Source organism: Micromonospora sp. NPDC047134, assembly GCF_040643455.1.
In the GTDB taxonomy this organism is placed as follows: domain Bacteria; phylum Actinomycetota; class Actinomycetes; order Mycobacteriales; family Micromonosporaceae; genus Micromonospora.
On sequence record NZ_JBEYUI010000002.1, the window covers coordinates 57,672 to 115,342 of the forward strand.

Consider the following 57,671-nt stretch of genomic DNA (forward strand, 5'->3'; position numbering starts at 1 on the left):
TCGCCACGACGGCCTTCTACCCCCGCCTGCCCTGGGAGGGGATGCGGTCGGAGTGGCCGGACTACGCCGGTAAGGACGCCCTGGTGCACTGCTCCGAGGCGGACGGCACCTCGGCCGACCCGGGGGTGCAGACCGTACGCCGGGCCATCGAGAACGCCGGTGGCACCTGCCACCTGCACGACTACCCGGGCACCGCGCACGCCTTCTTCAACGAGGACCGGCCGGAGCACTTCGACCAGCGGGCCGCCACCAGCGCCTGGGCCCGCAGCCTGAAACTCTTCCGGGCGAAGCTTGGCTGACTCGCGTACCCCCGCCGAGGTGGTCGCCCGCGCCGCGCGGGCGACCGACCTGGCCGACCTCGACGCGGCGGTCAGCGACTGTTACGCCTGCCCCCGGCTGGTCTCCTGGCGGGAGGAGGTGGCGCGCACCAAGCGGGCCGCCTTCCGGGACCAGGAGTACTGGGGCAGGCCGGTGCCCGGGTTCGGTGACCCGATGGCCCGGATCGGCATCCTCGGGCTGGCCCCGGCGGCGCACGGCGGCAACCGCACCGGGCGGATCTTCACCGGTGACCGCTCCGGTGACGTCCTCTTCGCGGCCCTGCACCGCGCCGGCCTGGCCAACCAGCCCACCAGTGTGGCCGCCGACGACGGGCTGGCCCTGCGGCACACCCGGATCTTCGCGGCCGTACGCTGCGCCCCACCGGACAACAAGCCCACCCTCGCCGAGCGGGACACCTGCGCCCCCTGGCTGCATCGGGAGGTGGCGATGATCCGACCGACCCTGCGGGTGGTGGTCGCCCTGGGTGCCTTCGCCTGGGCCGCGTGGTGGCCGGTGTCGCGGGAGGTCTACGGTGTCGCCGCGCCCAGCCCGCGACCCTCGTTCGGCCATGGGGCACACTGGTCCGGCACGGCCGTACCGGAACTGCTCGGCTGTTACCACGTCAGCCAGCAGAACACCTTCACGGGACGGTTGACACCAGGGATGCTGGACGATGTGTTCACCGAGGCGAAACGACTGGCCGAGGTGGACTGAGGCTGCGGGGTGGTGGCGATGACGGACAGGACCCCTGACCTGCCCGGCGTACGCCCCGGTGGCCCGGAGGTGGACCGAATGGACCTCGTACGCAGGTGGTGGCCGGTCGCGGTGGTGGCCGCGTTGCTGGCTGCCGTGGCGCTGGCCGCCACCCATTCCTCCATCGGGGCCAGCCGGATCCCGCCCGCCGTGCAGGACGCTCCCTTCGTGCTGGAGTACCCGACCGGCGACCCCCGACCCTCCATTCCGGCCGAGCCGCGGCAAGCCGCCGAGCAGGCCAGTACGGCCCTGCCCACCTGGCTCGGCACGGTGGCCGTGGTGCTGCTGGGGATCGCGCTGCTGGCCGCCCTCAGCTATCTGGGGTGGAGTGTGATGCGGTCGGTGGCCCGGCGGGTCACCCGACGGCTGCCGGTCGGGGTCGCCCGACGCGACGCCGAAGGCACCGCCCGGGAGGTCGTCGCCGCGGTCGACGCCGGTCTGGTCGAACTGGACGATCGCTCCGCCGACCCCCGGACCGCGGTGATCGCCTGCTGGGTACGCCTGGAAGAGGCAGCCGCCGCGGCCGGGGTGCCCCGGCTGGCCGGCGACACCCCGACCGACCTGGTCACCCGACTGCTGCGCGGCGACCCCTCCGCCGGTGTGCCGGCCATCGTCAGCGCCGATGTGCTGGCCGAGTTCGCGAACGTCTACCGGGAGGCCCGGTACGCCACCCGGCCGGTCGACGAACACACCCGCGACCAGGCGCGGGCCGCCCTGCGCCGGTTGCGCGGTGAACTCGCCGCCACGGTCGAACAGGTGACGACATGAGCAGCACCAGCATCGACGACCTGCTCAGCTTCGACGAGGACCGGTCGGTCCAGCCCGAGCAGCGCCCGGCCGGGTGGCTACGGACGGTCGCCACCTTCCTCGGCGTCGCCGCCGCCGGCACGGTGGTGCTCGTCGCCGGGCTCCGCGCGGTCGGCCTGCGGGTGTCGTTGCTGGTGCTGGTGGCTGCGGTGGTCACCCTGCTGCTGGTGCGTCGCATCGTCGTCCTGCTGGCCCCGCCGCCGAGATCCGCGCGGTCCACCTCAGGCTCCGGTGGGGAGGAGGACGGCATGTACAACTGGGACGCCCGGGACGCGTTGCGCAGCGCGATCAACCGGTGGGAAGTGCCGCTGGAGTGGACGAAGTCCAGCCCGGAGCGGTTCACCGGGCTGGTCCTGCCCCGGCTGGCCGAGCTGGCCGACGAGCGGCTCCGCCTCAAACACGGCGTGACCCGTGAGTCGGACCCGACCCGGGCGCGTGCTCTGCTGGGTGATCGCCTGTGGATGTTCCTGGAAACCCCGCCTCGCCGTACCCCCTCACCGCGCGACCTCGCGGTGATCGTCGCCGAACTGGAGAAGATCTGATGAACGACGCCGCCCGGACCATGCCCCCCACCGAGGTCGGTCACCTCGCCCGGGCGGTACTGGACGCGGTGGGCCAGGTCGTGGTCGGCAAGCGGGACGCCCTGGAACTGGTGCTCGCCGGCATCCTCGCCGGTGGCCACGTGCTGCTGGAGGACCTGCCCGGCCTGGGCAAGACCCTCACCGCCCGGTGCTTCGCCCAGGCGCTCGGGTTGGACTTCCGGCGCCTGCAGTTCACCCCGGATCTGTTGCCGGCCGATGTCACCGGCTCCTTCCTGTACGACCAGCGCAGCGGGGACTTCGCCTTTCGGGCCGGGCCGGTCTTCACCAACCTGCTGCTCGCCGACGAGATCAACCGGACTCCGCCGAAGACCCAGTCCGCCCTGCTGGAGGCGATGCAGGAGAAGCAGGTCTCGGTGGAGGGGGTGACCTACCGGCTCGACGAGCCCTTCCACGTGCTGGCCACCGCCAACCCCATCGAGTACGAGGGCACCTATCCGCTGCCGGAGGCGCAGCTGGACCGGTTCCTGTTGCGGGTGTCCTTCGGATATCCGCCCCAGGAGGAGGAGTGGGAGGTGCTGCGCCGTCGGATGGCCCGCCGCCGTGAGGAGGCCGAGATCAAGCCGGTGGTCGACGCGGCGACCCTGCGGGCCATGCAGGGGGCGTTGGAGGACGTCACCGTGGAGGATTCGGTGGGCCGCTACATGGTGGCTCTGACCGCGGCCACCCGCGAACATCCCTCGGTGCTGGTCGGCGCCTCGCCGCGCGGCTCGTTGGCGTTGCTGCTGCTGGCCCGGGTACGGGCGGTGCTCTCCGGCCGGGACTTCGTGGTGCCGGAGGACGTCAAGGAGGTGGCGGTGCCGGCCCTGGCCCACCGGATCACCCTGCGGCCGGAGATGTGGCTGCGTCGGGTCGACCCGTCCTTCGTGGTCGGTGAGGTCCTCGACCAGACCCCGGCACCGGCCAGCGGGGCACTGCCCAGCTACGCCGCCGGGCGGCCGGGGGTCTGACCCGACGTGAGGCTCGCGGATCGATCGGCACCGGCCAACTGGGCGCCCACCTCGGCGCTCGGTCGGGCGGTGCTGCTCACCGGCCTGCTGCTGGTCGCGGCGGTGCTGCTGGGCCGGGTGGACCTGATCGTGCTGGCCGCCCCCTTCGCCCTGGGCACGGCGTACGCGCTGCGCCATCGCCCCACCGAGCTGCCCCGGGTGTGGGTCAGTGTCGACGAGGGACACCTGGTGGAGGGGGGCGAGCTGGTCGGGCGGGTCAGCGTCGGCAACCCGGACGCGACACCGTACGACGTGGCCGTGCTGCGTACCCGGGTCTCGCCCTGGCTGCGCATCGACCAGGCCGCCCTGGCCGGTGGGGCGGTCAGCGGGCGCAGCGGCGACCGCCGTTCGGTGACCGACCGGCCGTTCGTCACCTCGGTGGACCCGGACACCGCGGTGGACCTGGAACTGACCGGCACCGCCCTGCGCTGGGGGCGGCACAAGTTCGGCCCGGCCGGGGCCCGGGTAGCCGCCGCGCAGGGCCTGCTGGTCTCCCGCGCGGTGATCGCCGAACCGGTCGTCAACCGGGTGTACCCGAAAACCGAGCCCTTCGAGGCGGTCAATGCGATGCCCCGGGCGGCCGGCCTGGTCGGCGCGCACCACTCCCGGCGGGCCGGGGAAGGCGGCGAGTTGGCCGGGGTACGGGTTTTCGCCCCCGGCGACCGGCTCCGCCGCATCGACTGGCGGGTGTCCCTGCGGGCCCGGCAACTGCACGTGGCGGCCACCCTCTCCGACCGGGACGCCGAGGTGATCGTCCTGCTGGACGTGCTGGCCGAGGCGGGCCGCTCCGGCGGCGTCGCGGGCGCGGCCACGGTGCTGGACACCACCGTCCGGGCCGCCGCCGCCATCGCCGAGCACTACCTGCATCGGGGCGACCGGGTGGCCCTGCTGGAGTACGGCCCGAGCGCCCGGCGACTGCGTCCGGCCACCGGGCGGCGGCAGTACCTGACCGTCCTGGAATGGCTGTTGGACGTCAAGGCCCAGCATTCCCCGCACGAGCCGTACGACCAGGTCTTCGGCTCGCAACTGCTCTCCGCGGACGCCCTGGTGGTGGTGCTCACCCCGCTGCTGGAGGAGCGGTCCGCGCAGATGCTGGCCCGGCTGGCCCGTTCGGGGCGGTTCGTGGTCGCCGTGGACACCCTGCCGGCCGACCTGTCGCCCCCCAAGGACCGGGGCTGGGCCGAGGTGGCGTACCGGCTGTGGCGGCTGGACCGGGACACGATGATCGCGCAACTACGCGAGCACGGGGTGCCGGTCGTACCGTGGGCCGGCGCGGGCAGCCTCGACCAGGTGCTGCGTGATGTGGCCCGCCTGGCCGCCGCCCCCCGGGTAGGTGGCCGGTGAGCGCGAGGAATGCAGCGCAGCGGAGTCCCGCAGTCGCGAACGAAAGGTGGGCTCGGTGAGCGCGAGGAACGCAGCGCAGCGGAGTCCCGCAGTCGCGAACGAAAGGTGGGCTCGGTGAGCGCGAGGAATGCAGCGCAGCGGAGTCCCGCAGTCGCGAACGGAGAGCCAGCTCAGTGATCGGAAGCCTCACTGGTCGGATCCGCACGTTGCAGACGGTGGCGAGCCGGATCGCGCTGGCCCCGGTGCTGATCCGCCTCGGGATCTTCGTCAGCTCGCTGGCGGGGCTGCTGCTGGCGTACCCGGCCGAGGTCGTCGCGGGGCAGGCCCTGCTGCCGTTGCTCGCGGTCGCGGCCCTGCCCGCGCTGGCGCCGCGCCGGTTCTGGCCCACCTTCGCCGCGCTGGTCACCGTCGGAGGCTGGTTGATGGCCACCGACGGGTACGACCGACCGGTCGCCCTGTGGCGGCTGATGGCGGTGGCGGTGCTCCTCTATCTCACCCACACCCTGTGCGCCCTGGTGGCGGTCCTGCCGTACGACGCGGTGGTGGACCCGGACCTGATCGTGCGTTGGCTCACGCGTACCGGCTGGGTGTTGCTCGCCACTGCCGTGCTCGGGGTGCTGCTGCTGGAGGTGGGCCGGATCGGGGCGGGCACGGCCGGCTGGCAGTCCGTCACGATCGCCGGTCTCGTGGTGGCTCTCGGGGTGACCGCGTGGCTGGCCTGGCTGCTGAAACGCCGGTGACCTGAGGGGCTTGAGGGTCCTGTGGGACCGTCCGGCACCCGTGCCCGAAGTGCGGTCGATTGACTGAGTAGCCCAGATCACAGGGAGGTTGTGCTCGGTCACAGAAGGCGGCTGTGAGCGGGATTAGCGCCGTCGCTGGGGGAAAGATGGTAGGCGTGAATCCGAAGCGGATCCTTGTGGTGGGTGCCGGGCATGTCGGTCTCTACGCGGCGCTGCGCCTGTCGAAGAAGCTGAGTTCCCGTGAGGCTGAGGTCGTCGTCGTCGACCCCCAGCCGCACATGACGTACCAACCCTTCCTGCCGGAGGCCTCCGGCGGCAACATCTCTCCGCGACACGCCGTGGTGCCGCTGCGTCGGGAGTTGCGCAAGTGCACGGTAGTGGCCGGTGCGGTCACCCGCATCGAGCACGACCGCAAGATCGCCACCGTCCAGCCGATCGTGGGCCCGCCCCGGGAGATCGCGTACGACCATGTGGTCGTCGCCCCCGGCTCGGTCTCCCGCACCCTGCCGATTCCCGGGCTGCACGAGCACGGCATCGGCTTCAAGACCATCGGTGAGGCCATCTACCTGCGCAACCACGTGCTGGAGCAGTTGGATGTGGCCGCCGCCACCACCGACCCCGAGGTGCGCCGCCGGGCGCTGACCTTCGTCTTCGTCGGTGGCGGGTACGCCGGCATCGAGGCCCTGGCCGAGATGGAGGACATGGCCCGCGACGCGCTGCGGTACTACCCGGAGCTGAAGACCTCGGACATGCGGTGGGTGCTGGTCGAAGCCACCCAGCGGGTGCTGCCCGAGGTCGACCGGGACATGGGCGCCTACACGGTGCAGCAGCTGCTGAAGCGGGACATGGACATCCGGCTGGACACCCGCCTGGAGTCCTGCGTCGACGGGGTGGTCAAGCTCTCCGACGGGGACAGCTTCGCCTCCGACACCATCGTCTGGACCGCCGGGGTGAAGCCCGCACCGATGCTGGACGCCACCGACTTTCCCCGCGACGAGCGGCGTCGGGTCACCTGCCTGCCGACCCTTCAGGTGGTCGACGGCGACCGGATCGTCGAGGGCGCGTGGAGTGCCGGGGACTGCGCCGCCGTACCGGACCTGACCAAGGCACCGGGCAACTACTGCTCGCCGAGCGCCCAGCACGCCGTACGGCAGGCCCAGCGGATGGCCGACAACATCGTGGCCGTGATCCGGGGGCGGGAGCCGGTCGCCTACAAGCACAAGCACGCCGGCAGTGTGGCCAGCCTCGGCCTGCACAAGGGGGTGGCCCAGGTCTACGGCATCAAGATGACCGGTTGGCCGGCCTGGTTCATGCACCGCACGTACCACATGAGCCGGATTCCGTCGTTCAACCGCAAGATCCGAGTCGTGGTCGACTGGACCCTGGCCTTCGTCCTCAAGCGCGAGGTGGTCGCCCTGGGTCAGCTGCACGACCCCCGCGAGGATTTCGCCGAAGCCTCCCGCAAGTAAGGAAGGGCCCCTTCTTAACGTCTCACGTAGAGGAGGGGTCCCCTCTTAACGCCTGCCCCCCTGTGCTGCCTCGTTGCGGCCGGGGGCAGCGCGTTGACGTGCGTCGTTCCGAGTTCGGGCCGGAGCGGCCGGCACACGGGACGTCGTACCGGCCGGGAAACCGCTACCGTGGCACTGCACCGCGCGTACCGGCGCGTCGGGGTCACCCGCCCGGGTGGTGGAACGGCAGACACGGCCGCCTTAAAAGCGGCTGCCGAAAGGCGTGCGGGTTCGACCCCCGCCCCGGGCACTCTCAGCGTTCCCTCAGCCTTCCGACGTCCACCCGGCTGTTTCGGCCGTTTACTCTTATAGGGCGCGTTGACGTGCCACGACCCCCTTAGGGAGGCCAGACAGTGAAGACTTCGAACCCGGTACTCGCTCGGCTCGGCCAGGCGGCCGAGCGGGAGCGTGCCGCCGGGTACGCCCCGACCGGGCCGTACGGGCAGCCCGGATACCCCCAGCAGTACCCGCCGCAGGCTGGCTACCCCCAGCAGCCCGGCTACCCGCCCCAGCCCGGTTACCCCCCGCAGGCCGGTTACCCCGGGGCACCCGGCTTCCCGGCGGCGCCGCAGGCGGTCACCCCCATGTCGATCGACGACGTGGTGGTCAAGACGGTCATGCTCCTGGCCATCGTCGGCGTCTCCGCCGCAGCGGCCTGGGCCCTGGTGCCGGACGCGCTGCTCGGTGTCGCCTGGATCGGCGCGGCCATCGTCGGTCTGGTGCTCGGCCTGATCATCTCGTTCTCCAAGATGGCGAACCCGGCGCTGATCGTCGCGTACGCCGTCGTCGAGGGTGTCCTCGTCGGCGCGATCAGCAAGTTCTTCGAGGCGCGTTACCCCGGCATCGTCATCCAGGCGGTCGTCGCGACCTTCGGTGTCTTCTTCGTGATGACCATGCTCTACAAGGCACGGGTCATCCGGGCCACGCCGAAGTTCACCAAGGGTCTGATCGCGGTGATGGCCGGCCTGTTCGCGGTCATGCTGATCAACCTGGTGCTGTCCCTGTTCGGCGTCAACACCGGCCTTCGTGACGGTGGCGCGCTGGCCATCGGGTTCAGCCTTGTCTGCATCGTGGTCGCCTCGCTGAGCTTCGTGCTCAGTTTCAAGGAGGTCGAGGACGGCGTCCGGATGGGCCTGCCGCAGCGCTACTCCTGGGTGGCCGCCTTCGGCATCCTGGTCAGCCTGATCTGGCTCTACATCGAGATGCTGCGCCTGCTGAGCTACTTCCAGGGCGACGACTGACCTCACCGCCTAACGACCGACCGGCGCCCGCTCCCCACCCAGGGACCGGGCGCCGTCGTCATCCCACCCCCACCCCCTCCCACCCCCTCCCACCCCCTCCCGCTTGGCCCCACGCTTGGCCCCGTTGATCATGAGGTTGGCGGCACTCGTTGATCTCCACGGTGCCGTCAACCTCATGATCAACGGGGTCTGGGCGGGGGTGGGAGGGGAGGGGAGGAGGGAGGGGGTGGGTAGGGTTTTGGGGGTGGGGGATGTGGAGTTGGGGCGGGGTGTGGAGTTGTTGGTGCGGCAGGTGGGGCACTGGCAGCAGGGACGGTGGTCGGTTACCGCCTCGACCGGCAATGTGTCCCGGGCTGAGCTGGTGCATCGACTGATTCAGGGCCTCGCCGACCTGGGTGCCGAGACGGAGGGGCAGCCACGGCGGGTGGTGCCCCGGCTCGACAATGACCTGGCGCTGGCCGACCAGTTACGGGTGGTGGCGGCCGACCTGCTCGCCGCCGGTCCGGCCGAGGAAGTGCTGGCCCGGGCCACGGCCGAGGTGGCCGCGACCCGAGCCGCACTTTGAGGGACCTGCCGCCGGGCAGGCCAGCCGCCTGCCAAGCAGGCGCGTCGGCCTGGCGGGCGACCTGCAGTCAGGCGCGCTGGCAGGTGAGCGAGCCTCCGAGCTCCTGTCGAGCAAGCCGACCAGGTGGTCGCGCTCTTAGCTGAGGCGTTCCAGGACCATGGCCATGCCTTGTCCGCCGCCTACGCACATGGTCTCCAGGCCGATGGTCTTGTCGTGCCACTGGAGGGCGTTGAGCAGGGTGCCGGTGATCCGGGCACCGGTCATCCCGAAGGGGTGGCCGACGGCGATCGCCCCGCCCATCACGTTCAGCTTCTCCTCGGGGATCCCGAGCTGCCGGTACGAGGGGATGACCTGGGCGGCGAAGGCCTCGTTGATCTCGACCAGGTCCACGTCGTCGATGGTCATGCCGGCCCGCTTGAGTGCCTGCCGGCTCGCCTCGACCGGGCCGAGCCCCATGATCTCCGGGGACAGGGCGGTGACGCCGGTGGAGATGATCCGGGCCAGCGGGGTGACGCCCAACTCCTGCGCCCGCTGCGCGCTCATGATCACCACGGCGGCGGCGCCGTCGTTGAGGGGGCAGCAGTTGCCGGCGGTGATCCGACCGTCCGGCCGGAAGACCGGCTTGAGGCCGGAGACGGCCTCCAGGGTCACCCCGGCACGCGGCCCGTCGTCCATGCTGACCACCGTGCCGTCCGGGGTGGTCACCGGGGTGATCTCGCGGGCCCAGAAACCGTCCGCGATGGCCTTCTCGGCCAGGTTCTGGCTGCGTACACCGAAGGCGTCCATGTCCGCGCGGGAGATGTCGTACACCTGGGCCAGGTTCTCCGCGGTCTGCCCCATGGCGAGGTAGACGTCCGGGAGGGCGCCCTCTTCGCGGGGGTCGGTCCAGACCGGGGCCTCGGCCTCGGAGCGGTCCTTGGAACGCTGCTGGGCCTCGGCGAAGCGGGGGTTCTCCCAACGGCCCAGCAGGGCCTGCGCCTCCGAGGGCAGGCCGTCGGAGCTACCCCGGGCGTACCGGGAGACGGCCTCGACACCGGCGGAGATGAACACGTCCCCCTCGCCGGCCCGGATCGCGTGCATCGCCATCCGGGTGGTCTGCAGGGAGGAGGCGCAGTACCGGGTCAGGGTCGCACCCGGCAGGCGGTCGAGGCCCATCAGGACGGCGACCACCCGGGCCATGTTGAAGCCCTGCTCGCCGCCGGGCAGGCCACAACCCAGGTAGAGGTCGTCGATCTCCTGCCGGTCGAGCTGGGGGATCTTGTCCAGGGCCGCCTGCACGATGGTGGCGGCGAGGTCGTCCGGACGAACATCACGGAGGGACCCCTTGTGGGCCCGACCGATGGGCGAGCGGGTGGTGGCGACGATCACGGCATCGCGTGGCGACTCAATCGGCATGACCCAACGTTAACCCGCGAGTAACTTGTCGTGGAAGTCGCCGGCGAGGGTCAGCGGCGTTGGGTGACGGCCGCTGCGGCAGCCACCGCCGGCAGCAGGGCGTGGGCCCAGACCCGGTACCCGTCGGCGGAGGGGTGATAGCCGTCGTGACAGAAGGTGCCGGCATCGGCGCGGAACACCTGCCCGGTCTCGGCGGCCAGGTCGACCACCGCACCCCCGGCGTCGAGGACCGCCTTGGTCTGCGCCCGGCCGACCTGGCGGCCCACCCAGCCGACCACCTGCCGCAGGGGCGGGGCGATGGCCGGCACCGCGCCCAGGTCCGGGCAGGTGCCGACGACGACCTCCACCCCGGCCTGGCGGAGCCGGTGCACGGCCGCACCCAGGTAGGCGGCGGCCTCCGAGGGCCTGCGCAGGGTGGTGGCGTCGTTCGCCCCGATCAGGATGACCGCCACGTCCGGCTGCGCGCCGAGCAACGCCCGGGCGACCTGGGTCGCCAGGTCGGTGGAGCGCGACCCGGAGACACCGACACTGGACAGCCGCACCTGGCGCCCGGCCGGACCCTCCGCCAGCAACTCGGCCAACTGCCCGCCGATGGTGTCGCCGAGACGGTCGACACCGACCCCCAGGGCGGAGGAGTCACCGAGCAGCACCAGCCGCAGCGGCGGGGCGTCGACGCGGCCGACCGTGGCCCGCAGTGCGAGACCCAGTTCGGGTTGGGCGTAGCGGCGGCTGCGGGCCACCACGGCCTGACCGGCGAGCACCGCCGCGCCGCCCAGGGTGCCGGCGAGCAGCGAGGCGGCGGCCGTACGGGCCAGCCAGCCGGCCACCCGGCCCCCGGGCACGTTGCTGGTCATCGCGCTGCCCCAGCCCGGGCAGCCCTGGTGTATGCGAGCCTCGTCCGGTCGATCATCTGAGTTCCTCCACTGCGGGTGAGTCGGCACCGGCTGGCGATGACATCGCGCCGATGCCGAACAGCCCCCGGCGACGCAGTTGCGCCCAGCGGCCACCGGGACCGCTCTCACTGCCACGAACCTGCGTGCCGCTGACCTCCGTACCCGGATGCCTCGCCGCTTCGTGAGCGGCCCTCGGCAATGACCGTACGCCTTCGACGCGGGTTGGCGAAGGCCTGCGATCCGCTCCGTGACCGAGTGCGGCGAGCACGGTGGGCAGGATGGCGGCGGCGGCCACGGCGTACCCCTCCGCAGAGGGATGGAACCGGTCCCAGGCGAACATTCGCCCCGGTTCGGCGGTGAAGCGGGGCCCCAGCAGGTTGCCCAAAGAGACCGTCCAGCCACCGGCCGAGACCACGGCCACGGTCTGGGCGGCGGCGAGCTGGCGGCTCCACCGGCGGGCCAGCCAGCGCAGGGGTGGCTTGATGGGACGGATCGTGCCCAGGTCGGGGCAGGTGCCGACGACCACCTCGGCACCGGCCGCGCGCAGTGCCCGAACCCCCTCGACGAGGTGACGCACGGCCAGTCCGAGGGGGGCACGGTTCGTCACGTCGTTACCGCCGATCAGGATGACGGCGACATCCGGGTCGCACTCCAGAGCCGCCTCGACCTGAAACTTGAGGCTGGCGGAGATGGCACCCACCACCGCGAAGCGGTGCAGGCGTACGGGACGCTGGAGTCGCCGGGACAGGCCGGTGGCCAGCAGGGCGCCGGGGGTCTCCCGGCGGCGGTGCACGCCGTAGCCGGCGGCGGAGGAGTCGCCGAGCACGACCATGGTGAGCGGCGGGCCGGGAAACTTGGCCCCGTAGACTCCGTCACAGCGGGGTGGCGGTGCCTCGGCCATCGGAATGATGCGGCGGGCCTGGCGGGCCTGCCCGAGCAGTACGCCGGTCGCCGCCGCCGCAGCCGCCGCGGTGGCGCCGGTGCCGAGCGCGGCCACCCGGGCCACCCGCCAGGCGCGCGGCCAACGCGGACGTTCGGGTACGACAGAACCAACGGCCCCCATACAGCGACATTAGCGCGGCGGTACGACCTTCTCGGTGCTCGCGAGCGCACCCCGGTGCCTGGAATCCGACCCGTCTGGGTATTTGATGGCAGGGTGTTGCGTCCAGGCGTCACGCTGCACGTGGAGAGGAGCACGACGATGGCAAGGACGTTGAAGCGGGGTGCCGCCTTCGTGGCCCTGGGCCGGGCCCTGACCGCTGGTGCCCGGGGTGGACCGTCGCTCGGCGCGCGGATCGGCGCGCTGCCCAGGATGATCGCCGCCACCGCCCGCGGCCGGTACGACGGGGGCCTGAGGTTGGCGATGATGACGGCGGCGACGGCGTACATCGTCTCCCCGGTCGACGCGGTCCCGGAGTTGTTCCTGACGGTGTTCGGGTTGATCGACGACGCGGTGATGGTGACCTGGCTGGCCGGGGCCGTGCTGGCCGAGACCGAACGCTTCCTGGAATGGGAGGCGCGCACCAGCACCGTGGTCCCCGGTCACGTGGTGCCCTGACCGACGTACCCTTGGCGCGGGAATTTCACGGCAGACACCCCCGCCAGGCCTGCGGCGCCGGCGTCGAAGGAGAAGGGCACAACGAGGTGCAGTACTACGACAACGTCGTCGAGCTGATCGGCAACACCCCGCTGGTACGGCTGCGCAATGTGGCCGAGGGCATCCAGGCCACCGTGTTGGCGAAGGTGGAGTACCTCAACCCCGGCGGGTCGGTGAAGGACCGGATCGCCCTGCGCATGGTGGAGGACGCCGAGGCGGCGGGCATCCTCAAGCCCGGCGGCACCATCGTCGAGCCGACCAGTGGCAACACCGGGGTCGGGCTGGCCCTGGTGGCCCAGCTCAAGGGCTACAAGTGTGTCTTCGTCTGCCCCGACAAGGTCAGCCAGGACAAGCAGGACGTGCTGCGGGCGTACGGCGCCGAGGTGGTGGTCTGCCCGACCGCGGTCGCGCCGGAGGACCCCCGCTCGTACTACAACGTCTCCGACCGGCTGGCCCGGGAGATCCCGGGGGCCTGGAAGCCCAACCAGTACGCCAACCCGGCCAACCCCCGTTCGCACTACGAGGTGACCGGCCCGGAGCTGTGGAAGCAGACCGAGGGTCGGATCACCCACTTCGTGGCCGGCGTCGGTACCGGCGGCACCATCTCCGGCATCGGCCGGTACCTCAAGGAGGCCTCCGGCGGGACGGTGAAGGTCATCGGCGCGGACCCGGAGGGCTCGGTCTACTCCGGGGGCACCGGCCGTCCGTACCTGGTCGAGGGGGTCGGTGAGGACTTCTGGCCGGAGACCTACGACCGCAGCGTGGCCGACCAGATCATCGAGGTCTCGGACAAGCAGTCCTTCGAGATGACCCGGCGGCTGGCCCGCGAGGAGGGGCTGCTGGTCGGCGGCTCCTGCGGAATGGCGGCGGTGGCCGCGCTGGAGGTGGCTCGTTCTGCCGGCCCGGACGACGTGATCGTGGTGCTGCTGCCGGACGGCGGCCGGGGCTACCTCTCCAAGATCTTCAACGACACCTGGATGGCCCGGTACGGCTTCCTCGACAACTCCGGCTCGGAGCCGACCGTGGCCGAGGCGCTGGCCGGTAAGCCGGGCGGCCTGCCCGAGCTGGTGCACGTCCACCCGACCGAGACGGTCCGGGACGCGGTCGACTACATGCGGGAGTACGGCGTCTCGCAGTTGCCGGTGCTCAAGGCCGAACCCCCGGTGGTGACCGGCGAGGTGGCCGGTTCGATCGCCGAGCGGGACCTGCTCGACGCTCTGTTCACCGGTCAGGCCCAGCTGCACGACACGATCGAGCGGCACATGGCCCCGCCGCTGCCGATGGTCGGCGGTGGTCAGCCGGTCAGCGAGGCCGTCAACCTGCTGGAGAAGTCCGACGCCGCCCTGGTGTTGATCGACGGCAAGCCCAAGGGCGTCCTCACCCGTCAGGACCTGCTCGCCCACCTCGGCGCCCGCTGAGGTGGAAGGAAGGGCCCCCTTTTAACGCCTCATGCATAGCAGGGGCCCCTTGTTAACACCCGGCCGGTACGTCGCCAGATCGAGTGTTAATAGGGGGCCCTTCCTCTACCGTAGGCGTTAATAAGGGGCCCTTCCTTACCCCAAAGCGCGGGTGTAGCGCAGTTGCCGGACGCTCACGTTGCCGATCATGTCGTCGCGTTCCAGCCCGGTCCGCTGCCAGCCGCCGCGCTCGTAGAAGCGGCGGGCGGGGGCGTTGTCGCGCAGCACCCAGAGCACCGCGCGACGCCAGCCGTGCCGCCCCATGGCCGCCAGCGCGTCGATCATCAAAGCCCGACCGATGCCCCGACCACGCTCCGCCGGCTCCAGATGGAGGGCGTTGAGCAGGCCGGTGTCCGGGTCGCCCTCGTCGTCCGGCCCGAGGTAACTGAAGCCGACCAGGGTGCCCTTCCGCTCGGCCACGGTCATCCGGTGATCGGTCCGCTCATAGCTCCACCGGAGCGTCCAGTAGTCCGCCATCGCCTCCGGTGTCGGGTCGGTCAGTGCCTCCGGCGGCAGGATCGACGAGTACGCGGCGACCCGCGAACGCTGGTGGAGCCGTCCCACCGCCGCTATGTCGTCAGCGGTTGCGGCACGCAGCGTGACAGTCACCCGGCCGAGGGTACTCGCCGGGGCGGGACCTGCACGGTGCTCAGATCCTCGGCGATCACCAGGTCGCCGTCGAAGTGGGCGCGGGCCTCCTCGGCGAAGCGGCGCAGGTCGGGGTACCGCTGGGAGAAGTGGGTGAGCACGAGACGGCGTACCCCGGACTCGGTGGCCACCCGGGCGGCCTGAGCGGCCGTCAGGTGGCCGACCTCGGCGGCGAGCGCCGCCTCCGACTCCAGGAAGGTCGCCTCGATCACCAGCAGGTCGGCGTGCTCGGCCAGCGCGTACACCCCGTCGCAGAGGCCGGTGTCCATCACGAAGGCGAACCGCTGGCCGGGTCGCGGCACGCTCACCTCCTCGCGGGTGACGCGCCGCCCGTCGAGGTCCAGGTGACCGACGCGCTGCAACTCGCCGACGGCCGGCCCCTCGATGCCGTACCCGGCCAGCCGCTCCGGCAGCATCCGGCAGCCGTCCGGTTCCACCAACCGATAGCCGTACGTGTCGATCGGGTGCCGCAGTCGGCGGGCCTCCAGGGTGCCGCAGCGCAACGCGATGCGCTGCCCGTCCGCCTCGATCGGGGTCACCGCCAGCTCGGCGGTCTCGTAAAAGGAGCTGGCGTGCCGCAGCCGGGCGAAGTATTCCGCACCCTCGGCCGGGAAGTGCACCGCGACCGGCCGGGAGACCCGGTCCAGGGAGAGCCGCTGGATGGTGCCGGGCAGGCCGAGGCAGTGGTCGCCGTGGAAGTGGGTGATGCAGATCCGGGTCAGGTCGGTGGCGGTGACCGTGGTGTGCAGCAGTTGCCGCTGGCTGCCTTCACCCGGGTCGAAGAGGATCACCTCGTCGTCCCAGCGCAGCACGTACCCGTTGTGGTTGCGGGCCCGGGTCGGGGCCTGGCTGGCCGTACCGAGCACCACCAGCTCACGCATGGACACCCTGGCCTCCGCTGACATGAAGCGACCCCCGGGGCTTCCGCGCGGACGCGGGCCGACTGGACTGGGTCGGCACCCCGGGGGCCGGGTGGCTTGTCGTGGTTTCGCCGCACCGCTGCCACACGGTCTCGACGACTTCTTACTGCCCGCCTGGGATCAGACGGTCACTGTCGAGGACAGCGGCTAGCGGACAGCCACCTCACGAGTCCGATTGCTATACAAGTCTGGACCACCTCCTTTCCCGTGTACCGCCACGCTATCCAGGGTCGGGGTCGGCGGCAACGGATTTCGATCACAGGCCGGCCGGGAATGCCGGGCCACCTCACGAGCCGGGGGCGATGCCGATCGGGCCCTCGCGGGGGCCGTCCTCGTTGGCCGGCTGCACCGACAGGGAGGGGAAGTTCGCCAGGTCGCCCTCCGGCTCGGCGTCCCACTCGGGGAAGACCAGGTCGCTCTGGAGGTAGAGACAGAGCAGTTGGGCCAGTTGCCGCAGCCCCTCCAGGTGGGTGCGTTCGTGACCGTGGGTGGCGTCGACACCGAAACCGAGCAGGGCCACCCGGGCGTGGGCCCCGGCCTCCACCGCCGCCGCCACGTCCGAGCGGTAGTAGTCGAAGACGTCGCGGACCAGGTCCACCTCGTGCTCCCGGGCGATGGCGGCCAGGTTGCGGGTCAGGTGATAGTCGAAGGGGCCCACCCCGTCGCCCATGGCCAGGGTGGCGGCGTCCTCCCGGGACTGCTGCCCGGGGGCGACCACTGCGGCGTCCACCGAGACGATCTCGGCGACGTCCGGGTCCAGGCCGTGCGAGGCACCGTGGCCGATCTCCTCGGTCACCGTGATCAGCAGGTGCGCGGTGACTGCCGGCTGCACCCCCGCGTCGACCATCGCCTTGATCGCGGTGAGCACCGCGGCCACCCCGGCCTTGTCGTCCAGGTGGCGGGACTTGACGTACCCGCTGGGGGTGACGGTCGGGTTGGGCAGGAAGGCCACGAAGTCGCCCGCGTCGATGCCGAGTGCCCGCAGGCCGTCGATGTCCTCCACCGGCTCGTCGACGCGTACCTCGACCTGATCCCAGCCGATGCCCTGCTCGTCGACGGCCTCGTTGTAGCGATGGCCGCTGGCCTTCAGGGGGAGCACCTGACCGGTGATCACCCGTTCCAGGTCGTCGGTGAAGATCCGGACGTGGGCTCCCTCGGCGAACCGGGCGCTGTGCGTACCGATCGGCTTGAGTTCCAGCCGGCCGTTCTCCTTGAGCCGCTTGACCATCCCGCCGATGGTGTCGGTGTGCACCACGATCGCCCGGTCCGCCCCGTGCTCCCGAGGGCCGGGCAGGCAGGCACTGAGCGCCCCTCGGCGGGTCAGCGTCGACGGGATGCCGAGCGCGTGCAGACGCTCACCGACGTACTGCTGCACGTGATCGGTACGCCCGGAAGGGCTGGGGATGTCCAGCAGTTCGAGCAGCACCTGGCGCAGGTAGTCCAGGTCTAGGGGGAGCGGGATGGTCTTGCGTACGGTCATGCCCCCGATGGTGCCGCACCCGCCGGAGTCCACAGCCGTTGCGGTGCCCGCGTCCCGGGAAAGAGGAGATCCACGAAGCGCTCCGCGGTGGGCTGCGGTTCGTGGTTGGCCAACCCGGGCCGCTCGTTGGCCTCGATGAAGACGTGCTCGGGTCGATCGGGGGCCGGGGTCAGCAGATCCAGGCCGGTGACCGGGATGTCCAGAGCCCGGCTGGCGGCCACGCACGCCTCGGCGATCACCGGATGCAGCTCGCCGGTGACGTCGTGGATGGTGCCCCCGGTGTGCAGGTTGGCGGTGCGGCGTACGGCCAGCACCTGCCCCTCGGGCAGGATGTCGTGCAGCTCGTACCCGGCCTCGGCGACCACGTCCCGGGTGATGTCGTCCAGCGGGATGCGGGACTCCCCACCGGTGGCGGCGGCCCGGCGGCGACTCTGCCGCGCGATCAGCTCGGCGATGTCGTGCACCCCGTCACCGGTGACGGAGGCCGGCCGGCGTACGGCGGCGGCGACCACCTCGTGATCGATCATGACCACCCGGAGGTCCTCACCGGCGCACAACTCCTCCAGCAGCACCTCCGTGCAGTACCGGGCGGCCAACTCGATCGCGGCGGCCAGGGCCTCCGGGGTCTTGACCCCCACGGTGATGCCGTTGCCCTGCTCGCCCCGGGCCGGCTTGACGACCAGCTCGCCCACCTCGGCCAGGAACTCGACGTCGGCGGCGTCCCCGCTGGCGGTGCGTCCGCGCGGCACGGACAGCCCGGCCTCGGCCAGGATCCGTCGGGTGACCCGCTTGTCGTCGCAGCGGCTCATCGCCACCGCCGAGGTCAACTCCGACAGTGACTCCCGGGTGAGGATCGTCCGGCCACCGGTGGACAGCCGCAGCTCACCCCACTGGGGGTCGGTCACCTCCACCCGGATGCCCCGCCGCATGGCCTCGTCGGCGACGATCTTCGCGTACGGGTTGAGCTGGTCGTACCCGGCCGGCATGGCCGGCAGGAACAGCCGCTCGTTGATCGGGTTCTTGCGCTTCACACAGAGGGTCGAGGTGCGGTAGAAGCCGAGCCGCTCGTAGAGCCGGATCGCGCCGACGTTCTCGGCCAGCACGGACAGGTCCACGTACGCCCGACCCCGGGCGACCAGCCGGGCGGCCAACTCGGTGATCAGGGCCTGCCCGGTGCCCGGCGGGGCCTGGTTGAAGTCGACCGTCAGGCACCACAGGCTGGCGCCGTTGTCCGGGTCGTCGAAGACCGCGACATGGTCCACCCCGGTGATGGTGCCGACGATCTCGCCGGTCGTCGCCTCCGCCACCAGGTGCAGGAAGCGGTCGGTGGCGGCGTTGTCCACCAGGATCTCGACCGGTGCGGTGACCATGCCGTTGGCCGCGTAGATCCGGTTGACCGCCTCCGCGTCGGCGGCGTCGCGCAGCCGGCGGATGCGTACCCCGGGCAGCTCCGCTGCGCCCTCCGGGAGGGTGGGAATCTCGACGGTGCCGCTCTTCCCGGTGGCCTCCGGTCGGGAGCCGGGCAGCGGCAGCCGGTAGGTCAGCGAGGGGTCGATGAACAGCTCATCCGGCAGCCGGGAGACCAGCACATGGGGATCCCGCAGGTAGATGCAGATGTCCCGGGCGCCGGCCGCCTCGGAGCGCAGTACGTCGGCGACGGCGGCCTGATCGTGGAAGGTCTGGCCGAAGACCAGCCGCCCCCAACCGCAGTCCAGCACGACGCCGTCGTCGCCGCGCGTTCCCTCCTCGTCTTCGCCGGGGTCGTTGCCGGCGGCCACGGCGACCGGGTCGCCACCCGGCCCGACCCGCTCGTACCGCCGTCCCCGGCCCCGGTCGGCCCTAGCCGTTCCGGTGGCCAGTGTGTCGGTCACGGTCAGTCGATTCCGTGGCTCTGGAGCCACATTTCCAGGAGTCCGAGTTGCCACAGCTTGTTTCCGTTCAACGGGGTCAGTTCGGCGTTGGGAGCGTCGAGCAGGGCGTTGACGTAATCGGTGCGGAACAGGTCGCGGCGGCGGGCCTCGGGCGCGGACAGCGCGTCCCGTACCCGGTCGAGGAGCTTGCCCTCCAGGTGGGTAAGCCCCGGCACCGGGAAGTACCCCTTCGGCCGGTCGATCACCTCGTGCGGCAGCACCCGGCGGCCGATCTCCTTGAGGACCCCCTTACCGCCCTGGGCGAGCTTCAGCTCGGGCGGGCAGGCGGCGGCCAGTTCCACGAACTCGTGATCCAGGAAGGGCACCCGGGCCTCCAGCCCGTGCGCCATGGTCATGTTGTCGACCCGCTTGACCGGGTCGTCGGTCAGCATGATCTGGGTGTCGATGCGCAGGCCCGCGTCGACCGCGGTCTGCGCGCCGGGGGCGGCCAGGTGCGCGGCGACGAACTCCCGCGCCGGGTCTCCCTCGGCCAGCCAGTCGGGGTTGAGCACCCGGGCCAGCCCGGCCGCGTCGCGGTCGAAGAAGGCCCGGGCGTACGTGTCGAGGGCCTGCTCGCGGTCGACCCGCGCCAGCGGCGGATACCAGTGGTAGCCCCCGAGGATCTCGTCGGCGCCCTGGCCGGACTGCACCACCTTGACGTGCCGGGACACCTCCTGACTGAGCAGGTAGAAGGCCACACAGTCGTGGCTGACCATCGGTTCGCCCATGGCCGCGACGGCGGCCTCCAGCGGCGGCACCAGATCCCGGGCGGCCACCCGGATCTGGTGGTGGTCGGTGTCGAAGGTCTTGGCGACGATGTCGGAGTAGCGGAACTCGTCGCCCTCCCGGCCGCCGACGGCGTCGAAGCCGATGGAGAAGGTGGACAGGCCCCGCTGCCCCTCACCGGCCAGCAGCGCGACCACCAGGCTGGAGTCCAGACCACCGGAGAGCAGCACCCCGACCGGCACGTCGGCCACCATCCGGCGGCGTACGGCCCTGGTCAGGGATTCGAGCAGGGCGTCCTGCCAGTCCTTCTCGGACCAGTCGGCATGCTCGGCCCGACGCAGGAAGGGCGGGCTCCAGTAGACCCGCTCGTGGCTGCGGCCGTCGGGCTCGTACACCCGGACGGTGGCCGGGGGTAGCTTGCGGACCCCGCGCAGGATGGTGCGCGGCGGCGGCACGATGCTGTGGAAGCTGAGATAGTGCGCCAGGGCCACCGAATCGATCGTGGTGTCCACGTCGCCGCCGGCCAGCAGGGCGGGCAGGGTGCTGGCGAACCGCACCACCCCGGACGATTCGGCCAGGTAGAGCGGCTTGATGCCGAGCCGGTCCCGGGCCAGCACCAGCCGCCCGCTGTCCCGCTCGGTGATCGCCACGGCGAACATCCCGATCAGGTGGTCGACGAAGTCGAGCCCCCACTCGGCGTACGCCTTGACCACTACCTCGCTGTCCCCGGTCGAGAAGAACCGGTGGCCCTTGGCCGACAGTTCGGCGCGCAGCTCACGGTAGTTGTAGATGCAGCCGTTGAAGACGGCCGACAGCCCGGTGGCCGAATCCACGATGGGCTGGCCGCTGGCGGCCGACAAGTCGATGATCTTCAGGCGTCGATGACCGAGCGCGACCGGGCCGTTGGACCACACTCCGCTGCCGTCGGGCCCGCGGTCGCACATCGTGGCGGCCATCCGCTCCACCGCGACGACATCGGCGCGCGTCGCGTCCTTTCGGAATTCCCCAGCCAGTCCGCACATGTCAAAACATGCTGCCAGAGGATGTTGCAGTCTGCCTGTTGAGACAATGACAGTCATGTAACAGACTTGCTAGAATCCGCGCCCCGCGTAACCCTGGCTTCGCCATGTTCTTGGCCTGGGAAGTCCTGTGCCGCAACATGCCCGGGTGTCCTGATCGGGGCGGCCCGCGTCCTGTGACGTACGCCCTAATACCCGGCGCGTAGTGAGAGGCCCGGTCGGTAAAACCGGGCCTCCCTTCGCTTACTGGTCGTGCTCAGCCGTCGGTACGGGCCAGTTCTTCGTCCGGTGGCGCCCCGCTGGGTGACGGATGGATTCCGAACTTTTCGATCATGAAGCGCCAGAACAGGGGGACAGCGTCCTCGGCCGGGCGCCGGATGCGGTCGTTCCTGCCGTTGTGGGTCAGCGTCTCGACCGTGATCCATGGGCCCTGGTACCGGACGATCACTTCGTCGTACGGCGGGCTGAGCACCGGGGTCGGGACCACGACCAGGTCCGTCATCGACAACAACCCGGCCAGGTAAGCATCGGCTCCTGAGGCTAGGACGCTCCTGGCGATGTCAAGCATGGGTCGCATCTGCGGCGACCGGGCGCACCACTCGCCGAGTCGGGCTTCGATCGTCGGCCACGGCGCGTCGCGAAACTCGCCGGGGTAGCCCATCGTCCGCATAGGGGAAGCGTCAGCAATACCGCCCCCGAGACAACGCCCGGGGCCTCGCCGGCCCCGGCCCAGGTTGGCAGCTCTGGCGCGGATACCGTGGACCCGCGCCAGAACTACCGCAAGCTCAGGCCGTCCTGGCCACGCCGACCGGGCAGCTCATCCCGTTCGGGCCGTGGTTGCAGTAGCCGTTCGGGTTCTTGGTCGGGGCGAGGTACTGCTGGTGGTAATCCTCGGCCAGGTAGTAGTCGCCCAGCCGACCGATCTCGGTGGTGATCTCACCCTTGCCGGCGCGGGCCACGATCGGGGCGAAGGCGTCCCGGGAGGTCTGGGCGGTCGCCAACTGGTCGTCGGTGGTGGCGTAGATGGTCGAGCGGTACTGGGTGCCCACATCGTTGCCCTGGCGCATCCCCTGGGTGGGATCGTGGTTCTCCCAGAAGACCTTGAGCAGGTCCTCGTAACTGATCCGAGCCGGGTCGTAGACCACCTGGACCACCTCGGCGTGCCCGGTCATCCCGGAGCAGACCTCCTCGTAGGTCGGATTCGGGGTGTAGCCCCCCGCGTAACCGACCGAGGTGGTGTAAACGCCCGGCAGGGACCAGAACAACCTCTCGGCGCCCCAGAAACACCCCATCCCGAACACCGCGACCTGCAAACCCTCGGGGAACGGACCCCTCAGCGGGGTGCCGAGCACCTCGTGCCGGTCGGCGACCGGCATCGCGATCAGACGGCCGGGCAGGGCCTGGTCGGGGGAGATCATCTCGGCCTTCATGCGGCGGAGGAACACGGTGGAACTCCTTTCGTACCTTCCCCGCCTGCAACACCGGCGGACCCCACTTCCTTACCCGCCCCGCCAACGGTCAGGCCCGCCCCCGCCGCCACCGGGTCCGCGCGTACTCCTGCACCCAGCTCCGGCTGCTCCGCCAGGCACCGTCGTCCCCCTTGACCGCCCGCAGGCGTCCACGGCTCGCCGCAACCCGAAGGGCGGCTTCCGACAGTTCACTCGTGGCGAGAGCCGGCAGTGGCACGAGGTGCGCCGAATCCGCGGCGGCCGGTATCAGGAAGCGGTGGATGTTCCCGGTGACGCTGCGGGCGATCAACTCCCCCAGGGCACCCGGGTCACCCTGGTCGGCTCGCTGCAAGGCAGTCAGGTACCGGCTGCGGTCGCGCTTGTAGATGATGGCCGGCGGATAGCCGAGCCGGCCGAGCAGAAGGCTCAGGACCAGCCGTCCCGCGCGGCCGTTGCCGTCCAAGAACGGATGAATGACCTCGAAGCGGTGATGAATCACGCCCAAGCGCTCCGCGAGTGGCACCTCGCTGTCGGTGCGCAGTGTTTCGGTGGTGTCCACCCAGCTTCGGAGGAGGGAATCCACCTCGGGCCAGGGCGGGGGCTTCATGCCGCCAGGGAATCTGGCGATTTCGTGCTGCCGGAAGTTGCCCGGGGCCTCGGCGTCGATGGCGTGTGGATGCGGTGCCACGGTCCATACCGGGGTCATGGCCAGGTAGTGGATGTGTCGGATCTCCTGCATCGACACGAGGGAGCCGTCCTGCCAGTCGCCAGGCTCCAGCGCCTGGCCGTAGACCCACTTAGCGGCCTCCGCGTACCCCTGGACCTCCATGTAGTCGCGCAGCGGTTTGGCGCCGATCGCCCGGCCTTCGTCGAGGAGCTTCTCGACCTCGTGCAGGATCAGGGTGTTGCCCTCGATCGCGGTGCTGTTGTGGGCCTCCTGGTGCCAGATGTCGGACCAGATGTCGGCAGCCTCGCCGGGGCGGGGAAGGCCGCCGAACTGGTCCCGTAGCTCCTGGACCGCCTCTTCCATCCGGCGGTGAACCTCAGCACGGCTCGGGCGTCCTGGGCCTGGCACGGTGACTCCAAGATTTTGTTCGTCAGGGCGGATTTAACTGTACCGAACAAAATCGAATTTGTTCGGTAGCGGGAAAAGAACCTGAACGAACAATTTCGGGTACGGGGCCGTCAGGGCAGGGCGGTGTGGATCCGCTCGGCGTACGAGGTGGCCTCGGCGTCGTCGGCGTAGCGGGTACGCGGCCAGAAGAAGCCGCGCAGGCCGTCACCCTTGGTCCGGGGCACCACGTGGGTGTGCAGGTGCGGCACGGACTGGGACACCGTGTTGTTTATCGCCACGAAGGTGCCGCCCGCCCCCAGCCCGGCCTCGATCGCGACGGCCAGCCGCCGGACCAGCCCGAAGTAGTCGGGCAGTGACTCCGGCGGCAGGTCGGCCAGGGCTACCAGGTGGGTACGGGGCACCACCAGCACATGCCCCTTGAACACCGGCCGGGTGTCCAGGAAGGCCATCCCGGCCGGCTCGTCCACGACCCGGAAGGCCGGCACCTCGCCCGCCACGATCCCGCAGAACACGCAGCCCGCCATCGCCCCAGGCTAGGGCAACTCTCCGGTCCCGTGGCTCACCACAGGCTGGCGGGCATCGGGATGGCGGCGCCCCCGGCGAAGTTGTCGTGCCAGCGGCGCAGGTCGGTGAAGTAGCCCCCGTTGTGCGACCGGACCACGTGCACGTGGGCCATCGCCCCCCGGCTGAAGGCGACCAGGTCGGCCCGCCCGTCGCCGGTGAAGTCGCCGGCCCCCGGGATCGCGCCGCCGCCCGGGAGGGTCCAGGCCCAGCGGGTACGCGGCAGGAAGTGGTTGCCGGCGGAGAGGGCCACGTCGGCGTACTGCCCGTTGAGGTTGACCGCGGCCAGATCGTCGCGCCCGTCGCCGTCGAAGTCGCCGACCAGCGGCACCTCGCTGCTGCCGAGGTTGAGGAAGTAGTCGAGCCACTGGTACGCCAGCACGAAACCGCTGCCGGTGGAGAGGCCGACGCTCGCCGCCGTACCGGTGAACCGGTCGACCGCGATGATGTCGTCCCGGCCGTCCCCGTTGACGTCCCCGACCAGCGGGACGTCGTCGTCCCCGACGAAGTTGTCGTGCCAGCGCACGCTGGTGCCGACGAACTGGGTGCCGTTGGAGAGGGCGACATAGACGTCCCGGACGTTCTCCCGGACGAAGGTCGCGATGTCGGCCCGCCCGTCCCCGTTGAAGTCACCGACCACCGGGGTCTCCTTGAAGGCGGCGAACCAGGTGTGCCAGAGCTGGGAGGGCCCGAAGGAGATGCCGGTGGAGAGGGCGACATAGACGTCCGCCGCGGTGCCCCGGGTGAAGGTGATCAGATCGTCGCGGCCGTCGCCGTTGACGTCGGCGAGCATCGGGAACTCCTGCCCGGCGGCGAACCAGGTGTGCCAGCGGGTGGCCGCGCCGAAGCTGGCACCGTTGGACAGTGCCACATGCACCTCGGGCTGGACGCCCCGGGTGAAGCTGACGATGTCGTCGCGGCCGTCGCCGTTGACGTCGGCGTACCGTCCCGAGAAGCCGTCGTTGCCCGGCCCGCCCGGGTCGACGTACAGCACCAGGTTGGGCGAGCCGGCCGGGTCGGTGATCCGGTCCCGGGTGGCCTCGTCGGCCAGCCGCGCGGCGACGGTCCGGGGCGAGGCGGTGGGGAAGCGTTGCAGGTAGCGGGCCACCGCACCGGTGACGATGGGCGCCGCCGCCGAGGTGCCGCCGAAACCGGTGGTGGTGGAGGTGTCGCTGGCTGCGGTGACGGTGCGGACCTGCTCGCCGAAGGAGAACAGGTCCACGCACGGGCCGAAGTTCGAGTTGGGCAGCCGGTCCCGCAGGGCGTGCACCATACCCACGGTGATCACGTCCGGTACCCGGGCGGGGGAGTAGCCGCAGGCGTTCTGTCCGTGGTTACCGGCGGAGGCGACCACCGGGATGCCGGCGGTGAGCACCGCGTTGACGGCGTCGTCGAGGGCCTGGTTCGCGGTCGTCGCCAGGCTCATGTTCACCACCGCCGGCCGGACCGCGTTGGTGACGATCCAGTCCAGCGCGGAGATGGCCCAGGAGACCTGCCCGGGGGTGCAGCCACCCACCCGGACGGTGTGCAGGCGTACGCCCTTGGCCACCCCGTGCACCATGCCGCCGATCAGGCCGGCCACCTGGGTGCCGTGCCCGGAGCAGTCGCCGGTGCCCCACTGGTCGATGCCCTGCGGCACGAAGTTGACGTCCCCGGTGGCCCGGCCCCCGAAGTCCGTGTGGGTGTGCCGCATCCCGCTGTCCATGACGTAGACGTGCACCCCCTGGCCGGTGGTGTCGTAGGCGTACGAGCCGTCGAAGGCCCCACCGTGCTGGTCCAGGGCGTCCAGGTGCCAGGGCGGGTTGGTCTGGGCGGCCTGCGGGAGCAGCAAGGCGTCCTGGGCCACGTACGCCACCTGCGGCTCCTGGCTGAGCCGACGGGCGTCCGCGGTGGACATCCGTGCCGTGAAACCCGGCAACGCGGACCGGTAACTGGCGGCCAGCGCGCCGGGGTGCCGGCGCAGCAGCGAACGGGCGCTGCCGTCGACATCCCGGGTGGCGTCGCCCCGCAGCACCACTATCCAGCTGTCGGCCACCGCGGCCCCCGGAGCCGGGGCGAACTTCCCGGCCGCGAACGCCGGACCCGGCGGTGCCAGCAGCCCACCGGCCGTGGTCAGGACACAGACGGCCGCCGCAGCCAGGAAACGGCGGCGCAGGACACGGGCCACGGGCTCTCCTCAGGGTACGGTCGCCGGCCGGGCAAGATCCCGTCGGCGGGTTCCCCGCATGGTGACAAAGCCCCACCATGATCGATATGACCGCCCGGGTGACAGGTTCCGTCCGTTGGGACGGACTGGAGGACTAACGTTCCGGGCATGAGTCACGGTTTTGACACGCTCGCCATCCACGCCGGCCAGGACCCCGAGGCCCGCACCGGCGCGGTGATCCCACCGATCTACCAGACCAGCACCTACGCCCAGGACGCCGTCGGAGCACCCCGGCAGGGCTACGAATACAGCCGTTCCGGCAACCCGACCCGTGATGCCCTGCAGGAGTGCCTGGCCGCCCTGGAGGGCGGGCCGGTCGGGCTGGCCTTCGCCAGCGGCCTGGCCGCCGAGGACGCCCTGCTGCGTACCGTCTGTGTCCCCGGTGACCACGTGGTCATCCCGGACGACGCCTACGGTGGCACCTACCGGCTGTTCGCCAAGGTGGCGCAGCGGTGGGGGCTGTCGTACACCCCGGCCAAGGTCTCCGACCCGGACGCCGTGCGGGCCGCGATCCGGCTCGGCAGCACCAAGATCGTCTGGTTGGAGACCCCGACCAACCCGCTGCTCGGCATCGCCGACATCGCCACCCTCGCCGGGGTGGCGCACGATGCCGGGGCGCTGCTGGTGGTCGACAACACCTTCGCCTCGCCGTACCTGCAACAGCCGATCGCCCTCGGCGCCGACGTGGTGGTGCACTCCACCACCAAGTACATCGGCGGACACTCCGATGTGGTCGGAGGTGCCCTGGTCGCGGCCGACCCCGCCCTCGGGGAGGAACTGCGCTACCACCAGAACGCGATGGGCGCGGTCAACGGCCCCTTCGACGCCTGGCTGACCCTGCGCGGGATCAAGACCCTGGGCGTACGGATGGATCGGCACTGCGACAACGCCGAGCGGATCGCCGGGTACCTGGAGGGGCACGCCAAGGTCGCCCAGGTGCTCTACCCGGGGCTGCCCAGCCACCCCGGCCACGAGGTGGCGGCCAAGCAGATGCGCCGGTTCGGCGGAATGATCTCCTTCCGGGCCGCCGGGGGCGAGGAGCACGCCGTCGAGATCTGCAACCGGGCGAAGCTTTTCGTGCTCGCCGAGTCCCTCGGCGGGGTGGAATCCCTGATCGAGCACCCGGGCCGGATGACACACGCGAGTGCTGCGGGCTCGCCGCTTGAAGTTCCCGGCGATCTCGTGCGACTGTCTGTCGGCATCGAGACGGTCGAAGACCTGCTCGCCGATCTGGAGCAGGCGCTGGGCTGACCGCTGGCTGGGGAGGGTGGCCGTGCAGGACATCATGCCGACCTGGGTGGGGGCGACCGCCAAACAGATCGCCCGGGGGGTACGCCGGGGAGATGTCTCGGCCACCCAGGTCCTGGCCGACCACCTGGACCACATCGCCAAGGCCGACACCGACCTCGCCGCGTTCCGTACCGTGCGCGGCGGGGAGGCGGTCACCGAGGCGGAGAAGGTCGACGAGCAGGAGGACCTGGCCAACCTGCCGCTGGCCGGGGTGCCGGTGGCGGTCAAGGAGAACACCCCGGTGGCCGGGATGCCCACCTGGAACGGCTCCGCCGCGGTGCGTACCGCCGTCGCCGAGGCCGACCACGAGGTGGTGCGCCGGCTACGTGGCGCCGGGGCGGTGATCCTCGGGGTGACCCGAATGCCCGAGCTGGGCCTGTGGGCGGTGACCGACGACGACAGCGCGGTCACCCGCAACCCCTGGGACCTGGCCCGTACCCCCGGCGGCTCCTCCGGTGGCGCGGCGGCGGCTGTGGCGGCCGGGCTGGTGCCGATCGCCCACGGCAACGACGGGCTCGGCTCCATCCGGATCCCGGCGGCCTGCTGTGGTCTGGTCGGCCTGAAGCCCGGCCGTGGCGTGGTGCCCTGCCAACTCGGTGCGGAGGACTGGTTCGGGCTGACCGAGCACGGCATGCTCAGCACCACGGTCGCTGACGCGGCGGTCGGCTTCCAGGTGCTGGCCGGACGCGCCCAGCAGAAGCTGGTGCCACCCCAGCGGCTGCGGGTCGGTGTCTCGCTGCGCTCACCGGTGCGGGGTGTCTCGCCCGACGCCCCGAACCGGGAGGCGGTCGCCGCCGCCGGGCGGCTGCTGGCCGCCGCCGGTCACGACACCCTCCCCGCCGACCCGGTCTATCCGACCGCCCTGGGGTTGCAGGGCATCGCCACCTGGTTCGCCGCGGCCGCTGCGGACGTGCGGGCCGCCGCAGTCGACCGGCGCAGCCTGCAACCCCGCAGCCGCCGGCATGTAGCCCTCGGGGAGTGGGCCTGGCGGCGGGGGTACGTCCGGGAGGCCGACCGGGCGGCCTGGCGGGAACGCTCCATCGGCTTCTTCACCGACCACTCCGTGGACCTGCTGCTCACCCCGGCCCTGGCCGCCGCGCCGCCGCCGGCCGCCAGCTGGTCGGCCCGCTCCTGGCAAACCAACATGCTGACCAGCATCCGGTACGCCCCGTACGCCGCGCCCTGGAATGTCGCCGGCCTGCCCGCCCTGGTGGTGCCGGTGGGCCGTCGCCCGGACGGGTTGCCGCTGGCCGTGCAGCTGGTCGGCCCCCCCGGCTCGGAGCTGCTCCTGCTAGGGGTCGCCGGCCAGTTCGAGATGGAGGCCCCCTGGCCCCGGCACGCCCCCGGGTACCCCCGGGTCGGGACGGGTGCCGCGGCCAGCGCGTAGCGCGGGTTGCGGGTGGGTCCTGGCGCCGCCGTTTCGGCGCAATGGCGGGGTGCGGGGCGGTGGCATACCGCCACTACGGCGTAACGGAGTCGATCACGCGCCAGTCGATCCCGGCATCCGGTACGGCGGGTGGCACGATCAGGGGCATGACGGAACTGGTCACCCTGGACGATGTGCGGGCCGCGCGGGAACTGATCGCCGGGGTCACCCGCACCACCCCGCTGGAGCCGTCCCGTCCGCTGAGCGCCGCGCTCGGCGGGCCGACCTGGCTGAAGTGCGAGAACCTGCAACGGGCCGGGTCGTACAAGGTCCGGGGGGCCTATGTGCGGATCTCGCGGCTGTCCGCGCAGGAGCGGGCCCGGGGGGTGGTAGCGGCCAGCGCCGGCAACCACGCCCAGGGGGTGGCCCTGGCCGCCGGGCTGGTCGGCACCCAGGCCACGGTCTTCATGCCGGTGAACGCGCCGCTGCCGAAGGTCGCCGCCACCAAAGGGTACGGCGCCCGGGTCGAACTGGCCGGGGCCAACGTCGACGAGTCCCTGGTCGCTGCGCAGGCGTACGCCGAACGAACCGGGGCGGTGCTGATCCATCCGTTCGACCACCCGGACGTCATCGCCGGACAGGGCACGGTGGCCCTGGAGATCCTGGAACAGTGCCCCGAGGTGGAGACGATCGTCACCGGGATCGGCGGCGGTGGACTGATCTCCGGCATGGCGGTGGCGGCCAAGGCGCTCCGCCCGCAGGTACGGGTGATCGGGGTGCAGGCGGCCGGAGCCGCGGCCTTCCCGCCGTCCCTGCTGGCCGGCGAGCCGGTCCGCCTGCCCACCTTCGCCACCATCGCCGACGGCATCGCGGTGGGCCGGCCCGGCGAGATCACCTTTGCCCACGTACGCAAGTTGGTCGACGAGGTCGTCACCGTGACCGAGGAGGACATCTCCCGGGCGCTGCTGATGCTGCTGGAGCGCGGCAAGCAGGTGGTGGAACCGGCCGGCGCGGTGGGGGTGGCCGCCCTGCTGGCGGGCGTCGTCCAGGTGCAGGCCCCGGTGGTGGCCGTGCTCTCCGGGGGCAACATCGATCCGCTGCTGATGCTGCGGGTCATCGAGCACGGCCTGGCGGCAGCCGGCCGTTATCTGCGGATCACGGTGCGCTGCTCGGACCGGCCGGGGCAACTGGCTTCGCTGCTCAGTGAGATCGCCGAGCACCGGGCCAACGTGGTCGACGTGGTCCACCAGCGGGCCCACCCGCACCTGGGTCTCGGCGAGGTCGAGGTGGCGTTGTCGGTGGAGACCCGGGGGGTCGAGCACTCCGACACCCTGATCAGTGCCCTGCGGGCCAGCGGCTATCAGGTGACCATGGCCCCGGAGGCCTGACACCTACCGGTGTCAGGCCTCCGGGCGTGGATGCCATCGGTCACGGCGCCAGCCGCCGCCAAGCCAGCGCGGGCCGCCGAGTCAGCGTCGGCTGTCGTCTAGCTGGCGCGGGCGGCTGAGTCAGCCGGAGAACGGCTCGAAGCTGACCACGGTCACCTTGATGTCCGCACCGCTGGGTGCGGTGTAGGTGCAGGTCTGGCCGGCCTTACCGCCCAGGATCGCCTGGCCGAGCGCCGACTCCGGGCTGTAGACCGTGAGGTCGGTGGTCGAGGCGATCTCGCGTGAGCCGAGCAGGAATGTCTCCGTGTCATCGGCGTCGTCGTCGAAGTAGATCGTCACGACCATCCCGGGCGCCACGGCGTCGGCGGTCGGCGCCTCACCGACCTGGGCCGTGCGGAGCAGTTCCTTCAGGTAGAGGATGCGCCCCTCGGCCTTGCCCTGCTCCTCACGGGCGGCGTGGTAGCCGCCGTTCTCGCGCAGGTCGCCTTCCTCACGCCGGGCGTTGATCTCGGCGGCGATGATCGGCCGGTTGGCGATCAACTCGTCGAGCTCGGCCTTCAGGCGGTCGTACGCGTCCTGGGACAGCCAGGTGGCGGGCGCCTCGTTGCCATTGGACACAGGCGGTCCTCCTCGGTTGTGCGTGCTGGCTGACAGGTGAACCTTTAAGTTACCAGTGTCGTACGACAAGGAGTGTCGGTGATCACGTCCGCCGGGCGGGGCCGGCGGCCACCCACCGAGCGGCCGGCGGTCCCAGACCCGGGGGACAGCGGGCTCAGACCCGGAGGCAGCGCGGCCTCAGGCCGGGGGGCGGCAGCGGACGACCTCGCCGATGAAGGGGCGTGCGCTGGTAGCCAGTCGATGCCGAACGGTGACCTGTCGTTCCCCCTGGGCCGCGCTGACCGGGACCTCCTCCCGGGCCACCTCGGCGCCGGGGTTGTCCCGGGCCCGCAGCAGGCACACCGCTGACCCGCCCTCCGGCAGGTTCACCCGGAAGTCGATGACCACCTGGCTGTCCGTGATGTCCGTGTAGGTGATCACCTGGGCGTCGTAGGCGGGGTCACCGTACTGCCGGTAGAGCCGGACGGAGACCGCAGTGAGGGCGGCCACCAGGACGACCAGCAGCAGCGCGGTCAGCAGGGGCCGGCGGCGGCGGGGCTCCCGGCGGCGTCCGTACCGGCCGGGGGGGAACACCGGCGCGCCCGGTGGAATTGTGGCGTGCGTCTCGGTCACCGGCGGGTATCTCCTGGCGTTTGTGTCGGCGGTATGGGCAAGAATGGCGGAGGTCCGTCCTTCCTGCCCGACTCGGTGGTGCGGGTACCCACACCGTTGGGCGCCCGGTCCTCTGGGATGCTCGGTCTCTCGCTGCCCGGCGCCAATGATGGCTGGTGTCAAATATGACAGGCCGGCGCGGTGCAGTACCGCGCCGGGCAGGAAATCCGGCAGGCCACGATGGCCCCGGGGGTCAACCGCTGGGCAGAGACGAGGAGCGCCGACGTTGGCAGAGCAACTTCGACTCATGGCCGTCCACGCACATCCCGACGACGAGTCGAGCAAGGGCGCCGCCACCATGGCGAAGTACGTCGCCGAGGGTGTGGACGTGCTTGTCGTGACGTGTACCGGCGGGGAGCGCGGCAGTGTGCTCAACCCCAAGCTGGACCGGCCGGAGGTGTGGGCCAACATCGCCGACATCCGGCGAGCCGAGATGGACGCGGCTCGCGCCATCCTCGGGGTCGAACAGGCCTGGCTGGGCTTCGTCGACTCGGGCCTGCCCGAGGGCGACCCCCTGCCCCCGCTGCCCGAGGGCTGCTTCGCCCTCCAGGACGTCGAGGTGGCCGCCGCCCCACTGGTACGCCTGATGCGTCAGTTCCGGCCCCATGTCGTCACCACGTACGACGAGGACGGCGGCTACCCCCACCCCGACCACATCATGTGCCACAAGATCAGCGTGGCGGCCTTCGAGGCGGCCGGCGACGCGGAGCGCTATCCCGAGCTGGGTGAGCCGTGGCAGCCCCTGAAGCTCTACTACGACATCGGGTTCTCCAAGGGCAAGATCCTGGCGCTGCACGAGGCGATCCTGGCCACCGGAGCCGAGTCCCCGTACGAGGAGTGGCTGACCCGCTGGGAGGACCGCCCCGACAAGGGTCCCCGGATCACCACCCGGGTGGACTGCGCCGAGTACTTCCCGGTCCGGGATGACGCCCTGCGGGCCCACGCCACCCAGGTCGACCCGGACGGTTTCTGGTTCCAGGTGCCGATGGAACTGCAGCGAGGCGCCTGGCCGACGGAGGACTTCGAACTGGCCCGGTCCCTGGTCGACAGCCCGCTGCCCGAGTCGGACCTCTTCGCGGGCATCCGGCAGACGGCGCATGCCGGCTGATCCGGCGGCCGGTTACCCTGGTCGGACACCGCATTTCGGAGGAAATCCATGCTGACCGCCGTCCAGGTGCTCGCGCAGAACAACTTCGGGGACACTCGGACCGGTGGCCTGGCCGGGCCGATGGGCCTGTTCCTCATCCTGGTGCTGGGCACCGCGACCGTGCTGTTGATCCGCAACATGAACTCCCGGCTGCGCCGGCTGCCGGACAAATTTCCTGCCCAGCAGCCCAACACCCCTGCGGCAGCCGAGGGCGCGAGGGTCAGTGATCCGACAGATGGGACCGTCACGGCGGATTCATCCACGGACACCGCCAACCGGCACCAGCAGCACCGGGACGGGTGACCGGGGCATGATTCACGTCCAACCGGATGGTCGCCCCCTGTTGCGACCACCGGCTTTGGCTTAGCCTTCCGCCGGGGGGACCAGAAGTCCCCATGCTGCGCGGAAGGGGGCGTCGATGACCATCACGATGATGTCGACCCCTCACGTACCCTGTCGTCGGCTGGCAGGAGGAGGTCGGTGACCTCCGGCAGGGCCGGTCATCCCCTTGACCGGCACCCAGGCCGTGGGACGCCCCTCGGACTGCATCTGCTCACCGCCGCCGTCCTGTGCACCGCCCTGATCGCCGCGGTGGTCGGGCTCAGCCTTCCGGCCCCGCTGCCGGTCGACGACCCGCTCGGCGGGCCGGTCCGCTTCGGCATCGCGGTGGCCGCCTTCGCCCTGTCCCAGTTGGCCCGGCTGCGGTTCCGAGCCGCCGCCGGCATGGTCAGCGTGACCTGGGCCGAGGCGGCACTGATCATCTGCCTCTGTCTGGTGCCGCCCGGTTGGCTGCCCGCCGCGGCCATGCTGGGGGTGTCCCTGGCCTGGACGGCCATGTCGATCGTGGATGAGGGGCGGACGACCTGGGAGGTAGCCCGCATCGCCGGGGCCCAGACCGCCGCGGTGGCGCTGGCGGTCGCGGTCACCACCGCCCTAGGCCAGCCGCTGCTGGCCCCCCTGACACCGGCCCTGGCGCTCACCGTCACCGCCGGGGCGGTCACCTATCTGCTGGCGGCCGCCGCGCTGGGCGGGGTCATGCTGTCGGTACGCCACGGGATGCCGATCGGCCGCCCGCTGCTCGCGGCGCTGCGCGGCAAGCTGCTGATGTTCGTCGGCAACCTCGTGGTCGGCGTACTCGTCGTGGTGCTCATCGAGATCGACCTGCGGTGGCTGTTGCTGCTGCCCCTGCTGCTGTGGCTGCTTCAGCAGACCTACCGGCAGCGACTGCGCGACGCGCGCGAGCGGCGGACCTGGCGGTCCTTGGCCGAGGCCACCTCCGCGCTCAACCAACTCGACGAGCGGGGGGTCGCGGTGGCCGGGGTCACCGGCGCGCTGACCCTGTTCGAGGCGGAGATCGTGGACGTGGAGGTGGCCGGGGCAGACGGCCGGTGGTGGCGCTACCGGGGCGATCCCAGCGGGCAGCTCGTAGACCGGGAGATACCCCCACCGGCCGAGGGCGGATCCGACTCGGAGGAACTGGTCCGTGACCTGTCGGTCGGGGACACCCGGGTGGGGCGGCTGCGGGTGCGGCTGCCGCGAACGGCCCCCTCCACCGGGCGGGAGCGCGACGCCCTGGCCGCCTACGCCGATGCCCTGGCCGGGGCTCTGCACGACGCGGCGACCCACCGGGAGCTGCGACTGGTCACCGCCCGTTCGTCGTACGAGGCGGTGCACGACCCGCTGACCGGGCTGGTCAACCGGGCGGCCCTGCTCAGCCAGGGCGACCAGGCGCTGCGGCGACTCGCGCACGACCGTCCGGTAGCCCTGCTGCTGCTCGACGTGGACCAGTTCAAGGAGGTCAACGACACCCTGGGGCACGCCGCCGGCGACCAGTTGCTGCGGCTGACCGCCGACCGGCTCAGCGGCCTGGCCCGCCCCGGTGACCTGCTGGCCCGCCTCGGCGGAGACGAGTTCGCGCTGCTGCTGACCTCGGTACCGGTGCTCGGGGACCACAGCGCCCCGATGGCGTACGCCCTGCGTCAGGCGCGGGAGGTGGCCGACCGGCTGGCCGCTCCGGCCGAGGTGGCCGGGGTACGGATGTCCGTCGAGGTGTCCGTCGGTGTGGTGGTGGCCACGGCCGGCACCGCCGACCTGACCGAGCTGCTGCGCCGCGCCGACATCGCCATGTACCAGGCCAAGTCCGGCGGCGGCAGTGTGGCCACCTACGACAGCGCGCGGGACGCGGCCAGCACGGACCAACTGGCCCTGCTGGCGGAGCTGCGGGAGGCTTTGCAGGCCGACGACCAACTGGTGCTGGTGTTGCAGCCCGCGGTGGACCTGACCACCGGTGCGCCGACCGGGGTGGAGGCGTTGATCCGCTGGCGGCATCCGCGCCGGGGCCTGCTCAGCCCCGCCGACTTCATCCGGGCGGTGGAGAACAGCGACCAGCTGGGCTGCTTCACCCGGTACGTGCTGGACAAGGCCTTGACGGTGGCCGCCAGCTGGGCCCGCGAGGGTCTGGACATCCCCATCTCGGTCAACCTCTCCGCCCGCAGCCTGCTGGACTCTCGGTTGCCCACCGAGATCGCCGAGGCGCTGCGTAGGCATCAGGTGCCGGCGGACCGGCTGGTCCTGGAGATCACCGAGACGGTGGTGATGAGCGAGCTGGAGGTCATCGACCAGGTGCTCACCGCCCTGCGGTCGATGGGTGTGCAACTGGCGGTCGACGACTTCGGCACCGGTTTCTCCTCCCTCAGCTTCCTCGCCCGGGTGGCCGTGGACGAACTCAAGGTGGACCGCTCGTTCGTGCTGCGGATGGGGGAGTCACCCGAGGCGGCCGCCATCGTGCGCCTCACCGTCGGGATGGCCCACGAGCTGGGCCTACGGGTGGTGGCCGAGGGCGTGGAGACCGCCGCCCAGCGCTCCGCCCTCACCGAGCTGGGCTGCACCGCAGCCCAGGGCTACCACTTCTTCAAGCCCATGCCCGCCGACAAGATCGCCGCCGTCCTGGGCTCCCTGTCCCGCAAACCCCCCACCAACGTCCTCCCCCTCCGCGCCGACGACGCCTCCTAACCCGCCCCGCCTTACCCCGTTGATCATGAGGTTGGCGGCACTGTGGAGATCAACAAGTGCCGTCAACCTCATGATCAACGCCGTGAGGGGGGTGGGTGGGGGTGGGGGTGGGTAGGGTCGGGGGGTGAATCGACTCGTGGGGGCCACCAGTCCGTATCTGCTTCAGCATGCGGACAATCCGGTGGACTGGTGGCCTTGGTGTGAGGAGGCGTTCGCCGAGGCTCGGCGGCGGGATGTGCCGGTGTTGATCTCGGTTGGTTACTCCGCGTGTCACTGGTGTCACGTCATGGCGCACGAGTCGTTCGAGAACGAGGGCGTCGGTCGGCTGCTGAACGAGGGGTTCGTGTCGATCAAGGTGGATCGGGAGGAGCGGCCCGACGTCGACGCGGTCTACATGACCGCCACCCAGGCGATGACCGGCCAGGGTGGCTGGCCGATGACGGTCTTCGCTACGCCGGACGGCACCCCGTTCTACTGCGGGACGTACTTCCCCCGGGCGAACTTCATCCGCCTGCTCCAGTCGGTCAGCACCGCCTGGCAGGACCAGCGCGAGGCCGTACTGCGGCAGGGGGCCGCGGTGGTGGAGGCGATCGGCGGGGCCCAGGCCGTCGGTGGTCCCACCGCCCCGCTCACCGCCGACCTGCTCGACGCCGCCGCCAAGCAACTGGCCAACGAGTACGACGAGACCAACGGCGGATTCGGCGGGGCACCCAAGTTCCCGCCGCACCTGAACCTGCTCTTCCTGCTCCGCCACCACCAGCGCACCGCCTCGCCGCAGAGCCTGGAAATGGTCCGGCACACCTGCGAGGCGATGGCCCGGGGCGGCATCCACGACCAGCTCGCCGGTGGCTTCGCCCGGTACTCCGTGGACGCACACTGGACCGTGCCGCACTTCGAGAAGATGCTCTACGACAACGCCCTGCTGCTGCGGGTCTACACCCAGCTGTGGCGGCTCACCGGCGACGCGCTGGCGCTGCGGGTGGCCCGGGACATCGCCCGCTTCCTCGCCGACGAGCTGCACCGACCCGGCCAGGGGTTCGCCTCCGCACTGGACGCCGACACCGAGGGAGTGGAGGGCCTCACCTACGCCTGGACCCCGGCCCAGCTGATCGAGGTGCTGGGGGAGGAGGACGGCCGCTGGGCCGCCGACCTGTTCGGCGTCACCGAGGCCGGCACCTTCGAACACGGCATGAGCGTGCTCAAGCTGGCCCGCGACGTGGACGACGCCGACCCGGCCGTGCGGCAGCGCTGGCAGGAGGTCGTACGCCGGCTGCTGGCCGCCCGGGACACCCGCCCCCAGCCGGCCCGTGACGACAAGGTGGTGGCCGCCTGGAACGGCCTGGCCGTCACCGCCCTGGCCGAGTTCGTCCGGCTGATGGAGACCTCCGGCCGGATCGGCACCGAGGGGGAGGCCAACCTGCTGGAGGGGGTCACCATCGTCGCCGACGGCGCGATGCGCGACACCGCGGAGTACCTGGCCCGGGTGCATCTGGTGGACGGGCGGCTGCGGCGGGCCTCCCGCGACGGTCAGGTCGGGGAACCGGCCGGGGTGCTGGAGGACTACGGCTGCGTGGCCGAGGCGTTCTGCGCCATGCACCAGGTCACCGGCGAAGGACGCTGGCTGGACTGGGCCGGGCAACTGCTGGACGCCGCGCTGGCCCACTTCGCCGCCCCCGACGGGGCCTTCTACGACACCGCGGACGACGCGGAACAACTCGTGGCCCGCCCCGCCGACCCGACCGACAACGCCACCCCCTCCGGGCGGTCCGCGATCGCCGCCGCCCTGGTGGCCTACTCGGCGTTGACCGGGCAGACCCGCTACCGGGAGGCCGCCGAGGCGGCCCTGTCCACCATCGCGCCGATCGTCGGGCGGCACCCACGCTTCACCGGGTACGCGGCGGCCGTGGGGGAGGCGCTGCTCTCCGGGCCGTACGAGATCGCTGTGGTCACCGCCGATCCCGCCGGTGACCCGCTGGTCGCGGCGGCCCACCGGCACGCCCCGCCCGGTGCGGTGATCGTGGCCGGACAGCCGGACCAGGTCGGCGTACCCCTGCTGGCCGACCGGGGGTTGCTCGACGGCCGGCCGGCGGCGTACGTCTGTCGGGGTTTCGTCTGCCAACGGCCGGTCGACACGGTCGAGGACCTGGTGGCGCAGCTGGGCTGAGCCGGATCCCCTGGCCGGTGCCTGCGCCGACCCCGATAGGCTGACGCCCGCTATGGATTCCCGTACCGGTCTGCCTGTTGTCGGCATGGTGGGTGGTGGCCAACTGGCCCGGATGACCCATCAGGCCGCGATCTCCCTCGGTCAGTCGCTGCGCGTGCTCGCGCTCACGCCGGACGACGGGGCGGCCCTGGTCGCCGCCGACGTCCAGTACGGCGACCACACCGACCTCGCCGCCCTGCGCACCTTCGCCAAGTCGTGTGACGTGGTCACCTTCGACCACGAGCATGTCCCGACCGAGCACATCCGCGCCCTGGCCGGCGAGGGGGTGAAGCTCTTTCCACCGGCGGAGGCCCTGGTGCACGCCCAGGACAAGCGGGTGATGCGGGAACGGCTCGACACCCTGGCGGCCCCGAATCCGGCCTGGCGGCCGGTCGAGTCGACGGCCGACCTGGTGGCCTTCGGCGACGAGGTGGGCTGGCCGGTCATGGTCAAGGCCGCCCGGGGTGGGTACGACGGCCGGGGAGTCTGGCCGGTCACCGACGCCGCGCACGCCACCGAGCTGGCGCAGACCCTGCTCGCCGGTGGCACGAAGCTGATCGTCGAGGAACGGGTGGCCCTGCGCCGGGAACTGGCCGTGCAGGTGGCCCGGTCTCCGTTCGGGCAGGTCGCCGTCTACCCCGTGGTGGAGACGGTGCAGCGCGACGGGATCTGCGTCGAGGTGCTGGCCCCGGCCCCCGGCCTGCCGGAGGAGTTGGCGGTGGCCGCCCAGCAGCTCGCCATCGACCTGGCCAGCGCCCTCGGCGTGGTCGGGCTGCTGGCGGTGGAGCTGTTCGAGGTCGCCGACGACTCCGCCCCCGCCGGCAGTCGGCTGCTGGTCAACGAGCTGGCCATGCGTCCGCACAACTCCGGCCACTGGACCATCGAAGGGGCCCGCACCTCCCAGTTCGAGCAGCATCTGCGGGCGGTACTGGACTACCCGATGGGCGACACCTCGCTGACCGCGCCGGTCGTGGTGATGGCGAACGTGCTCGGCGGTGAACCCGGCGGCATGCCCGTCGACGAGCGGCTGCACCACCTCTTCGCCGCCGAACCGGGCGCCCGGGTGCACCTCTACGGCAAGCAGGTACGCCCCGGCCGCAAGATCGGGCACGTCACCGTGCTCGGCGACGACCTGGACGAGGTACGCGCCCGCGCCGCGCGGGCGATGCGCTGGCTGCGCGACGGTACGGAGGAGGCAGCATGAGCACGGTCGGTGTGATCATGGGCAGTGACTCGGACTGGCCGACCATGAAGGCGGCCGCCGAGGTGCTCGCCGAGTTCGAGGTGCCGTACGAGGTAGAGGTCGTCTCCGCACACCGCACCCCGGTCAAGATGATCGACTACGGCCGGGCCGCCGCCGGGCGTGGCCTCAAGGTGATCATCGCGGGTGCGGGTGGGGCGGCTCACCTGCCCGGGATGATCGCCTCGGTCACGCCGCTGCCGGTGATCGGGGTGCCGGTGCCGCTGAGGCACCTCGACGGCCTGGACTCGCTGCTGTCCATCGTGCAGATGCCGGCCGGTGTGCCGGTGGCCACCGTGTCGATCGGCAACGCGCGCAATGCCGGACTGCTCGCGGTGCGCATCCTGGGTGCCTCCGACCCGGCCCTGCTCGACCGGATGTCGGCGTACCAGGCCGATCTGGAGCAGTTGGTCGCGGAGAAGGATGCGGCGCTGCGGGCTTCTCTGGCTTAGGTTTTTGCTGGTTGCGGTTGGGGCTGGGGGGCGACCGTCCCCGGCTCCGGGTGGTCAGGCTTGATCCCTGCGCCGGGCACGGTCGCCCCCCAGCCCTGCCGTGGGCAGGCTATCCCCGGCTGTCCAGGCTCCGTTTCGCCGAAATGGCGGGTTTCTGCTGCTGTGTATCCCGCCGTTTCGCCGGAGTGGCGGGTTCCTGGCCCTGGCTACCCCGCTGTTTCGGCGGGATGGTGGGCTGGCGGTGTTGGTGGTGGGGTTGACCTTGACATTGTGAGAAGGGGTGGACTGGGCGCGGGGGTGATCCGTCGTGGTCGAGTCGGAGCGGGGTATGCAGGCGGGGCGGGTGCGGGCGGGATTGGCGCACGGCAGTTCGTCGGTGCGGTTGCGGGTGGCGTTGGCGGCCGGGACTACTCCTGAGCCGCAGTTCGTGGACGTGCTCGTCGAGCGGTGTGGGGTCGAGCCGGAGTTCTTCGTGCGCGAGATGCTCACCTGGGCGCTCACCCGACAGTCGGCGTCCGTGACGGTTCCCCGGCTGATCGAGGAGCTGGACTCGGGGTCTGGGCAGGCACGCAGTCAGGCGTTGCACACGCTGTCCAAGATCGGGGACCGGCGGGCCTGGCCGGCGATCACGCCAGCGCTGCTGACGGACGCTGACGACGAGGTGGCACGCAGCGCCTGGCGGGCCGCGGTCGTACTCGTGCCGGAAGGTGAGTCATCCGGGTTGGTCCGGGTGCTGGCGTCGCAGCTCGGGCGTGGCGAGCGGGAGACCCAGTTGAGCCTCAGTCGGGCGCTGGTAGCGCTCGGCGAGGCGATCATGCCGGTGCTGCACGCCGCGATGACCGATCCTGACCCGCGGGTACGCCAGCACGCGATCGCCACCGAACGGCTCTGGCACGACCCGGACACCGGCTTCGACTTCGCCGTCGAGGAGGCGAAACGCATTGTGGCACTCGGCCCAGCCCGCCCGGAGACCTCCGACCCGGAGACTGGCAGCGAGGAAGCTGGCGGCAAGGAGACCGGCGGCGAGGAAGCTGGGTAGCCAGGAGGGGTACGGCCAGGAGGGGTGACCGGCGGTGTTGATCGGTGAGGTGGCCGGCAGGTCCGGGGTCAGTGCCCGGATGCTCCGGCACTACGAGGCCCTCGGGCTGCTGCGGCCGACAGGTCGTACCGGGTCCGGCTATCGGGAGTACTCCGACGAGGACATCCGGCGGATCTTCCACATCGAGAGCCTGCGCTCACTGGGGCTGTCCCTGCGGGAGGTCCGGCCCTGGACGAACCCGGCTTCGCGCCCGCGGCACTGGTGGACGACCTCATCCGGCAGACCCGGGCACGCCTCGCGGCCGAGACGGAACTGCTCACCCGACTGCGGCGGGTCGGTGCCGTGGAACCCGCCGACTGGGCCGAGGTGCTCCAGATCGTCGCCCTCCTGCAGGGACTGAGGTCGGACAGTCCGGGTGAACGCCAACGCGCGGCCCTGTCGTCGCGGCGAGCCACCCCGATGCCGGTGGAGGCACTGGTCGAGGCGGTGCTGAGCGAGGAGGACCCGAACGTCGCCGGAGCCCTGCGCTGGGCGTTGGCGCAGTCGGGCGACGGGGGACTGGCCCTGCTGGCGGAGGGTCTCGACGCACCGGGCGTCGAGGTACGCAGACGTGCCGTCGAAGCCATCGCCGAGATCCCGAGCGCTGCGGCGACCGTACTGTTGCGGGAGGCCCTGGCCAACGCGGACCTCGCGGTCGGCCGGTACGCGGCCCTGGCGCTCGGGGCCCGTGGGGTCGCCGAGGCGGTCCCCACCCTCGTCGACATGGTCGTCGAGGCGGTCGATGACGTCGAGGCCGCCGATGCTCTGAGCGTGTTGGCGGGGGAGGCGACCCTGGCGGATCAGATCGCCGCCCGGCTGGTGGGCTGCCTCGATGCCGCCGGTGATCCCGCCATCCGTCGACGGCTGGTGGCGGCACTGGCGGACATCCCGGGGGACACCGCCACCCAGGCACTCACGGGCCTGACGGCAGACCCCGACCCGGTCGTCGCACACACCGCCGCCCACCTCCTCCGGCTGCGCGCCCAGCAGTGAGGCTGCACGCTGGGCGGTGAGGTTACGCGCGCAGCAGTGCGGCTGCGCCTCGAAGCGGGTCAGGGCATCGGGCAGGTCAGCGCATCCCTCGCAGGGCGGTCTGGAGGCGTTCCTGGGCGCGGCGACGGCGTTCGTTGCTGGCACCGAGGATCAGCAGCAGGAAGCCGACCGGGATCAACGCCAGCCACGGCCCGAGACTGAACAGGGCGTGCACCGCCGCGATGGCGGTCACCACCGCGCCCACGATCACTGGGGCCTGCTGCTGGCTCATCGACCCGAAGACAAGCACGGCTACCGCACCGAGCAGCAGCAGCACCTGGCGCAGGGTGCTCGAATCGGTCGCCAGCACGATCGCCAGGGTGGGTACGAAGGCGGCCACCAGCGCCGGCCCGTACGCCACCCAACTGCTCATGTCCGGTCGCTGCCGCAACTCCAGCACGCCGACCAGCAGGGCCAGGGCGGCGAAGGGCAGGGTGTACGCCTCGGGCAGGGCCACCTCGGCGACCCACATCAGGATCCACCAGGCGGTGATCTCGCAGATCACCACCGCCCAGAACAGGATCCGACGTTCCACCGGTCGACGCCCCGGCCGCATGGCCGCGATGCCGAGCATGGCACCCCAGCCGGCCAGCAGGGCGGCGATGTGCCGTGGTGAGTCGAAGGCCAGGGCCAGCGCGATCAGGGCGGCGGCATGGCCGCTCCATTCCACCGTGGCGGCCTCCACCCGTGCCTCGGGTCGACGCAGCCGGGGCAGTCGGGTGGCGAAGACCTGCAGGGCGGCACCCACCGCGAGCACCCCGAAGGCGGACCACACCGCCGCGAGCCCGGCCACCAGACCCGCCGTGAGCACGAACAGTTGCGCCATCAGGGAGGCGAACAACCAGCCGAGGATCCGGGCTCGGGAGGTGGTGCCGAACAGGGCCGCCACCACGCCGACCCCGACGGCACCCCCGAGGCTCAGCAGGGTCAGGTCCCGGGTGGCTAGGCTGCCGGCCAGGCCCGCCCCGCCGGCCGCCAGGCCGATCAGGAAGACGAGTACCCGGGCCAGCCGCAACGAGCGGGCCCGCTCCACGAGGGAGGGTGGTGGGGTCAGGGCCAGCCCCAGCATCGAGATGGTGAACACCACCAGTGCGGCACGGGTGCTCGTCGGCCAGCCGCTGCCCAACGCGATCGGGGCGATCAACAGGGTGATCGCGGCACCGGGCAGCACCACCGGCACCGCCCGGGAGCGCCGACCCGCGCTGAAGCCGCTGGCCGCCAGCGAGGCCGTCACGGTCAGCAGCAGCGCGGTCAGCACATGGGTCGGGTTGACCGCCGCCGCCGGTGGGTCGAGCAACTCCGGCGGAGGGCCCTGCCAGACCTGACGGAGGGTACGGATCGGGTCCACCAGGGCGGCGATCAGCGCCGGAGCGATGGAGATCAGCGCCAGCAGGGTAGGCAGGGCGGCAGCGGCCAGGGCCCCCGCAGCCGGGCTGACCCGCCACCGACGGCGTAGCCCGTCATCCGGTGGCCGTCGGATCGCCCCGTCGAGCAGCACCGTCCAGCGGCGGACCGGCTGCATCGGATCGGCGGGCGGATCGGTGGCCTCCCGGACCAGTTCGGCGAGCACCCCCAGCAGAGCGGCCGCGGCGGCGTAGACACCGACCGGCAGACCAAGGGGTACGGCGGCCAGCGCGGTCACCACCGCACCGCCGACCACCCCGGCGCTGGCCCAGGGCAGGTACTGCGGAACCTGCCAGCGGACTCCGGCGATCAGGGCCAGACCCAGGCTGGTGGCGGCCAGGCCGGCGGTGAGGATCGTCTGCGGGGCGTGCCCGAACTCGGCGGCCAACGCGGCCGTGGCACCCGGCAGGGCCAGCAGGGCCGCCCCCACGGCCGCCCCACCGATCTGCGCCAGATGCGGGGGCATCCCCTCGGTCCGGATGTCCTCGATGAGGTACCCAGCGGTCGTACGGGCCAGCCCGGCCACCGCCACACCGATCACCACGATGCTGGTCAAGGCCAGCGCCGTGGTCCAGGGCCGGACCAGGCCGGCACCGGCGGCATGCAGGGCGATCACCCCGGCGACGGTGATCCTGGACAGGGCCGCCCGGGGGTCGATGGCGGGGACGGCGGCCATCGCGTACACGGCGGCGACCATGCCTCCGATCAGGACCGGCGACCACCAGGACAGGTCGAAGGCGGCCGGTGCCCCGATGGTGGCGAGCACCACGGCCGCCCCGGACACGTCGTAGCGCCAGGGCGACGGCAGCAGGATGGCCGAGGCGAGCGCCAGCAGGGCCAGGGCGATCGGGCCCTGCCAGGTGGTGCCGCCGGTCGGAGCGGCCGGCCATCCACTGAGGTCGCCGTTCCAGATCGGGCCGGGGGTCGCCAGGACACCGACCCCACCCCGGAGGGCCATCCAGCCGGCCAGCAGGCCGATCAGCACCCCGCCGAGAGCCAGGCCGAGCACCGGACCGCGTCGCCACTGTTCCGGCATCGCCCGAGCGGCCACCGCGACGACCAGGACCAGCGCGGCGGCGACCGCCAGCTGCCCGCCGGGGGCGAGCACCGTGCCGATCCGCAGCAGGGTGGCGACCAGGGCCGCGGTCACCGCGGCGGCGGCCAGGTCGGAGCCGTCCATCGTCAGGTCGGCGCGTCGGCCGGCGTCGATCGACGGGGCCAGGAACAGCAGGACGGCGGAGACCAGCAGCAAGGCGCTGACCCAGGCGTCGGCCACGGTGGCACCGGGTGAACCGAATCCGGCCGCCGCGACCACCAGGGCGCCCAGGCCGGTGCCGACCGACAGGGGCACCGGAATATTCCGCTGGGACACCTGCACGATCGCGGTGTAGCCGAGGGTGACGCAGACGGCCAGGAAGCTGGCGGCCAGCACCGGTACGGTCGCCGCCTGGAGACTGGCCGGGGTCAGGGCCGGTTCGTCGGGGGCCAGGGTGGCGACGAAGGCGGCCACCGCCCCGGGCAGGGCGAACGCCGCCCCGCCGGCCGCCCAGGCCGAGATCTCGTCGGCGGCGGCCGGTGCCACCCTGATCCGGGGGGCCACCGCGATCAGCACCCCGGCCAGGACGAGGGTGAGCAGTACGGCGGCGGTCAGAGCGGGTCGGGCCAGTGCCGCCCCGGCGCCGACCAGACCGACCCCGGCAGCCGCCACCGCGTGCGCCAGGGCGGCCCGACTCGTCCGGGCCGACAACCCGATCGCCCCGATGGCGATCGCGGTGAGCACCATCGGCCACGGGGCCATCGCCCAGCTCAACCCGAAGGAGGCGGGTACGGCCAGGGCGGTCAGCGCGGCACCGGTCACCGCGAACTCGCGGCGGATCTCCGGGGGCAGGGCCACCACGGCCGCCACGGTCAGCAGGAAGGCGCTGGCGGCCAACTGCCAGGCGGCCGGTCCCACCGCGGCGGCCAACTCGGCCGGGTACCGGTCGAGGTCCGCCGCCCAGGCCGGCAGGGCGGCCTGCACGGGCGCGATCCCGGCGCGCAGGGCGCTGCCGGCGACCACCACTCCGCTGACGGTCAGCGCCACCGCGCTGGCCAGTTGTGGCCCGCGTCGGGCGGACTCCGGCACCGCCCGTACCACCAGGCCGGTGGCGGCGATGACGGCCGCGATCAGCAGCAGGGAACGGCCCGGCAGCGCCACCGAGGCGATCCGGCCGAGGGCGCCGATGACGGCCAGGGTGAGCACCCCCGCGCCGATGTCGGGCAGCGGTGGACGCCGCAGCAGCAGGGTGCCGACCAGGCACACGGCGGCGGCCAGCAGCAGTACCAGGCCGGCGCCGGTGGCGCCCGGCACGGTGTCCGTGCGCAGCAGGGCGGTCACCGCGTACCCGAGGGCCAGTACGACGGCGACCCCGTGCAGGGCCCAGGTCAGCTCCCGCAGCCCCGGCACCGGTCGTACCGACGGGGCGACCGGGGTGCCGGCGGTGGGGTCGATCACCTCACCGGCTTCCTCCGGCGCACCCTCGGGACGCCCGTCGGCCTGCCGCTGGCGGGGGGTGCTCGCCTGATCCGGGGCCGTCTCCGGCACCGGCTCGACGGCCGGCTGTTGCACCGTGATCGGGGACCGGGCCAACCAGAGGTCCAGCACGGCCACCACGGTCAACACCAGGGCCCAGCCGGCCGGGCCGCTGACCTGCTCGTACGCCAACAGCGGGACCACCGGCTGGGCGGCCAGCACGGCGGCGAAGCGGGGGGCGCGCAGCCGGGTCAGTCCGGCGTATCCGACGGAGACCGCGGCGGTCACCGCGAAGATCACCCCGGCGAAGATCGCCCCGGAGCCGTCGCCGCCGATCCGGTCCACCGCCGACAGCGCGTACCCGGCTAGCGGAACCAGCAGCAGCCCCACCGCGGCGATGGTCTCCGCGGTGGAGGTCAGCCCGCGCCGGGTCAGCACCGGCGGGGCGAGCAGCATGAGGATGGTGGCCAGCAGCAGGATGCCCAGGCGGGTCAGGGCGTCCATCGAGCTGGTAGCGAGCACGGCGAAGACCACCGCGGCCACACCGAGCAGCAGGGCACCCAGGCCCAGGGGAATGTTCTGGACCTCCCGCGAGGAGGCCTCCGGGGGGTGCTCCGGGTCGTCGGCGTCAAGCCACACCGGGGTGGTCGGCGGCAGATCCTCCGTACCGGCGGAGGGGCCCTGCCGGGGCACCCGTGGTGGCGGTGGATCGCCCCCGGCCGGCTTGCCGCGTACCGGTGGGACCGTGGCGCCCCCCGGCGACTTGTACGCCGGTCGACGGCGCAGCACCCGACGCGGGCGGTTGGTCTGCTTGACCCGGCCCTCACCTACGCTGCCGGCGTGGGCCAGGGTGTCCCGCTGGAAGATCGCGGCCTGCATCTTGGAGGCCAGTTGCCGTTGTTCGCTGGCGATGGCGGCCTCACGGGCCTTCATCTCCGCGATGGACCGCTCGATCTCCGCCAGATGCTCGGCCCACTGTGGCTGGTGGGCACCGCAGCGCGGGCAGCGGACCGCTGGCTTGATCTCCCGGCCGCACGAGGAGCACTGAAAGGTCGCCACGACACCCCTCCACCCACACTGTGGATTCCCACTGTCGCAGCATGCCCAATGCGCGCCCGGAATTCGACACTTGTCGGCGGGTCACCCCACCCGACAACCACACCCACCCCCCGAATCGCCCCCACAGCTGCCACCCCACACCCCTGGCCAAGGGGCCGTGGAAGTCAGGTTTTCCGGGGGAGCCCACCCGCGCAGGGATCAAGCCTGACCGCCCGGAGCGGGTGGGCTCCCCCGGAAAACCCACCCGACAACCAAGATCAGGGCCGACCCAACCCCCGGTACTCCCAGCCAGCCTGCGTCCACAGTGTCGAGTCAAGGCAGTTGCGGGCGTCGATCACCCGTCGTCCGGTGACCAGTTCACCCAGGGCGTTCGGGTCGGCGTTGCGGAAGTCGGCCCATTCGGTGAGTACGCAGACCAGGTCGGCGTCGGTCACCGCCTCGGCCATGCCGGCTTCGTAGGTGAGTTCGGGTGCGGCTCGGCGGGCGTTGTCGACGCCTTGGGGGTCGTAGACGTGGACGTCGGCTCCGGCTTTGTGTAGCAGGGCGGCGACGGCGAGGGCGGGGGCGTCGCGTACGTCGTCGGTGTTGGGTTTGAAGGTGGCGCCGAGCACGGCGATGCGGGTGCCGGACAGGTCGGGGCCGGCGGGGCCGTAGCGGCGGTCGAGGAGTTCGGCGGCGAGGTGCAGCACCCGGGTACGGCGGCGCAGGTTGATCAGGTCTACTTCGTGCAGGAAGCGCAGTGCCTCGCCGGCGCCGAGTTCCTGAGCGCGGGCCTGGAAGGCGCGGATGTCCTTGGGTAGGCAGGCGCCGCCGAAGCCGAGGCCGGCTTGGAGGAACCGGTTGCCGATGCGGGGGTCGTAGCCGATGGCTCGGGCCAGTTGGGTGACGTCGCCGCCGGCCACCTCGCAGACCTCGGCCATCGCGTTGATGAAGGAGATCTTGGTGGCCAGGAAGGCGTTCGCGGCTACCTTGACCAGCTCGGCGGTGGCGAAGTCGGTGACCACCAGGGGGACCTCGCGGTCCTCCGTGGCGGCCAGGTCGAAGACCCCCTTGTGAGCGGCGTAGAGCATGCTGTTGGCCCACTCGCTCTTGACGCCGACCACGATCCGGTTCGGGCGCAGTACGTCGTCGACCGCGAAGCCCTCCTGGAGGAACTCCGGGCTCCAGGCGACCTCGATCCCCAGGTCGGCGGAGGCGTGCTTGTCGACCAACTGCTCTACCCAGTCGGCGGTGCCCACCGGGACGGTGGACTTGCCGACGATCAACGCCTTGCGGGTCAGGTGCCGGGCCAGGTTGGTCACCGACGCCTCGACGTACGACAGGTCGGCGCCCATGCCGTCGGCGCGCTGGGGGGTGCCCACGCAGATGAAGTGCACGTCACCGAAGTCGGCGGTCTCGGCGATGTCCGTGCTGAACCGCAGGCGTCCGGCGGCCAGGTTGCGTCGCAGCAGCTCGTCCAGGCCGGGTTCGTGGATCGGCACCTCGCCGGCGTTCAGCTTGGCGATCTTGTCCGGGTCGACGTCGTACCCGAGCACCTCGTAGCCGAGTTCCGCGTAGCAGATGGCGTACGTCGCACCGAGATAACCGGTGCCGAGGAAGGTCACCCGAGGGCGGGGAGCACCCGAGGGGGGCGTCACCGCGGCGAAGGCGGACATCGGCTGGGTGGTCGGATACGGGATGGTCACGCCTGTCTCTCCGCTCGCACTGGCGGCGCGCAATCGCGTCGCGTTCCGCAGCGGCGCCTGGCCCGGCACCGGAGGGTAATTCCTATGGTTCTGTCATCCATCATCGCCGAGCGGCGTCGTGCTTCGGGAAGACCAAGCCTACGCGCCGGTAACATCGGCTGAGCTGTAGTCGCTATCCTTCAGTCTGCGCGGTGGGCGTCTCTGTGACGCTACAGACAGCGCATGATAGCCGTGAAGGGGAGGGGCCGACATGGCCGCAGATCAGTCGTTCGACGCGTATCGGTTGCCCGAGGAGCATGAGGCGATCCGGGAGGCGGTCCGTGAGGTCTGCGCGGCGAAGGTGGCACCACACGCCGCTGAGGCGGATGAGACCGGAGAGTTCCCGAAGGCCTCGTATGACGCCCTACGTGCCGCAGACTTCCACGCCCCGCACATCCCGGTCGAATACGGCGGCGCCGGGGCGGACGCCCTGGCCACCGCCATCGTGATCGAGGAGGTGGCGCGGGCCTGTGCCTCGTCCTCCCTCATCCCGGCGGTGAACAAGCTGGGCACCATGCCCCTGCTGCTGGCCGGTTCTGAGGAGTTGAAGCGCCGGTACCTGACCCCGGTCGCGGCCGGCGAGGCGTTGTTCTCGTACTGCCTGTCCGAGCCGGAGGCCGGCAGCGACGCGGTGTCGATGACCACTCGGGCGGTCCGTGACGGTGATCACTGGGTGCTCAACGGCGTGAAGCGGTGGATCACCAACGCCGGTGTCTCCGAGTTCTACACCGTCTTCGCGGTCACCGACCCGGGCGCCCGCTCCCGGGGCATCTCCGCCTTCGTGGTCGAGAAGTCCGACCCGGGGGTCAGCTTCGGGGCCCCGGAGAAGAAGCTCGGCATCAAGGGCTCCCCGACCCGCGAGGTCTACCTGGACAACGTGCGGATCCCGGCGGACCGGATGATCGGCGCCGAGGGCACCGGCTTCGCCACCGCGATGCAGACCCTGGACCACACCCGGGTCACCATCGCCGCCCAGGCCGTCGGCATCGCCCAGGGCGCGCTCGACTACGCCAAGGGATACGTGGCCGAGCGCAAGCAGTTCGGCAAGGCGGTCGCGGAGTTCCAGGGAGTGCAGTTCATGCTCGCCGACATGGGCATGAAGCTGGAGGCCGCCCGGCAGCTCACCTACGCCGCCGCCGGCCGCTCCGAGCGTGGCGACGCCGACCTTACCTACTTCGGCGCGGCAGCCAAGTGCTTCGCCTCAGACGCCGCCATGGAGATCACCACCGACGCGGTACAACTGCTCGGCGGCTACGGCTACACCCGGGACTACCCGGTCGAGCGGATGATGCGCGACGCCAAGATCACCCAGATCTACGAAGGCACCAACCAGGTCCAGCGCATCGTAATGGCCCGCCAACTCCTGAAGCCCTAACCCGCAACCCTCCCTCCCCACCCACCCCGGTTACCCCCCGTTGATCATGAGGTTAGCGGCAGATGTCGATCTCCAGAGTGCCGCCAACCTCATGATCAACCCGGGCTGGGGTGGGGTGGGGTTAGTGGGGGGTGTTGTCTTGGCGGGGGAGGTTGCCGGGTGGGGCTGACCAGGGGGAGGTGTGGCCGGTGCGGCGGGGGAGTGGTTCGGTCGGGGTGGGGTCCGGGTAGCCGAGGCTGAGGGGGCCGGTGTCCTGGTCGTTCGGCTCCGGCGACCAGTCGGTCAGGGTCTGCTCGGGGTCCGGGGTGGCCGGGGGCGGCGTCGAGGTCGGCGCCGGTGCGGCGGTGGTTGGCTGTGGCCAGCGGCGCCAGCGTTGGCCGCTGAAGGTCGCCACCAGCAGCAGCATGCCGATCAGGAACAGGGTGCCGTTCTCCACCGGTAGCCGCAGCGGCAGCGGATCGCCGAGGAACTCCCAGTCCGCCGGGATGCGGTCCCGCACCCGGAACGGCGTGACGAACATCCCGATGTACGGGGTGACCAGCAGCAGCCCGGCCACCAGCGCGCCGAGCGGTGAGATGCGCAACGTGCCCAGCAGGCCCAGCACGATGCCGCCGACGGCCAGGTAGACGGCCGGCTCGATGAGATTGGCCGTGTTCGCGGTGCCGATCTCCACCCACCGGTTCACCGTGCCGGCCGACCCGTCCTGTCCGAGAGTGACCAACACCCAGGTGACCGGCGCCACCACCAGACCGGCGAGGAAGCTCCACAGATGTCGCATCCGCGCACCGTACCGTTTTCGACATGACCGAGCACCCCTCCGCCATGCCAGGTAAACCGACGTCGTACTCCCGGGTCACGCTCAGTCGGATCATGACCGCGATCGACGTGAACCTCTACGGAACGGTGCACGGCGGCGTGTTGATGAAGTTCGTCGACGACGTGGCCGGCGCGGCGGCAGCCCGGCACAGCGGCGGTACGGCGGTCACCGCCGCCATCGACGAGATCGTCTTCTCCGAGGCGGTCCGGGTGGGGGACCTGGTGCACGCGTACGCCCAGGTGAACTGGACCGGGCAGACCTCGATGGAGATCGGCGTACGGGTGACGGCCGAGCGCTGGGACTCGGCCGAGCAGGAGCCGGTGCGGGTGGCCACCGCGTACCTCGTCTTCGTCGGCGTCGAGGTCGACGGGGCGCCACGGCCGGTCCGGCCGGTGCTGCCGGAGACCCCGGAGGACCAGCGGCGCTGGCGGGAGGCGGAGATCCGCCGGGAGCACCGCCTGGCCCGCCGCCGCGCCATCCAGGCCCATCGGGCCGGGTGAGGCCTTAGCTGGGTGAGCGGCCTCGGCCCGGCTGCGTCCCACCCGGGCGGGGCTGCTCGTGTGGTCCGGGCACATGCGTCCGGCGGGCCCGGCTGCGGAGAATGGCGCTTCGGGTAGGGCAAGATGGCGCCACGGCCCATGGCACAGCGCCGTGCCGGGCCAGGGGAGGAGTGAGCAGTGACTGACGTGCTGTGGACGCCGCCGGCGGACGTGCTTCAACGGTCACGCATCGGGGCTTACCTGCGCTGGCTGGCCGAGCACCGTGGGTTGGAGTTCGCCGACTACGAGGCACTCTGGCAGTGGTCGGTGACCGATCTGGACGCCTTCTGGCGCTCGATCTGGGACCACTTCGAGGTCATCGCGCACACCCCGCCGACGGCCACAATGTCCGGTCGGGAGATGCCCGGCACCCGCTGGTTCCCCGGCGCCACCCTCAACTACGCCGAGAACGTGCTGCGGATGCCCGGTCGGGCCGACGAGGATCCGATCGTGCTCGCGTACGGGCAGACCCGGGAGCCGGAGGTGTTGACCGCCGGACAACTGCGCGACCAGGTCCGCCGGGTGGCCGCCGGGCTGCGCCGCCTCGGCGTCAGCACCGGCGACCGGGTGGCGGCGTACGCGCCGAACATCCCCGAGACGTACGTGCTGATGTTGGCCACCGCGAGCCTGGGGGCGATCTTCTCCTCCTGCGCGCCGGAGTTCGGTACCCGTAGCGTCACCGACCGCTGGCGGCAGATCGAACCCAAGGTGCTGGTGGCGGTGGACGGCTACCGCTACGGCGACAAGCCGGTGGACCGGTCGGCGGAGGTGGCCGCGATCCGGGCGGCCCTGCCGTCGCTGCGGCACACCGTCGGCATCTCCTACCTGGACCCGGCGGCGGCCCCGCCGGACGGTGCCCTGTCCTGGGCCGAGTTGGCGGCGGCCACCGACGAGCCGTTGACCTTCACGCCGGTGCCCTTCGACCATCCGCTGTACGTGCTCTACTCCTCCGGCACCACCGGCCTGCCCAAGCCGATCGTGCACGGGCATGGCGGCATCCTGCTGGAGCACCTGAAGATGCTCGCCCTGCATCACGACCTGGGCCCGGCGGACCGGTTCTTCTGGTTCACCACCACCGGCTGGATGATGTGGAACTTCCTGGTCTCCGCCCCGGCGGTGGGTGCGGCGATCGTGCTGTTCGACGGCAACCCGGGCCACCCCGATCTGGGCGCCCTGTGGCGGCTGGCGCAGGAGTCCGGCACCACCTACTTCGGCACCTCCGCGCCGTTCCTACTGGCCTGCCGCAAGGCCGGCCTGGTGCCCCGCGAGATCGCCGACCTGTCCGCGCTGCGCGGGGTCGGCTCCACCGGGGCGCCCCTGCCCGCGGAGGGCTTCACCTGGGTGTACGACACCGTCGGCAGCGACCTGCAACTCCAGTCCCTGTCCGGGGGCACGGACGTGTGCACCGGCTTCGTCGGCGGGGTGCCGCTGCTGCCGGTGTACGCCGGTGAGATCACCTGCCGGGCCCTGGGTGCCAAGGTCGAGGCCCGCTCGGCCGACGGCACTCCGGTGCTCGGTGAACTCGGCGAGCTGGTGATCACCGAGCCGATGCCGAGCATGCCGGTGGGCTTCTGGAACGACCCGGAGGGGGTCCGCTACCGGGAGGCGTACTTCGACGTGTACCCGGGGGTGTGGCGGCACGGCGATTGGATCACCGTCAACTCGCGCGGCGGTTGTGTGATCACCGGCCGCTCGGACGCCACCCTGAACCGGGGCGGGGTACGGCTGGGCACCGCCGAGTTCTACTCCGTGGTGGAGGCCCTGGACGAGGTCGTCGACTCGGTGGTGGTGCACCTGGAGGACGACGAGGGCGGCGCCGGTGAACTGCTGCTGTTCGTCGTACTCGCCGACGGGCTGACCCTGGACGACGAGCTGCGCAAGAAGATCTGCCGGGAGCTGCGTACCGCCCTGTCCCCCCGGCACGTCCCCGACGAGATCCACCAGGTCCGCGCGGTCCCCCGCACCCTGTCCGCCAAGAAGCTAGAGGTCCCGGTCAAGAAGATCCTCACCGGCACCCCGGTGGACCAGGCCGCCGCCAAGGGCGCCCTGGCCAACCCCGAGTCCCTCACCGCCTTCGCCACCCTCGCCCACCACCGCACCCCCTAACCCCTCCCTCCCCACCCCCACCCCAGTCCGGGTTGATCATGAGGTTAGCGGCACTCTGGAGATCGACAACTGCCGCTAACCTCATGATCAACGGGGTCGGGCCGAGCGGGAGGTGGGGTGGGGTGGGGTGGGGTTAGGGGAGGGTGTGGGTGGTGTGTTCGGTGGACTGGCGGGTGGGGAGGAGGGTGGGGTCGGGGTGGGCGCAGAGGACGAGGGTGGCGTTGGCGGTCAGAGGGGCCAGTAGCCAGTCCAGGGGGTCCGGGTAGCGGTCCACGTCGATCAGGACCCGATCGGCCGGGGAGATGCCCAACTCGGCGGCGCGCGCCGTTGCCCGGTCGATGAGCGCGGTGTGCGCCGGGCCACCCGGAGGGTATGCCCCGAAGTGGTCGCCGTGCACCCGTACCTCGGTCACGTAGTCGGCGAAGCCGGCCGGCACCTCCCGCAGCGGCAGGGCGAACGGATGCAACCCCAGGGCGTACCGGTCGCCGGCCGACCAGGCTTCCGCCTCGACGATCCGGTCCGTGGCGGCGAAGAGCACCTCCGCCGCACCCGGCTGATCCGCCACGGTCAGTCCGGCGGCCCAGCAACCCAGAAGTACGGCGGCGGTCTGCCAGTGCGGCGGCAGCAGTACGGTGGCGGTGTCACCGGGCCCCAGCCCCACCTCGTCGGTGAGCAGGTTGGCCGTCTTGGCCACCCAGTTCGCCAGGGTCGCGCCGGACAGTTCGGTGCGCTCGCCGGTGGCGTCGTCGTACCAGGTCAGCAGGGGTCGATTCGGGTCGGTCGCGATCGCGTCGGCGAACACCCGGGCAATGTTGTCGGCCATCGGGGCGAACGATACGCGGCCGGCGACCGTACCCGATGGCAGCGACAAGTCGGCGTACGGTCGGGTCGCAGTCAACGTCCACACCCGGCTCCGGCGTAGGCTTGCCGGAAAGTGTTGTATCCCACAGTCCCGCCATCGCAAGGAGTCGCCCCGTGACCGCCGGCCGCCCGCCCCGCGTGCTCATCGACGCCACGAGTGTCCCCGCCGACCGTGGCGGCGTCGGTAGATACGTCGATGGCCTGCTCGGCGCCCTCGGCAAGGTGTGCGGGTCGGCGGTGGACCTGGTCGTGGTCAGCCTCCGTACCGACCTGGAGCGCTATCGCCGGATGCTGCCCGGTGCCGAGATCGTTCCCGCCCCCGCCGCCGTCGCGCACCGTCCCGCCCGGCTGGCCTGGGAGCAGACCGGCCTGCCGCTGCTCGCCCAGCAGGTGGGTGCGGAGGTGCTGCACGCGCCCTTCTACACCTGCCCGTTGCGGGCCGGATGTCCGGTCACCGTCACTGTGCACGACGCGACGTTCTTCACCGAGCCGGAGCACTACGACAAGTCCCGCCGGACCTTCTTCCGTAGTGCGATCAAGACCTCGCTGCGCCGCGCCGACCGGGTGATCGTGCCGAGCAAGGCCACCCGGGACGAGTTGATCCGGCTGCTGGACGCCGACCCGACCCGCATCGACGTGGCGTACCACGGGGTCGACCAGGCGGCCTTCCACGCCCCCGGCGACGAGGAGAAGGCCCGGGTACGCGCCCGACTCGGCCTGGGCAGCAGCAGCTATATCGCCTTCCTCGGGGCCAAGGAGCCGCGCAAGAACGTACCTAACCTGATTCGGGGCTGGGCCCGGGCGGTGGCCGACCGGCAGGACCCGCCCGCCCTGGTGGTGGCCGGTGGCCAGGGGCACGACGACGACATCGACCGGGCGGTGGCCGAGGTGCCCTCGCATCTGCGGCTGCTGCGTCCCGGCTATCTGCGCTACGCCGACCTGCCCGGCTTCCTCGGTGGTGCCCTGGTCGCCGCCTACCCCTCGTACGGTGAGGGTTTCGGGTTGCCGATTCTGGAGGCGATGGCCTGCGCCGCTCCGGTGCTCACCACCCCCCGGCTGTCGCTGCCCGAGGTCGGTGGCGACGCGGTGGCCTACACCAGCGAGGACCCGGACCAGATCGCGGTCGACCTGGCCGCTCTGCTCGACGACGAGCCGCGTCGGCTGTCACTGGCGAAGGCCGGCTTCGACCGGGCGAAGGAGTTCACCTGGGAGTCCAGCGCCGAGGTGCACATCGCCGCCTGGTCCCGGGCCCGGTCCTGAGGTCGGCAACCCCGACGCCCGCTGCGGGCGGTTCGGGCATGATGTCCTGGTGATCTATGTCGTCATTCCGGCGGGTGGCAGCGGCACAAGGTTGTGGCCGCTGTCCCGGGCCGGGCACCCCAAGTTTCTCCACCCCTTCACCGGTACGTCCGCCTCGCTGCTCCAGGCGACGGTGCAGCGGGCCGCGCCGCTGACCACCCCGGAGCGGACCATGGTGGTCACCGGGGCGGCCCACGCCGCGGCCGTGGCCCGCCAGCTGACCGGTCTGCCGGAGGAGAACATCCTGGTCGAGCCCTCGCCCCGGGACTCCTGCGCGGCCATCGCGTTGGCCGCGGCGGTGATCGCCGTACGGGATCCGGACGCGGTGATGGGCTCCTTCGCCGCCGATCACCTGATCGGTGACCCGCAGAGCTGGGTGCAGACCGTCCAGGCGGCGATCCGCGGCGCCGAGCAGGGGCTGCTGATGACGGTCGGGATCACCCCGACCCGGCCGGAGACCGGCTACGGCTACCTGCAGACCGGCGAACCGGTCGGTGAGGGTCCGATGCGGCCGGTCACCGAGTTCAAGGAGAAGCCGAACGCCGAGGTGGCCGAGGCGTACCTGCGCTCCGGTCGTTACCTGTGGAACGCCGGCATGTTCGTCTGGCGGGTGTCGGCGTTCCTAGCCGAACTGGCTCGCCAGCAGCCCGCCCTGCACGCCGGGGTGACCAGCATCGCGGCGGCCTGGGGCAGCGAGCAGCAGGACGAGGTACTCGGTGCGATCTGGCCGACCTTGCCGAAGATCTCCGTCGACTACGCGGTGATGGAGGGCGCGGCCGGGGCGGGCCGGGTGGCGACCGTACCGGGTGACTTCCGGTGGAACGACGTCGGTGACTTCCACACCCTCGGCGAGGTGCTGCCGGCCGACGCCGACGGCAATGTGGTGCTCGGGATGGACGACAAGGCCGAGGTGCTGCTGCGTGACAGCAGCGGCATGGTGGTGGTGCCGCAGTCCGGCCGGCTGGTGGCCGGCATCGGGGTGCACGACCTCATCGTGGTCGACACCGCCGACGCCCTGCTCGTCTGCCCGCGCGACCGGGCCCAGGACGTCAAGGGGATCGTGGACGAACTCAAGGAGCGGGGCGAGGAGAAGCTCGTCTGAACGCGGCCCGGCCCGGTGCCACCAGCCGGGCCGTCCCGCCGGCCAGCGGATCTGGCAGCTGGTCCGGCGGGAACCAGCCGAGGGCCTCGGACTCCGTGCTGACCTGGGCCACCGCCCCCGGCGGGGCGAACACCGCGAAGCGTACGTCGTGGTGCAGTGATCCGCCCTGGCAGCTGATCGGGTGCACGTCCACGTCGATCGGCACCGGGTCGATCCACAGTCCGGTGATGCCGGACTCCTCGGTGGCCTCCCGCAACGCGGCACCGGCCAGGGTCCGGTCGCCCGGCTCGCAGTGCCCGCCGAGCTGCACCCACATGCTCAGCTTGCCGTGCAGGCAGAGCAGCACCTCGGTACCGGTCGAGTCGAAGACCAGGGCGCTGGCGGTGAGATGCCCGGCCTTGTGCGTCCGCTGCATGGCGACCGCCCCGACACCCAGCAACCCCAGGGTCAGATCCCGAGCCTGCGCCGCCTCCGCCGAAGTCGGCTCCCACCCACGAAGCACAGCCACCGCATCCCCATGCAACGCCCCCCACCCATCCACACCCCCACCCTAACCACCCCCTCCTGACCCGCGCTGACCCGCGCTGACCCGCGCTGATCATGAGGTTGGCGGCAGTCGTCGATCTTCGAGGTGCCGTCAACCTCATGATCAACGGGCTGAGGAACGGGAGGGGGCTGGTTAGAGGGCGAGGGTGGCGGCGGCGGTGGTGTGGGCGGGGGGTGGGAGGAGTTGGGAGGGGACGCCCTCGGCGGCCAGGGCGGTGCGGAGGCGTTGCACGTCGGTGCCGAAGCGGACCAGTTGGACCGGGCCTACCGGGGTGGGTGGGGAGCAGAGCACCAGCGCGGTGGCCTCGGCGGGCCACCCGGGCACGGTGGCGACCAGGCTGGTGCGTACGTCGTGGTCGGTCACCTGGGTGAAGACCGTGCCGGGAGCGACCACCCCGGCGACCGCGGCGATCGCCCGGTCGACCGCTGAGGGATCGGGTGGGGTCTCGCCCGGACGGTCGGCCAGGAGGGCGGCGGCGGCCAGCCCGGCTGCCTTCGCCTCGGCGGTGCCGAGCGCGAACAGGTCCATCTCGGCGTCCCGGACCAGCACCTTGGCCCCTGCGCCGTCGTCGGGCAACGGCGCGGTCAGGTAGCCCCGGATCACCGCCACCGGCATCTGGTCACACTTGCCCTTGATCAGCTCGCCGGCCG

At 71.7% G+C, this 57,671-nt stretch carries 48 protein-coding genes, 1 tRNA gene and 1 pseudogene (2 of these 50 cut by a window edge); 29 read left to right on the forward strand and 21 right to left on the reverse strand.

Annotated features, from left to right (window positions below):
- From ABZ795_RS03135 to ABZ795_RS03185, 11 genes are all read left to right on the forward strand, one after another.
- Positions 1 to 299: the final stretch of a dienelactone hydrolase family protein gene (locus tag ABZ795_RS03135; protein WP_357528409.1), read on the forward strand. It extends 388 nt beyond the left edge of the window; only the last 299 of its 687 coding nucleotides appear in the window; its start codon lies beyond the left edge, outside the window; the stop codon is at positions 297 to 299.
- Positions 292 to 1,032, forward strand: coding sequence for a uracil-DNA glycosylase (locus ABZ795_RS03140; protein ID WP_357528411.1), 741 nt, complete (start codon positions 292 to 294; stop codon positions 1,030 to 1,032). The genes ABZ795_RS03135 and ABZ795_RS03140 overlap by 8 nt, the downstream gene beginning before the upstream one ends.
- Positions 1,033 to 1,110: 78 nt before the next feature.
- The gene (locus ABZ795_RS03145) at positions 1,111 to 1,839 is read left to right on the forward strand and encodes a DUF4129 domain-containing protein (protein ID WP_357528997.1); all 729 of its coding nucleotides are present in this window, start codon (positions 1,111 to 1,113) and stop codon (positions 1,837 to 1,839) included.
- Positions 1,836 to 2,420, forward strand: a complete 585-nt coding sequence (locus ABZ795_RS03150; RefSeq protein ID WP_357528413.1) for a hypothetical protein — start codon at positions 1,836 to 1,838, stop codon at positions 2,418 to 2,420. Before ABZ795_RS03145 ends, ABZ795_RS03150 begins: the two co-directional genes overlap by 4 nt.
- Positions 2,420 to 3,427 carry a MoxR family ATPase gene (locus ABZ795_RS03155; protein ID WP_357528414.1) on the forward strand — a complete coding sequence of 336 codons (1,008 nt, stop codon included), beginning with the start codon at positions 2,420 to 2,422 and terminating at the stop codon, positions 3,425 to 3,427. The genes ABZ795_RS03150 and ABZ795_RS03155 overlap by 1 nt, the downstream gene beginning before the upstream one ends.
- 6 nt (positions 3,428 to 3,433) lie before the next feature.
- A complete protein-coding gene (locus ABZ795_RS03160) occupies positions 3,434 to 4,810 on the forward strand; it encodes a DUF58 domain-containing protein (protein WP_357528416.1) in 1,377 nt (458 codons plus the stop codon).
- A 173-nt stretch (positions 4,811 to 4,983) separates the two neighbouring features.
- Positions 4,984 to 5,550: a hypothetical protein gene (locus ABZ795_RS03165; protein WP_327022692.1), complete on the forward strand. Its 567-nt coding sequence runs from the start codon at positions 4,984 to 4,986 to the stop codon at positions 5,548 to 5,550.
- 155 nt (positions 5,551 to 5,705) lie between these two features.
- Complete coding sequence (locus tag ABZ795_RS03170; RefSeq protein WP_327022691.1) at positions 5,706 to 7,019, forward strand: NAD(P)/FAD-dependent oxidoreductase; 1,314 nt, start codon at positions 5,706 to 5,708, stop codon at positions 7,017 to 7,019.
- A 208-nt stretch (positions 7,020 to 7,227) separates the two neighbouring features.
- A tRNA-Leu gene (locus ABZ795_RS03175) sits at positions 7,228 to 7,308 on the forward strand.
- 103 nt (positions 7,309 to 7,411) lie between these two features.
- A complete protein-coding gene (locus ABZ795_RS03180; RefSeq protein WP_357528418.1) occupies positions 7,412 to 8,299 on the forward strand; it encodes a Bax inhibitor-1/YccA family protein in 888 nt (295 codons plus the stop codon).
- 271 nt (positions 8,300 to 8,570) lie between these two features.
- Complete coding sequence (locus ABZ795_RS03185; RefSeq protein ID WP_357528999.1) at positions 8,571 to 8,864, forward strand: hypothetical protein; 294 nt, start codon at positions 8,571 to 8,573, stop codon at positions 8,862 to 8,864.
- Positions 8,865 to 8,999: 135 nt separating this feature from the next.
- Here the strand turns inward: ABZ795_RS03185 and ABZ795_RS03190 are convergent, their stop codons facing one another.
- The 3 genes from ABZ795_RS03190 to ABZ795_RS03200 are packed head-to-tail and all read right to left on the reverse strand — an operon-like array spanning position 9,000 to position 12,215.
- A complete protein-coding gene (locus ABZ795_RS03190) occupies positions 9,000 to 10,259 on the reverse strand; it encodes an acetyl-CoA C-acetyltransferase (RefSeq protein ID WP_357528420.1) in 1,260 nt (419 codons plus the stop codon).
- A 50-nt stretch (positions 10,260 to 10,309) separates the two neighbouring features.
- Positions 10,310 to 11,113, reverse strand: a complete 804-nt coding sequence (locus tag ABZ795_RS03195) for an SGNH/GDSL hydrolase family protein (protein ID WP_327022681.1) — start codon at positions 11,111 to 11,113, stop codon at positions 10,310 to 10,312.
- Between the two features lie 52 nt (positions 11,114 to 11,165).
- A complete protein-coding gene (locus tag ABZ795_RS03200; protein ID WP_357528422.1) occupies positions 11,166 to 12,215 on the reverse strand; it encodes an SGNH/GDSL hydrolase family protein in 1,050 nt (349 codons plus the stop codon).
- 138 nt (positions 12,216 to 12,353) lie between these two features.
- Between ABZ795_RS03200 and ABZ795_RS03205 the strand changes: the two genes are divergently transcribed.
- On the forward strand, positions 12,354 to 12,710 hold the full coding sequence (locus ABZ795_RS03205; protein WP_013731647.1) for a YkvA family protein: 357 nt from the start codon (positions 12,354 to 12,356) through the stop codon (positions 12,708 to 12,710).
- An 86-nt stretch (positions 12,711 to 12,796) separates the two neighbouring features.
- Entirely contained in the window at positions 12,797 to 14,167 is a 1,371-nt protein-coding gene (locus ABZ795_RS03210; RefSeq protein WP_327022679.1) for a cystathionine beta-synthase, read from the forward strand.
- A 135-nt stretch (positions 14,168 to 14,302) separates the two neighbouring features.
- Here the strand turns inward: ABZ795_RS03210 and ABZ795_RS03215 are convergent, their stop codons facing one another.
- The 10 genes from ABZ795_RS03215 to ABZ795_RS03260 all read right to left on the reverse strand — a co-directional run bounded on the left by ABZ795_RS03215 (position 14,303) and on the right by ABZ795_RS03260 (position 26,160).
- The gene (locus ABZ795_RS03215) at positions 14,303 to 14,815 is read right to left on the reverse strand and encodes a GNAT family N-acetyltransferase (protein ID WP_357528425.1); all 513 of its coding nucleotides are present in this window, start codon (positions 14,813 to 14,815) and stop codon (positions 14,303 to 14,305) included.
- The gene (locus tag ABZ795_RS03220) at positions 14,812 to 15,741 is read right to left on the reverse strand and encodes a ribonuclease Z (protein ID WP_357528427.1); all 930 of its coding nucleotides are present in this window, start codon (positions 15,739 to 15,741) and stop codon (positions 14,812 to 14,814) included. Before ABZ795_RS03220 ends, ABZ795_RS03215 begins: the two co-directional genes overlap by 4 nt.
- Positions 15,742 to 16,060: 319 nt before the next feature.
- Positions 16,061 to 17,254 (reverse strand): osmoprotectant NAGGN system M42 family peptidase, encoded by a 1,194-nt coding sequence (locus ABZ795_RS03225; RefSeq protein ID WP_357528429.1) that lies wholly within the window; start codon positions 17,252 to 17,254, stop codon positions 16,061 to 16,063.
- The gene (gene ngg, locus ABZ795_RS03230) at positions 17,251 to 19,125 is read right to left on the reverse strand and encodes an N-acetylglutaminylglutamine synthetase (protein ID WP_357528431.1); all 1,875 of its coding nucleotides are present in this window, start codon (positions 19,123 to 19,125) and stop codon (positions 17,251 to 17,253) included. Before ngg ends, ABZ795_RS03225 begins: the two co-directional genes overlap by 4 nt.
- A gap of 2 nt (positions 19,126 to 19,127) precedes the next feature.
- A complete protein-coding gene (locus ABZ795_RS03235) occupies positions 19,128 to 20,912 on the reverse strand; it encodes an N-acetylglutaminylglutamine amidotransferase (RefSeq protein ID WP_357528433.1) in 1,785 nt (594 codons plus the stop codon).
- A 253-nt stretch (positions 20,913 to 21,165) separates the two neighbouring features.
- On the reverse strand, positions 21,166 to 21,411 hold the full coding sequence (locus ABZ795_RS03240; RefSeq protein WP_357528435.1) for a hypothetical protein: 246 nt from the start codon (positions 21,409 to 21,411) through the stop codon (positions 21,166 to 21,168).
- A 283-nt stretch (positions 21,412 to 21,694) separates the two neighbouring features.
- Positions 21,695 to 22,354: a peptide-methionine (S)-S-oxide reductase MsrA gene (msrA, locus tag ABZ795_RS03245; protein WP_357528437.1), complete on the reverse strand. Its 660-nt coding sequence runs from the start codon at positions 22,352 to 22,354 to the stop codon at positions 21,695 to 21,697.
- A gap of 73 nt (positions 22,355 to 22,427) precedes the next feature.
- Entirely contained in the window at positions 22,428 to 23,387 is a 960-nt protein-coding gene (locus tag ABZ795_RS03250; RefSeq protein WP_357528439.1) for a Fic family protein, read from the reverse strand.
- Positions 23,388 to 23,542: 155 nt separating this feature from the next.
- Positions 23,543 to 23,956: an HIT family protein gene (locus tag ABZ795_RS03255; protein WP_357528441.1), complete on the reverse strand. Its 414-nt coding sequence runs from the start codon at positions 23,954 to 23,956 to the stop codon at positions 23,543 to 23,545.
- 35 nt (positions 23,957 to 23,991) lie between these two features.
- Complete coding sequence (locus ABZ795_RS03260; RefSeq protein WP_357528443.1) at positions 23,992 to 26,160, reverse strand: S8 family serine peptidase; 2,169 nt, start codon at positions 26,158 to 26,160, stop codon at positions 23,992 to 23,994.
- 147 nt (positions 26,161 to 26,307) lie between these two features.
- Here ABZ795_RS03260 and ABZ795_RS03265 point away from each other — a divergent pair, with 147 nt between their 5' ends.
- The 3 genes from ABZ795_RS03265 (at position 26,308) to ilvA (ending at position 30,243) form a co-directional block, all read left to right on the forward strand.
- Positions 26,308 to 27,450, forward strand: a complete 1,143-nt coding sequence (locus tag ABZ795_RS03265) for a cystathionine gamma-synthase (RefSeq protein ID WP_357528445.1) — start codon at positions 26,308 to 26,310, stop codon at positions 27,448 to 27,450.
- Positions 27,451 to 27,466: 16 nt separating this feature from the next.
- Entirely contained in the window at positions 27,467 to 28,876 is a 1,410-nt protein-coding gene (locus ABZ795_RS03270) for an amidase family protein (RefSeq protein ID WP_357528447.1), read from the forward strand.
- Between the two features lie 146 nt (positions 28,877 to 29,022).
- On the forward strand, positions 29,023 to 30,243 hold the full coding sequence (gene ilvA / locus ABZ795_RS03275) for a threonine ammonia-lyase (protein ID WP_327022665.1): 1,221 nt from the start codon (positions 29,023 to 29,025) through the stop codon (positions 30,241 to 30,243).
- A gap of 120 nt (positions 30,244 to 30,363) precedes the next feature.
- Here the strand turns inward: ilvA and greA are convergent, their stop codons facing one another.
- Together greA and ABZ795_RS03285 are read right to left on the reverse strand one after the other, a co-directional pair.
- Entirely contained in the window at positions 30,364 to 30,861 is a 498-nt protein-coding gene (gene greA / locus ABZ795_RS03280) for a transcription elongation factor GreA (protein WP_327022664.1), read from the reverse strand.
- A gap of 177 nt (positions 30,862 to 31,038) precedes the next feature.
- Entirely contained in the window at positions 31,039 to 31,473 is a 435-nt protein-coding gene (locus tag ABZ795_RS03285; RefSeq protein ID WP_357528450.1) for a DUF4307 domain-containing protein, read from the reverse strand.
- 265 nt (positions 31,474 to 31,738) lie between these two features.
- Between ABZ795_RS03285 and mca the strand changes: the two genes are divergently transcribed.
- The 8 genes and pseudogenes from mca (at position 31,739) to ABZ795_RS03325 (ending at position 41,637) form a co-directional block, all read left to right on the forward strand.
- On the forward strand, positions 31,739 to 32,620 hold the full coding sequence (gene mca / locus ABZ795_RS03290; protein WP_357528452.1) for a mycothiol conjugate amidase Mca: 882 nt from the start codon (positions 31,739 to 31,741) through the stop codon (positions 32,618 to 32,620).
- A gap of 48 nt (positions 32,621 to 32,668) precedes the next feature.
- Positions 32,669 to 32,962, forward strand: coding sequence for a hypothetical protein (locus ABZ795_RS03295; protein ID WP_327022661.1), 294 nt, complete (start codon positions 32,669 to 32,671; stop codon positions 32,960 to 32,962).
- 240 nt (positions 32,963 to 33,202) lie between these two features.
- Entirely contained in the window at positions 33,203 to 35,671 is a 2,469-nt protein-coding gene (locus ABZ795_RS03300; protein WP_357529001.1) for a bifunctional diguanylate cyclase/phosphodiesterase, read from the forward strand.
- A 124-nt stretch (positions 35,672 to 35,795) separates the two neighbouring features.
- Positions 35,796 to 37,835 carry a thioredoxin domain-containing protein gene (locus ABZ795_RS03305; protein ID WP_357528454.1) on the forward strand — a complete coding sequence of 680 codons (2,040 nt, stop codon included), beginning with the start codon at positions 35,796 to 35,798 and terminating at the stop codon, positions 37,833 to 37,835.
- A gap of 52 nt (positions 37,836 to 37,887) precedes the next feature.
- Positions 37,888 to 39,078: a 5-(carboxyamino)imidazole ribonucleotide synthase gene (locus ABZ795_RS03310; protein ID WP_327022659.1), complete on the forward strand. Its 1,191-nt coding sequence runs from the start codon at positions 37,888 to 37,890 to the stop codon at positions 39,076 to 39,078.
- Positions 39,075 to 39,566, forward strand: a complete 492-nt coding sequence (gene purE / locus ABZ795_RS03315; RefSeq protein ID WP_327022658.1) for a 5-(carboxyamino)imidazole ribonucleotide mutase — start codon at positions 39,075 to 39,077, stop codon at positions 39,564 to 39,566. The genes ABZ795_RS03310 and purE overlap by 4 nt, the downstream gene beginning before the upstream one ends.
- Before the next feature lie 328 nt (positions 39,567 to 39,894).
- Positions 39,895 to 40,605 carry a HEAT repeat domain-containing protein gene (locus tag ABZ795_RS03320; protein WP_327027256.1) on the forward strand — a complete coding sequence of 237 codons (711 nt, stop codon included), beginning with the start codon at positions 39,895 to 39,897 and terminating at the stop codon, positions 40,603 to 40,605.
- 34 nt (positions 40,606 to 40,639) lie between these two features.
- Positions 40,640 to 41,637: pseudogene (locus ABZ795_RS03325) on the forward strand (HEAT repeat domain-containing protein).
- A 76-nt stretch (positions 41,638 to 41,713) separates the two neighbouring features.
- On the opposite strand, the gene ABZ795_RS03330 reads toward ABZ795_RS03325, so the two are convergent.
- Both ABZ795_RS03330 and ABZ795_RS03335 read right to left on the reverse strand, forming a co-directional pair.
- Positions 41,714 to 46,651 (reverse strand): permease, encoded by a 4,938-nt coding sequence (locus ABZ795_RS03330; RefSeq protein WP_357528456.1) that lies wholly within the window; start codon positions 46,649 to 46,651, stop codon positions 41,714 to 41,716.
- 257 nt (positions 46,652 to 46,908) lie between these two features.
- Entirely contained in the window at positions 46,909 to 48,336 is a 1,428-nt protein-coding gene (locus tag ABZ795_RS03335) for a UDP-glucose/GDP-mannose dehydrogenase family protein (RefSeq protein ID WP_357528458.1), read from the reverse strand.
- A 250-nt stretch (positions 48,337 to 48,586) separates the two neighbouring features.
- Between ABZ795_RS03335 and ABZ795_RS03340 the strand changes: the two genes are divergently transcribed.
- Complete coding sequence (locus ABZ795_RS03340; RefSeq protein ID WP_357528460.1) at positions 48,587 to 49,750, forward strand: acyl-CoA dehydrogenase family protein; 1,164 nt, start codon at positions 48,587 to 48,589, stop codon at positions 49,748 to 49,750.
- Between the two features lie 121 nt (positions 49,751 to 49,871).
- On the opposite strand, the gene ABZ795_RS03345 is transcribed toward ABZ795_RS03340, so the two are convergent.
- Complete coding sequence (locus ABZ795_RS03345) at positions 49,872 to 50,528, reverse strand: hypothetical protein (RefSeq protein WP_327022653.1); 657 nt, start codon at positions 50,526 to 50,528, stop codon at positions 49,872 to 49,874.
- Positions 50,529 to 50,551: 23 nt separating this feature from the next.
- On the opposite strand from ABZ795_RS03345, the gene ABZ795_RS03350 reads away from it, so the two are divergent.
- On the forward strand, positions 50,552 to 51,067 hold the full coding sequence (locus tag ABZ795_RS03350) for a hotdog domain-containing protein (RefSeq protein WP_357528461.1): 516 nt from the start codon (positions 50,552 to 50,554) through the stop codon (positions 51,065 to 51,067).
- Between the two features lie 177 nt (positions 51,068 to 51,244).
- Positions 51,245 to 53,212 carry an acetoacetate--CoA ligase gene (locus ABZ795_RS03355; RefSeq protein WP_357528463.1) on the forward strand — a complete coding sequence of 656 codons (1,968 nt, stop codon included), beginning with the start codon at positions 51,245 to 51,247 and terminating at the stop codon, positions 53,210 to 53,212.
- A 133-nt stretch (positions 53,213 to 53,345) separates the two neighbouring features.
- Here ABZ795_RS03355 and ABZ795_RS03360 read toward each other — a convergent pair whose 3' ends face one another.
- Positions 53,346 to 54,035: a TIGR03089 family protein gene (locus ABZ795_RS03360; RefSeq protein WP_357528464.1), complete on the reverse strand. Its 690-nt coding sequence runs from the start codon at positions 54,033 to 54,035 to the stop codon at positions 53,346 to 53,348.
- A 152-nt stretch (positions 54,036 to 54,187) separates the two neighbouring features.
- Between ABZ795_RS03360 and ABZ795_RS03365 the strand changes: the two genes are divergently transcribed.
- Complete coding sequence (locus tag ABZ795_RS03365) at positions 54,188 to 55,333, forward strand: glycosyltransferase family 1 protein (RefSeq protein WP_357528466.1); 1,146 nt, start codon at positions 54,188 to 54,190, stop codon at positions 55,331 to 55,333.
- 49 nt (positions 55,334 to 55,382) lie between these two features.
- Complete coding sequence (locus ABZ795_RS03370; protein ID WP_357528468.1) at positions 55,383 to 56,474, forward strand: sugar phosphate nucleotidyltransferase; 1,092 nt, start codon at positions 55,383 to 55,385, stop codon at positions 56,472 to 56,474.
- Here ABZ795_RS03370 and ABZ795_RS03375 read toward each other — a convergent pair.
- Both ABZ795_RS03375 and ABZ795_RS03380 read right to left on the reverse strand, forming a co-directional pair.
- Positions 56,443 to 57,015 (reverse strand): NUDIX domain-containing protein, encoded by a 573-nt coding sequence (locus tag ABZ795_RS03375; protein ID WP_327022647.1) that lies wholly within the window; start codon positions 57,013 to 57,015, stop codon positions 56,443 to 56,445. The two genes, ABZ795_RS03370 and ABZ795_RS03375, sit on opposite strands and share 32 nt — an antisense overlap.
- Positions 57,016 to 57,153: 138 nt before the next feature.
- Positions 57,154 to 57,671, reverse strand: the 3' portion of a protein-coding gene (locus ABZ795_RS03380) for a coenzyme F420-0:L-glutamate ligase (RefSeq protein ID WP_357528470.1). Its footprint extends 571 nt past the window's final position; only the last 518 of its 1,089 coding nucleotides appear in the window; its start codon lies off the right edge, out of view; the stop codon is at positions 57,154 to 57,156.

What these genes read in the sequence shown, in the direction of transcription:
- ABZ795_RS03145 (WP_357528997.1), top strand. Translation starts at nt 1,111, where the DNA reads ATGGACCTCGTACGCAGGTGGTGGCCGGTCGCGGTGGTGGCCGCGTTG.
- ABZ795_RS03150 (WP_357528413.1), top strand. Translation starts at nt 1,836, where the DNA reads ATGAGCAGCACCAGCATCGACGACCTGCTCAGCTTCGACGAGGACCGG.
- ABZ795_RS03155 (WP_357528414.1), top strand. Translation starts at nt 2,420, where the DNA reads ATGAACGACGCCGCCCGGACCATGCCCCCCACCGAGGTCGGTCACCTC.
- ABZ795_RS03190 (WP_357528420.1), bottom strand. Translation starts at nt 10,259, where the DNA reads ATGCCGATTGAGTCGCCACGCGATGCCGTGATCGTCGCCACCACCCGC.
- ABZ795_RS03195 (WP_327022681.1), bottom strand. Translation starts at nt 11,113, where the DNA reads ATGACCAGCAACGTGCCCGGGGGCCGGGTGGCCGGCTGGCTGGCCCGT.
- ABZ795_RS03200 (WP_357528422.1), bottom strand. Translation starts at nt 12,215, where the DNA reads ATGGGGGCCGTTGGTTCTGTCGTACCCGAACGTCCGCGTTGGCCGCGC.
- ABZ795_RS03205 (WP_013731647.1), top strand. Translation starts at nt 12,354, where the DNA reads ATGGCAAGGACGTTGAAGCGGGGTGCCGCCTTCGTGGCCCTGGGCCGG.
- ABZ795_RS03225 (WP_357528429.1), bottom strand. Translation starts at nt 17,254, where the DNA reads ATGACCGTACGCAAGACCATCCCGCTCCCCCTAGACCTGGACTACCTG.
- ABZ795_RS03235 (WP_357528433.1), bottom strand. Translation starts at nt 20,912, where the DNA reads ATGTGCGGACTGGCTGGGGAATTCCGAAAGGACGCGACGCGCGCCGAT.
- ABZ795_RS03240 (WP_357528435.1), bottom strand. Translation starts at nt 21,411, where the DNA reads ATGACGGACCTGGTCGTGGTCCCGACCCCGGTGCTCAGCCCGCCGTAC.
- ABZ795_RS03250 (WP_357528439.1), bottom strand. Translation starts at nt 23,387, where the DNA reads ATGGAAGAGGCGGTCCAGGAGCTACGGGACCAGTTCGGCGGCCTTCCC.
- ABZ795_RS03255 (WP_357528441.1), bottom strand. Translation starts at nt 23,956, where the DNA reads ATGGCGGGCTGCGTGTTCTGCGGGATCGTGGCGGGCGAGGTGCCGGCC.
- ABZ795_RS03265 (WP_357528445.1), top strand. Translation starts at nt 26,308, where the DNA reads ATGAGTCACGGTTTTGACACGCTCGCCATCCACGCCGGCCAGGACCCC.
- ilvA (WP_327022665.1), top strand. Translation starts at nt 29,023, where the DNA reads ATGACGGAACTGGTCACCCTGGACGATGTGCGGGCCGCGCGGGAACTG.
- ABZ795_RS03295 (WP_327022661.1), top strand. Translation starts at nt 32,669, where the DNA reads ATGCTGACCGCCGTCCAGGTGCTCGCGCAGAACAACTTCGGGGACACT.
- ABZ795_RS03310 (WP_327022659.1), top strand. Translation starts at nt 37,888, where the DNA reads ATGGATTCCCGTACCGGTCTGCCTGTTGTCGGCATGGTGGGTGGTGGC.
- purE (WP_327022658.1), top strand. Translation starts at nt 39,075, where the DNA reads ATGAGCACGGTCGGTGTGATCATGGGCAGTGACTCGGACTGGCCGACC.
- ABZ795_RS03320 (WP_327027256.1), top strand. Translation starts at nt 39,895, where the DNA reads ATGCAGGCGGGGCGGGTGCGGGCGGGATTGGCGCACGGCAGTTCGTCG.
- ABZ795_RS03340 (WP_357528460.1), top strand. Translation starts at nt 48,587, where the DNA reads ATGGCCGCAGATCAGTCGTTCGACGCGTATCGGTTGCCCGAGGAGCAT.
- ABZ795_RS03345 (WP_327022653.1), bottom strand. Translation starts at nt 50,528, where the DNA reads ATGCGACATCTGTGGAGCTTCCTCGCCGGTCTGGTGGTGGCGCCGGTC.
- ABZ795_RS03350 (WP_357528461.1), top strand. Translation starts at nt 50,552, where the DNA reads ATGACCGAGCACCCCTCCGCCATGCCAGGTAAACCGACGTCGTACTCC.
- ABZ795_RS03360 (WP_357528464.1), bottom strand. Translation starts at nt 54,035, where the DNA reads ATGGCCGACAACATTGCCCGGGTGTTCGCCGACGCGATCGCGACCGAC.